46 protein-coding genes and 1 tRNA gene (2 of these 47 cut by a window edge) are annotated in these 57671 nt (G+C 32.0%); 21 read left to right on the top strand and 26 right to left on the bottom strand.

Going from position 1 to position 57671, the window contains the following annotated elements; all coding sequences use genetic code 11:
• The 10 genes from N2251_RS12265 to N2251_RS12220 form a co-directional block, all read right to left on the bottom strand.
• On the bottom strand, nt 1–1214 hold the 5' portion of the coding sequence (locus N2251_RS12265; RefSeq protein WP_260587022.1) for a protein-disulfide reductase DsbD family protein. Its footprint begins 754 nt before the window's first position; 1214 of the gene's 1968 nt are visible here — the first part of the coding sequence; its start codon is at nt 1212–1214; the stop codon falls past the left edge of the window.
• A 26-nt stretch (nt 1215–1240) separates the two neighbouring features.
• Nucleotides 1241–2554 carry a tRNA lysidine(34) synthetase TilS gene (tilS, locus tag N2251_RS12260; RefSeq protein WP_260587021.1) on the bottom strand — a complete coding sequence of 438 codons (1314 nt, stop codon included), beginning with the start codon at nt 2552–2554 and terminating at the stop codon, nt 1241–1243.
• A 17-nt stretch (nt 2555–2571) separates the two neighbouring features.
• A complete protein-coding gene (locus tag N2251_RS12255; protein ID WP_260587020.1) occupies nt 2572–3393 on the bottom strand; it encodes an alpha/beta hydrolase in 822 nt (273 codons plus the stop codon).
• Between the two features lie 4 nt (nt 3394–3397).
• Entirely contained in the window at nt 3398–3631 is a 234-nt protein-coding gene (locus tag N2251_RS12250) for a hypothetical protein (protein ID WP_260587019.1), read from the bottom strand.
• Nucleotides 3632–3636: 5 nt separating this feature from the next.
• Nucleotides 3637–4557, bottom strand: coding sequence for a sterol desaturase family protein (locus N2251_RS12245; RefSeq protein ID WP_260587018.1), 921 nt, complete (start codon nt 4555–4557; stop codon nt 3637–3639).
• Between the two features lie 28 nt (nt 4558–4585).
• On the bottom strand, nt 4586–5908 hold the full coding sequence (locus N2251_RS12240) for an anthranilate synthase component I family protein (protein ID WP_260587017.1): 1323 nt from the start codon (nt 5906–5908) through the stop codon (nt 4586–4588).
• A 64-nt stretch (nt 5909–5972) separates the two neighbouring features.
• Nucleotides 5973–8516: a sodium-translocating pyrophosphatase gene (locus N2251_RS12235; RefSeq protein ID WP_260587016.1), complete on the bottom strand. Its 2544-nt coding sequence runs from the start codon at nt 8514–8516 to the stop codon at nt 5973–5975.
• 119 nt (nt 8517–8635) lie between these two features.
• Nucleotides 8636–9163, bottom strand: coding sequence for an inorganic diphosphatase (locus N2251_RS12230; protein ID WP_260587015.1), 528 nt, complete (start codon nt 9161–9163; stop codon nt 8636–8638).
• 102 nt (nt 9164–9265) lie between these two features.
• Nucleotides 9266–11794 carry a DUF5686 and carboxypeptidase-like regulatory domain-containing protein gene (locus tag N2251_RS12225; RefSeq protein ID WP_260587014.1) on the bottom strand — a complete coding sequence of 843 codons (2529 nt, stop codon included), beginning with the start codon at nt 11792–11794 and terminating at the stop codon, nt 9266–9268.
• 72 nt (nt 11795–11866) lie between these two features.
• Nucleotides 11867–12850 carry a pyruvate dehydrogenase complex E1 component subunit beta gene (locus tag N2251_RS12220; protein ID WP_260587013.1) on the bottom strand — a complete coding sequence of 328 codons (984 nt, stop codon included), beginning with the start codon at nt 12848–12850 and terminating at the stop codon, nt 11867–11869.
• A 214-nt stretch (nt 12851–13064) separates the two neighbouring features.
• On the opposite strand from N2251_RS12220, the gene N2251_RS12215 reads away from it, so the two are divergent.
• The 10 genes from N2251_RS12215 to N2251_RS12170 all read left to right on the top strand — a co-directional run bounded on the left by N2251_RS12215 (nt 13065) and on the right by N2251_RS12170 (nt 21133).
• Nucleotides 13065–13805 carry an electron transfer flavoprotein subunit beta/FixA family protein gene (locus tag N2251_RS12215; RefSeq protein ID WP_260587012.1) on the top strand — a complete coding sequence of 247 codons (741 nt, stop codon included), beginning with the start codon at nt 13065–13067 and terminating at the stop codon, nt 13803–13805.
• A 70-nt stretch (nt 13806–13875) separates the two neighbouring features.
• Complete coding sequence (locus N2251_RS12210; RefSeq protein ID WP_260587011.1) at nt 13876–14829, top strand: electron transfer flavoprotein subunit alpha/FixB family protein; 954 nt, start codon at nt 13876–13878, stop codon at nt 14827–14829.
• A gap of 144 nt (nt 14830–14973) precedes the next feature.
• Nucleotides 14974–15582 carry a bifunctional nuclease family protein gene (locus N2251_RS12205; RefSeq protein WP_260587010.1) on the top strand — a complete coding sequence of 203 codons (609 nt, stop codon included), beginning with the start codon at nt 14974–14976 and terminating at the stop codon, nt 15580–15582.
• A 13-nt stretch (nt 15583–15595) separates the two neighbouring features.
• Nucleotides 15596–17305, top strand: coding sequence for a NupC/NupG family nucleoside CNT transporter (locus N2251_RS12200; RefSeq protein WP_260587009.1), 1710 nt, complete (start codon nt 15596–15598; stop codon nt 17303–17305).
• A gap of 34 nt (nt 17306–17339) precedes the next feature.
• Entirely contained in the window at nt 17340–17699 is a 360-nt protein-coding gene (locus N2251_RS12195) for a four helix bundle protein (RefSeq protein ID WP_260587008.1), read from the top strand.
• 28 nt (nt 17700–17727) lie between these two features.
• Entirely contained in the window at nt 17728–18552 is an 825-nt protein-coding gene (locus N2251_RS12190; RefSeq protein ID WP_260587007.1) for a thymidylate synthase, read from the top strand.
• Nucleotides 18553–18614: 62 nt separating this feature from the next.
• Nucleotides 18615–18800 carry a hypothetical protein gene (locus tag N2251_RS12185; protein ID WP_260587006.1) on the top strand — a complete coding sequence of 62 codons (186 nt, stop codon included), beginning with the start codon at nt 18615–18617 and terminating at the stop codon, nt 18798–18800.
• Nucleotides 18801–18820: 20 nt separating this feature from the next.
• Nucleotides 18821–19309, top strand: coding sequence for a dihydrofolate reductase (locus N2251_RS12180; RefSeq protein WP_260587005.1), 489 nt, complete (start codon nt 18821–18823; stop codon nt 19307–19309).
• 77 nt (nt 19310–19386) lie between these two features.
• Complete coding sequence (gldA, locus tag N2251_RS12175; RefSeq protein ID WP_260587004.1) at nt 19387–20280, top strand: gliding motility-associated ABC transporter ATP-binding subunit GldA; 894 nt, start codon at nt 19387–19389, stop codon at nt 20278–20280.
• A 13-nt stretch (nt 20281–20293) separates the two neighbouring features.
• Nucleotides 20294–21133, top strand: a complete 840-nt coding sequence (locus tag N2251_RS12170; RefSeq protein ID WP_260587003.1) for an alpha/beta hydrolase family protein — start codon at nt 20294–20296, stop codon at nt 21131–21133.
• A 145-nt stretch (nt 21134–21278) separates the two neighbouring features.
• Here the strand turns inward: N2251_RS12170 and dnaE are convergent, their stop codons facing one another.
• Entirely contained in the window at nt 21279–25652 is a 4374-nt protein-coding gene (gene dnaE / locus N2251_RS12165; protein WP_260587002.1) for a DNA polymerase III subunit alpha, read from the bottom strand.
• 238 nt (nt 25653–25890) lie between these two features.
• Between dnaE and N2251_RS12160 the strand changes: the two genes are divergently transcribed.
• The 4 genes from N2251_RS12160 (at nt 25891) to N2251_RS12145 (ending at nt 28025) form a co-directional block, all read left to right on the top strand.
• Nucleotides 25891–26082, top strand: coding sequence for a cold-shock protein (locus tag N2251_RS12160; RefSeq protein WP_260587001.1), 192 nt, complete (start codon nt 25891–25893; stop codon nt 26080–26082).
• A gap of 173 nt (nt 26083–26255) precedes the next feature.
• Nucleotides 26256–26765, top strand: a complete 510-nt coding sequence (locus N2251_RS12155) for a 30S ribosomal protein S16 (protein WP_260587000.1) — start codon at nt 26256–26258, stop codon at nt 26763–26765.
• 19 nt (nt 26766–26784) lie between these two features.
• The gene (rimM, locus tag N2251_RS12150) at nt 26785–27315 is read left to right on the top strand and encodes a ribosome maturation factor RimM (RefSeq protein ID WP_260587356.1); all 531 of its coding nucleotides are present in this window, start codon (nt 26785–26787) and stop codon (nt 27313–27315) included.
• Nucleotides 27316–27434: 119 nt separating this feature from the next.
• Nucleotides 27435–28025, top strand: coding sequence for a PhnA domain-containing protein (locus N2251_RS12145; protein WP_260586999.1), 591 nt, complete (start codon nt 27435–27437; stop codon nt 28023–28025).
• Nucleotides 28026–28119: 94 nt separating this feature from the next.
• On the opposite strand, the gene N2251_RS12140 is transcribed toward N2251_RS12145, so the two are convergent.
• Together N2251_RS12140 and rnhB are read right to left on the bottom strand one after the other, a co-directional pair.
• Nucleotides 28120–29169 carry a nucleoid-associated protein gene (locus N2251_RS12140; protein ID WP_260586997.1) on the bottom strand — a complete coding sequence of 350 codons (1050 nt, stop codon included), beginning with the start codon at nt 29167–29169 and terminating at the stop codon, nt 28120–28122.
• A gap of 33 nt (nt 29170–29202) precedes the next feature.
• Nucleotides 29203–29802, bottom strand: coding sequence for a ribonuclease HII (rnhB, locus tag N2251_RS12135; protein WP_260586996.1), 600 nt, complete (start codon nt 29800–29802; stop codon nt 29203–29205).
• 137 nt (nt 29803–29939) lie between these two features.
• Between rnhB and N2251_RS12130 the strand changes: the two genes are divergently transcribed.
• The gene (locus tag N2251_RS12130) at nt 29940–31901 is read left to right on the top strand and encodes a putative porin (protein ID WP_260586994.1); all 1962 of its coding nucleotides are present in this window, start codon (nt 29940–29942) and stop codon (nt 31899–31901) included.
• A 38-nt stretch (nt 31902–31939) separates the two neighbouring features.
• Nucleotides 31940–32194 (top strand): hypothetical protein, encoded by a 255-nt coding sequence (locus N2251_RS12125; RefSeq protein WP_260586993.1) that lies wholly within the window; start codon nt 31940–31942, stop codon nt 32192–32194.
• On the opposite strand, the gene N2251_RS12120 is transcribed toward N2251_RS12125, so the two are convergent.
• Together N2251_RS12120 and nhaC are read right to left on the bottom strand one after the other, a co-directional pair.
• Nucleotides 32145–32597, bottom strand: coding sequence for a GNAT family N-acetyltransferase (locus N2251_RS12120; protein ID WP_260586992.1), 453 nt, complete (start codon nt 32595–32597; stop codon nt 32145–32147). The genes N2251_RS12125 and N2251_RS12120 overlap by 50 nt on opposite strands.
• Before the next feature lie 35 nt (nt 32598–32632).
• A complete protein-coding gene (gene nhaC, locus N2251_RS12115) occupies nt 32633–34099 on the bottom strand; it encodes a Na+/H+ antiporter NhaC (RefSeq protein ID WP_260586991.1) in 1467 nt (488 codons plus the stop codon).
• Between the two features lie 81 nt (nt 34100–34180).
• Here nhaC and N2251_RS12110 point away from each other — a divergent pair, with 81 nt between their 5' ends.
• The 3 genes from N2251_RS12110 to N2251_RS12100 all read left to right on the top strand — a co-directional run bounded on the left by N2251_RS12110 (nt 34181) and on the right by N2251_RS12100 (nt 44784).
• Nucleotides 34181–35203: a metal-dependent hydrolase gene (locus N2251_RS12110; RefSeq protein ID WP_260586989.1), complete on the top strand. Its 1023-nt coding sequence runs from the start codon at nt 34181–34183 to the stop codon at nt 35201–35203.
• A gap of 288 nt (nt 35204–35491) precedes the next feature.
• Nucleotides 35492–43858 (top strand): BspA family leucine-rich repeat surface protein, encoded by an 8367-nt coding sequence (locus tag N2251_RS12105; protein ID WP_260586988.1) that lies wholly within the window; start codon nt 35492–35494, stop codon nt 43856–43858.
• An 8-nt stretch (nt 43859–43866) separates the two neighbouring features.
• Nucleotides 43867–44784, top strand: coding sequence for a PorP/SprF family type IX secretion system membrane protein (locus N2251_RS12100; RefSeq protein ID WP_260586987.1), 918 nt, complete (start codon nt 43867–43869; stop codon nt 44782–44784).
• Nucleotides 44785–44848: 64 nt separating this feature from the next.
• Here N2251_RS12100 and N2251_RS12095 read toward each other — a convergent pair whose 3' ends face one another.
• Both N2251_RS12095 and N2251_RS12090 read right to left on the bottom strand, forming a co-directional pair.
• Entirely contained in the window at nt 44849–45487 is a 639-nt protein-coding gene (locus N2251_RS12095; RefSeq protein WP_260586986.1) for a MarC family protein, read from the bottom strand.
• A gap of 7 nt (nt 45488–45494) precedes the next feature.
• Entirely contained in the window at nt 45495–46694 is a 1200-nt protein-coding gene (locus N2251_RS12090; RefSeq protein WP_260586984.1) for an aminotransferase class I/II-fold pyridoxal phosphate-dependent enzyme, read from the bottom strand.
• A 164-nt stretch (nt 46695–46858) separates the two neighbouring features.
• Here N2251_RS12090 and N2251_RS12085 point away from each other — a divergent pair, with 164 nt between their 5' ends.
• Nucleotides 46859–47317, top strand: coding sequence for an Lrp/AsnC family transcriptional regulator (locus N2251_RS12085; RefSeq protein ID WP_260586983.1), 459 nt, complete (start codon nt 46859–46861; stop codon nt 47315–47317).
• Here the strand turns inward: N2251_RS12085 and N2251_RS12080 are convergent.
• The 5 genes from N2251_RS12080 to N2251_RS12060 form a co-directional block, all read right to left on the bottom strand.
• Nucleotides 47312–48412: a DUF4407 domain-containing protein gene (locus N2251_RS12080; RefSeq protein ID WP_260586981.1), complete on the bottom strand. Its 1101-nt coding sequence runs from the start codon at nt 48410–48412 to the stop codon at nt 47312–47314. The genes N2251_RS12085 and N2251_RS12080 overlap by 6 nt on opposite strands.
• Before the next feature lie 95 nt (nt 48413–48507).
• The gene (locus N2251_RS12075) at nt 48508–50469 is read right to left on the bottom strand and encodes a M56 family metallopeptidase (protein ID WP_260586980.1); all 1962 of its coding nucleotides are present in this window, start codon (nt 50467–50469) and stop codon (nt 48508–48510) included.
• Entirely contained in the window at nt 50469–50837 is a 369-nt protein-coding gene (locus N2251_RS12070) for a BlaI/MecI/CopY family transcriptional regulator (protein WP_260587355.1), read from the bottom strand. The genes N2251_RS12075 and N2251_RS12070 overlap by 1 nt, the downstream gene beginning before the upstream one ends.
• Before the next feature lie 127 nt (nt 50838–50964).
• Nucleotides 50965–53298, bottom strand: coding sequence for a S9 family peptidase (locus N2251_RS12065; protein ID WP_260586978.1), 2334 nt, complete (start codon nt 53296–53298; stop codon nt 50965–50967).
• 6 nt (nt 53299–53304) lie between these two features.
• The gene (locus N2251_RS12060; RefSeq protein ID WP_260586976.1) at nt 53305–54693 is read right to left on the bottom strand and encodes a dipeptidase; all 1389 of its coding nucleotides are present in this window, start codon (nt 54691–54693) and stop codon (nt 53305–53307) included.
• A gap of 101 nt (nt 54694–54794) precedes the next feature.
• Between N2251_RS12060 and N2251_RS12055 the strand changes: the two genes are divergently transcribed.
• A tRNA-Leu gene (locus tag N2251_RS12055) sits at nt 54795–54876 on the top strand.
• Between the two features lie 62 nt (nt 54877–54938).
• Here the strand turns inward: N2251_RS12055 and N2251_RS12050 are convergent.
• The 4 genes from N2251_RS12050 to N2251_RS12035 form a co-directional block, all read right to left on the bottom strand.
• Nucleotides 54939–55739 (bottom strand): DNA/RNA non-specific endonuclease, encoded by an 801-nt coding sequence (locus tag N2251_RS12050; protein ID WP_260586975.1) that lies wholly within the window; start codon nt 55737–55739, stop codon nt 54939–54941.
• 145 nt (nt 55740–55884) lie between these two features.
• A complete protein-coding gene (locus N2251_RS12045) occupies nt 55885–56328 on the bottom strand; it encodes an acyl-CoA thioesterase (protein ID WP_260586974.1) in 444 nt (147 codons plus the stop codon).
• Nucleotides 56329–56398: 70 nt separating this feature from the next.
• Nucleotides 56399–57463 (bottom strand): PepSY-associated TM helix domain-containing protein, encoded by a 1065-nt coding sequence (locus N2251_RS12040; RefSeq protein ID WP_260586973.1) that lies wholly within the window; start codon nt 57461–57463, stop codon nt 56399–56401.
• Nucleotides 57464–57549: 86 nt separating this feature from the next.
• Nucleotides 57550–57671, bottom strand: the end of a protein-coding gene (locus N2251_RS12035) for a TonB-dependent receptor (RefSeq protein ID WP_260586972.1). Its footprint extends 2269 nt past the window's final position; 122 of the gene's 2391 nt are visible here — the last part of the coding sequence; the start codon falls outside the window, past its right edge; the stop codon is at nt 57550–57552.

Below are 57671 nucleotides of genomic sequence, written 5' to 3'. Positions count from 1 at the left end.
AATTCTAAGAATCCTAAAAATACTTTTACAGTGTTTAACCACCCACCAGATTTAGGTAAAGAGTTTAACCATCTTGGGAACATTGCAAATAAAGCAAAAGGTAATGCTAATGCCAAACCAAAACCAATCATACCTGCTGATAATTGCATTGCGCCTCCATCGCTACCTAACGAACCTGCTAGTAACGAACCTAAAATAGGACCAGTACAAGAGAAAGAAACAATAGCTAACGTTAATGCCATAAAGAATACCCCTATGATACCACCGATGTTTGAAGCGCTATCCGCTTTGTTACTCCATGAGCTAGGTAAAGTTAATTCATAAAATCCGAAGAAAGATCCAGCAAAGAAAATTAATACTGTAAAGAAAAATAAGTTTAACCACATGTTTGTAGAAATACTATTTAAAATTTCAGGATCTAAAGTGTCTAAATAATGAAAAGGTAAGCTCAATAATCCGTAAATTAACACGATAAAGAAACCATATAATAAAGCGCTTCCAATTCCTTTACCTCTTTTTTCACTGTGTTTTGTAAAGAAAGATACAGTTAAAGGTACCATTGGAAAAACACAAGGAGTTAAGAAAGCTAATAAACCACCTACAAATCCTAATAAGAAAATGTTTAATAAAGTATCTCCTTCTCCTTCTTCAGAAGATTTTTCTGTAGTGCTTTTTAGTAAAGCTGTGTTTTTTAAGTTTAAATTTAACGACTGTGATAATGATTGACTCTTGTCATCAACTTCAATAACAGTTTGTACAACTTCTCCACCAGTTAATGAGAAAGTAAAATCTTCGTCAAAAGGTTGACAATATTCTTTACAAGCTTGTGCGTCTAAATTAAGTGTTATTTGAGTTAAACTAGTGTCTGAAATTGTAATTCGTTGCACTAATCTTCCTTCATCTACGAAAAAAATCTCGTCTTTTCCCCATATCTCACTAAATTCAGTTTCTGTTTCAGCTTCTGTAGCTTTTCCGTTAAGCGTATAGCCAGTTTGTCCTTCTGCAGGAGAAATTGTCATCGGTAAAGAGGCGTCTTCAGGATTGTACTGTGAGTATAGATGCCAGTCTTCTGCAATTTCTATATCGAAAATTAAATCGTATTCTGTATCCGAAATTTTTTCAACGGTAGGTGTTACTACAATAGGATTATCATCCGATTGAGAGAAAACCGTTAAACCGACGAATAACAAAAAAAGAGTATAGAGTTTTTTCATTCGAGTTAGTTTATAAGGGGTTGTTTTTAATTAGTTATTCTTAATAATTGTGTTGTTTTATTTGAAGGTAAAAAGCGTTTGTCTTGACGTTTTCCTATAATCCAAATAATTTCATCATCTTTTGAGCAAAGCAACCACGTGTTGTTTTTATCAAAAAGTGATAATTTTTCGTCTTTAAAATACTTGCTGACTTTCTTTTTTCCTAACATTCCTGTGGGATAAAAGTAATCGCCTGCTTTTCGTTTTCTAATGACGAGGGGGTAATTTAACAAATTTTTATCAACAAAAATACAATTTATGTCAATAATTGTGTTTTCGAGGGCATTTTCGAATAATAAATGAATCGGTTTTGTTATCCTTTTTTCATCATTACAGATGATAACTCTTTCATTTTCAGTAACATCTTCTTTATTCGTTGGTAAAAGTAGTAAAAAATCTCTATCTTTTAATAAAGTATATGAATTTGTTGTTATTTTCTTACCTGACTGGGCATAAATTAAATTGTAAACATCGTTCCATTCTGTAAATTTATACGCTTTTAAAAGTTGAAATAAATAAGGTTTAGGATCGGGTAATTTGAGAAGTTCTAGAATATTTACCTTTAATAGATCACCTTTTTTACTAAGTATTTTAGAAGATACTTCTACCATTCGGTCAGTAACAATTTGCTGAGATTGCTTAAGAAATTCAGTTGTTTTATGATGTGTTTTTAATAAGCTAGGGTTTAATTCTTTTAAAAGCGGCACAATTTGATGTCTTATCTTATTTCTGATGTATTTTACTTCAGAATTACTAGCGTCTTCTCTCCATTGAATGTTATTGTCTGTGGCGTATGTTTCTATTTGCTCTCGTGAAAAATTTAATAAAGGTCGCACGATTTTTCCGTTTACAGCTGGGATACCTGTCAAACCATCTAAACCTGTTCCTCGGGTTAAATTGATTAAAAAAGTTTCTAGATTGTCATCAGCATGATGGCCTGTTAAAATATAATCGAAATTATTTTCTTTAATCAATTCATCAAACCAGTTATATCGAAGTTTTCTAGCAGCTATTTGGGTCGATAATTTATTTTCTTTAGCGTATTTAGATGTTTCAAATAGTACTGATAAAAAAGGAATGTTTAGTTTATTTGCTAGTTCTTTAACAGACAGTTCATCTAAATTACTATCTTCATCTCTTAGCTGAAAATTACAATGTGCTAAAGAAAGAGTAAAGTTTAATTGATGTAATAAATGTGTTAAAACAACGCTGTCAACTCCTCCAGAGATTGCAATTAAGAGTTTTTTTTCTTTTAAAAACGAAAAATGAGTATCAATATGTTCCGCTAATTGTTGCAGCATTTTAGAACCTATATTTTTTACAGTTGATTATTTAACCAGTTAACAATGTCTTGCATCATTTCTTCTTTACACAAATCATGTTGTAGCTCGTGGTAACCGCCTTCATAAAGTTTTAAGCTTGCTTTTTTTGTTGCATTGGCAAAACCTTCAGTTCCTTTATAGTCGATAATTTTATCTCCAGTACCATGTAATAATAACATTGGCTTTTTTAAAGTTGATGCGTTTTCAATAGCCCATTCGCCGGAGTCAATAAACGATAAAGAAAAATTTGGACTAATTTTATCATGCACTAACGGATCGTTAATGTATTTTGCTACTTCAGTTTTATCTCTCGAAACATCATTTGCATCTAATTCGTTTCCTAAAGTAATTGAAGGAGCAATTTTTTGCATCATTTTACCTAAAGAAAGTTTCCATGCAGGCGGATCAAAAGCTAATTTAAGCATTGGGCTAGTGGCAATGATTCCTGTTAAGTCATTTTCTTTACGAAGGGTATAGTTTATAACTGCGTTTCCGCCCATAGAATGTCCGTATAAAAAGATTGGTTTATCTCCGAAGACTTCTTTTGCTTTTGTAATTAATTTTGATATACTTTCTAAAACAGCATCAAAACCAGGATTATGACCTCTTTTTCCGGTAGTTTTTCCGTGACCAAAATGATCAAAAGCAATAACACCAAAGTTATTATCTGTTAGTTTTTTAGCAACATGTTGGTAACGACCAGAATGTTCTCCCATTCCGTGAATAACCACCACCACAGCTTTTACGGTTTCGGGTTGCCAAAACTGACCAAAAAAAGTAGTTTTATGGTAATCGAAATTAAATTCTTGAGGTGTCATAGTTTTATTGTTTTTGTAACCATATTCTTATTTCTTTTCGCAAAGAAACTTCGGGTTTTGGTAACGGAATTGTTTTTCCAAATTGTTTACCTCTCTTAAATTTAGAGAAGGTAATTTTATGTTGTTTCCAAGCTTCAGGATACAATTCTAAAAATTTATTAAAAAAACTCTGTTCGTTTACGTTTCCTTCTATTTTAGGAAGTACTTCTTTAAATTTTTCTTCTTGATCTATTATCATTACTCCTATTTTTTTTGGGCGATAAGTTTTCGCATCTCTTTAACACTAATCGTACTTCCGTCATGACTCCATCCCGGAGGGCCAAAAATATACATAAATTTATGAATCCAATTACTAGATTTTTTGGTGTCGTTAAAAATATCTTTGTATTCATGGGTTAAAATTACCCAAGGGTTATATGAGTTAGGCGCATGTGTTACACCATATTCAATATCAATTTCTTCATCTAATTCTTTCCACGTACCAAATATTCTATCAAAAATGTTTAAAAACCCACCATGATTTTTATCCATATATTCAATATTCTTTGCGTGGTGTACTTGGTGCATTGTATGCGTATTAAAAATTACATCAATATATTTAATTTTTGATATATAAACCGAATGTAATTGAAATTGCCATAAAGCTTCAATACCTAAACAAACAACAACCATCTCTGGCGGAAAACCAATTGCAGGAAGCCACATATAAAAAAAAGGTTTGTATAAAATGGTAAACCAACCGTTACGAACAGCGGTTCCTAAGTTAAAGTTATCCGAAGAGTGATGTACAATATGTGCTGCCCATAAAAAACGAACCATATGATTTTGTCGGTGAAACCAGTAGTAACTAAAATCATCTAATAGCTGGCAAATAATCCAAACATACCAAGCGTAGCTAAATGATTCCCAGCCCATAATATTGGTGCGAACTCCGTTTACTAAAGGATTAAAAACTTCAAATACATAATTAAAGATAATAATTGCTGAAATTGTTTTGATTAAAGGCGCAATAATAGCAGAACCAATACCCATTGTTAAGCTAGCAGCAAAATCTTTCCAATTATAAAGGTCTTTTTTATTATGTGTTTTGCTATAGGTAAGTTCTAGTAAAATAAGCCCTAAAAAACAAGGAACACCATAAACTAAAGGATTTGTAAAATTCATCTGCTATTTTTCGGCTCAAGATAGTAATCTATTTGTTATTTTGAAGAACATATTTCATTGCTTTCGCCTTTAATAAGCATTCTTCATATTCTTTTTCGGGAGTTGACTTGGCTGTAATTGCGCCACCAACTGAATATGAAACGTATTTTTCGTCAGCATTATATAAAATACTTCGGATGATAACATTAAAATCGAAATCATTGTTTGGCGTAAAATAACCGATGGTTCCCGAATATAATCCGCGTTTTGTTTCTTCTAATTCTTCAATGATTTTCATGGCTGATACTTTCGGAGCTCCCGTCATGCTACCCATCGGAAACGTATCTTTAATAACATCAACAGGATGTGTGGTTGTTGCTATTTCTGATACTATGGTAGATATCATTTGATGCACTTGTTTAAAAGAATGCACTTTGCAAAGCTCTTCAACAATAACACTTCCTTTTTTTGCAGTTTTTGATAAATCATTGCGAACCAAATCTACAATCATCACATTTTCTGCTCGTTCTTTTTCGTCGCGCGACAAATCGAAAGCTATTTTATCATCTTCAATAACATCGATTAATCGTTTTGCAGTTCCTTTAATAGGTTGTGATATAATTTTTGTTCCTTCTTTTTTTAAATACCTTTCGGGTGTTGCAGATAATAAATACAAGTTTTCGTGTCTGAAAAAAGTAGCAAAAGGCGGTTCAGATATGTCGTTTAAATGCGTGTATATATTATAAGGATTGATATTGGTATTTTCAGCATAAAATTCTTGACAGAAATTAGCTTCATAAATATCGCCTCTATGAATATGATTTAAAACTTTTGATACTTTTTGATGGTACTCATCTTTGTGAATACGAAGTTTTATTTTGATTTTTTCTTCTTCTGATGGTTTTTCGATTTCAGCAGAATTAATATAAAGGTTCGTTTCTAAGATGTCATTAAAATCTTCTTCTAACTCATCATCTATCATTTGTAAATAATGAAACTCAATTGTATTTCCTTTAATGAAAATTAATTTTTGAGGTTGAAAAAAATACAAGTCAGGAAAATGAAGTCCGTCAAAATTAGTTGACTGTAGTTTTTCAACATCATTTTTTACATCATAAGAAATATAGCCAAAAAGATAGTCTTTAGTATATGATTGATATTCTTTTAGTTTATCAAAAGCATTTTGAGCATCAGTTTTTATAGACGTAAACTCATCAGCAGCCAAACAACAATCAAACGAAGAATATTTTTGCTCGTAATTATTAGAATCCAACCAAATAGCAGTTTCAAACTGCTTAGACCAAGCAAATAGTTTTTGCTTAAATTCTTTTGGGTTATCTATTTTAAAATCAGATTGGGTTCTTTTAGACATCTTACAAAAATAAGAAACCCGATAGAATATAACTATCGGGTTTCTATAAAATATAGTTGTTAAATTATTTTACTTTTTCAGCATCTACCGTTATTTCTTTAACGATTTTATTAGCTTCCTCCGTAACATTAATATTAATTTTCTCTCCGCTGTTTTCAAAAGTTTTTATTTTCTTTTTCACTTCCTCTAAAGTTCCTTCTATAACTTCTTCTTTTGTAATTTCTTCTCCGTTCTCGTTTGTAGCTGTTGTGATTATAGCCTTTGCGGTTCCGTCATCATTTTTGCTAATATCCACTTTTATAATTTTACTGATTTCATTTTTAATTACGGTTGTTTTACCGTCATCATCAGTATAGGTAACATTTTTGAGTTCAACTTTAACCGTTTTACCATCTTTTGTGATAGTAATATCTTCGGAATGAGAATTTGTATCAATATTGTGTCCGCCTAAAATAGGAGCTATTACCAACCCAATTAAGCAGGTAAGTTTAATTAAAATATTCATTGATGGACCAGAAGTGTCTTTAAAAGGATCACCCACCGTGTCACCAGTTACAGCAGCTTTGTGAGCATCCGAACCTTTATAAGTCATTTTTCCATTGATTTCTACTCCAGCTTCAAAAGATTTTTTAGCATTATCCCAGGCGCCACCAGCATTGTTCTGAAATATTGCCCAAAGCACCCCCGAAACTGTAACACCAGCCATGTAACCACCTAACATTTCGGCAATCGCTAAATTATTCATTCCGAATAGCATTGGAACAAAGGCAATAATTAAAGGGAATCCGATTGTTAATAATCCAGGTAACATCATTTCTCTTAAAGAAGCTTCCGTAGAAATTGCGACACATTTATCGTATTCTGGTTTCCCTGTACCTTCCATTATTCCTGGAATATCTTTAAACTGACGTCTTACTTCTTGTACCATTTCCATGGCAGCTTTACCAACGGCATTCATCGCTAAAGCGGAAAAAACAATGGGAACCATCCCACCAACAAATAACATTGCTAAAACAGGTGCTTTAAAAATATTAATTCCGTCTATTCCTGTAAAGGTTACATAAGCAGCAAATAAAGCTAACGATGTTAATGCGGCAGAAGCAATTGCGAAACCTTTACCTGTTGCAGCAGTAGTGTTACCAACGGCATCTAAAATATCTGTACGTTCACGTACAATTGGTTCTTGTTCGCTCATTTCTGCAATTCCACCAGCATTGTCTGCAATTGGTCCGAAAGCATCAATTGCTAACTGCATCGCAGTAGTTGCCATCATTGCAGAAGCAGCTAATGCTACTCCGTAAAATCCTGCGAAAGCATAAGATGACCAAATTGCGGCGGCAAATAATATAACAGAAGGGAATGTAGAAATCATACCTGTTGCTAAACCAGCAATAATATTTGTTCCGGCTCCTGTAGATGATTGTTGTACTATTTTTAAAATAGGTGATTTTCCTAAACCTGTATAATATTCGGTTACTGAAGAAATAACAGCACCAACAACTAAACCAACCAATGTTGCGTAAAATACTCTCATTGATGAGATGTCTTGTAAGCCTTCACCAAAGAATTCCATTTTCATGTTTTCTGGAAGCATCCATTTACATAAAACAAAACAAGCGATTGCTACTAAGCCAATAGAAACCCAGTTACCTAAGTTTAAGGCGCTCATTACTTGAGATTCTTTAGCATCATTACTTTTAATTTTTACCAACATGGTTCCTATCATCGAAATTATAATTCCGATACCCGCAATTGCCATTGGTAATAATATAGGGCCAATTCCGCCAAAGGCATCAGAAATACTTCCGCCCATATCTTTGATAACATAATTACCTAAAACCATTGCAGCTAAAACCGTTGCAACATACGAACCGAATAAATCGGCTCCCATACCCGCAACGTCACCTACATTATCACCTACATTATCTGCTATTGTAGCAGGGTTACGTGGGTCATCTTCTGGAATACCAGCCTCAACTTTACCTACTAAATCGGCACCAACATCGGCAGCTTTTGTGTAAATACCTCCACCAACACGAGCAAATAGCGCAATACTTTCTGCACCTAAAGAGAAACCAGCTAAGGTTTCAAGAACAATTGTCATATCCATGGTGTTCGTCCATACTCCTTCCATGAAGAAGTAGAAGAAAGCGATAAAGAATGTGGTTAATCCCAAAACGGCTAATCCGGCAACGCCGAGTCCCATTACAGTTCCGCCTCCAAAAGAAATTTTAAGGGCATTAGGTAGGCTTGTTTTTGCAGCTTGTGTAGTTCTTACATTTGTTTTGGTTGCTATTTTCATTCCCATGTTTCCTGCGAAAGCAGAAAAAATAGCACCACAGATAAATGCGATTACAATTAAATAACTTGTTGTTGGAACAAAGTAGGCTACAATTGTGAGTAAAACACTAACGATAATTACAAAAATTGTTAATAGTTTATATTCTGCATTTAAGAAAGCTAAGGCACCTTCGTAAATATGGTCAGAAATTTCTTTCATTTTTCCATCACCAGCATCCTGTGTCATTACCCATTTCTTCTTAACGAGCATGTAAAGTAGTCCTATTACAGCGGCTACAATTGGCATCCAAATCATTATTGATTCCATATGTTTTATATTTTGATTAGTTAATTGATGTTCGTAAATATAACGAAATCAGCGACTAAACAAAAAACCTCCCAGAATGTTCTGAGAGGTTTTTGATAATTTATATAGAATTTTACTTATTAAATAGTAAAATCTCCGTTTGCTTTATGTTCGCTGTTTTCGTAACGTTCGATACACTTATCTAAGATTTCATAAGCTTCGTTTGCGTCTCCCCAACCACCAACATCTACTTTTTTCTTTTCTAAATCTTTATAAACTTGAAAAAAGTGAGTAATTTCTTTTACTTGGTGAGGGTTCATATCTTTTAAGTCGTTTAATTGACTCCAGATAGGATCAGAAACAGGAACACAGATGATTTTTTCATCTTGTCCTTTTTCATCTGCCATATGGAAAACACCGATTGGTTTTACTTCCATAACACACATAGGAAAAGTTGGTTCAGCTCCTAAAACTAATACATCTAATGGATCGTTATCTAAAGCTAGCGTTTCTGGAATGAAACCGTAATCTCCAGGGTACATCATTGATGAAAATAACATTCTATCGAAACGAATTTTTCCTAAGTCAAAATCGTATTCGTATTTATTTCTACTTCCTTTAGGTATTTCAATTAAAACATCTACTGTTTTTCTTTCTTTTGAAGTCATATATCTTTCTTTTCTTCGTTTCTAAAATTTGGATTGCAAAAATAGTAATTTATTAGTGTTTTATCCTTAAAAAGAATTATTATTTTATTGTTAAATCAATGATTATAAGCCTGGTTTAATTCCGATACGTATTGCAAATTTTGGAGAGGGCGGAACTATTGAGCCTGCAGGTGGTTTATAATTACTTCTCCAAATAGCATCAATACGTAAAAAACGTAAGTTACCATAACCTATATTTTCAAGACCAACACTATATTCATAATACACCTTGTTAGGTGTGTTGTAGTTAATATTTGCAGCACCACTACTATTTATTAAGCCATCATTAATAGCTCTATTTTCTTTTGATATTGTTCCGTATGCAGCTCTAAAAGTAACTAAGCTACGTAGTTTTAATTTCTTTAATAAAGGGATTCGGTTTAAGATGAATCCGTTAAAATGCTGCTCGAAATGTGTTGCTAAATAAGCATCAGTTACAAAATCATAATAATTTAATAAAGCAAATGTATTTTTCGTTAAAGACAATGTTTGGTTGGCAGGTATTACATCTAATAAAGAAACAGGTACTGTTCCAAAAGTTTTTCCTGCTTCTAAAGTCGCGTCTAAAATTCCGAACTTACTTAAAAGAATAGGCTGGTTATATTTGAATTGTAATTTGTCGTAGGTATGAGTTCCGTTAAAAAGTCCTTTGTAACCTCTGCGATAATTTAGTACTATCGTAGGGAATATGTTACGACCAAAACGTCTTTCAACCCCTAATCCGTATACAAATCTACCTGGAGTATAAGAAACATAAATATCAGAAGCGACATCAGTTACTTGTGATTGGACATTTCTAGCTTTGTCAAGATAGTCCATAGAGAAATTCTTGAGAGAAGCAGATTGTATTTTTGCATGCGAAAAATTTATTCCGGCATGTAAATTGTTTTTGATTTGATAATCAAAATTTGTAGCCACTTTTTCTACCTTGGATAAGAAAAAATTATCTCCTCTAGAAAATAAAGCATCGGTACCAAAAGTAGTTCCTAAAAGTTGTGTGGTGTTTAGTAAAGAACTTCCAAGTTGTTCTATGTCTTTTTGATATGCCAATCCAATAGCTATCCTTGGTTGATAAGATAAAAGATAACGACCTTCAATACCGTATTTGAATTTTTTGTCTTTAAATCCATAAGCTAAATGTCCGCCTAAACGAAAACGATCATCTTTTGATTTAAAGGTTTTAAAACCAGCTTTAGTTCTAAAGCCTTCTACTTGATTGTTTGCAAAAATGGTCCATAATGGTCCAAATTGAACTCCCCATTTAGTATTTACATATCCGCTTGCAAGGGTGTTTATTAAACCAGTAATGTTCTTTATTTGTTTTTTCTCCTTTACCTCTTCTATAAGTTTATATGTTGAATTAATATCGTTATTTTCTTTTGATTCCCAGTAGGCAGCTTCCTTTTTATATTGGTCTGGTCTTATTTTTACAACTTCTTGAGTGTAAAAATCAGAAGGGAGAGGTTTGTCTAATATATATTTGTCAAAAAGAATCGTTTTCTTAATTGTTAGTCCTTTATTACTTTCGTTCTTGTCAAGAAATGTAAAATCTCCTTCATATGCATTTTTAATAGGAAGATATATACTGTCGTTTTTTACATCAAATTCTTTTTCAAAAGATAAGCCTCTAACAAAGTTTAAGTTGATGCTTTTATGAACCTTCATTTTTAATTTCTTAATAGAAAACGTTTTGTCTGCTACCCAAAAATTTCCTTGAAAGGCTAAATCACCATCTCTGATAGGGAAAAAATAAATATTGTATAGCTTTTTGTCGTTTTTAACAATGCTATCATAAAGCACGTAATCATAAGTTGCAAAACCATCTGTAGATAATGGACTAACGAAAGATTTTCTTAATAAAGTGATGTTGTTTTTAAAGACATCTATATTTTGAAAAGTATTTGACATGCGGTCAAAAACAAAACCTTGAGCACCTAGCCCGTCTGCCTTTTCTGCTTCTATGTCTTCCCTAACATTGTTATTTTTGTTATCTCCGTATATGTTTGCAATTTGTTCGTTTAAAAAAATAGGGATGTAGTAATTAATTCCATCACTATCATATTTTACTTTTTCAATAGTCTTTTGGTAATCATCTTTAAAAATTCTTTTTAAGAAAAGGGTATCTAAATTATTAAGACCAATTTCAATGGTTGTATGCTTTTTATATTGATAATGATTAACTAAGTCAAGTCCGTTTTTCCTCTTTCTCTTCCAAATTTCTTTTAAAATTCGATACGCTGGATTTTCTTTTTTTTTCAACCTTTTTTTAGGTTTCGAAACAATTATTACTTCTTCTAGTTCGTTAGTGCCTTCTTTAAGAGAAATGTTTAGGTATTTAGTTTTCTGATTTACTTTTACAGTTTGTGTTTGAAAACCGATAAAAGAGACTTCTAGTGTACCTCTATATTTTTTTGTTTTTAAAAAAAAAGAACCATCATCATTGGTTGTTGTTCCGTGTGTGGTATTTTTTAAAAAAACATTAACAAAAGGCATTGGGTTGTTAAATTCGTCAACAACTTTACCTTTTAAAGTGAGCTGAGCACATAAAGAACTGGTAATGAGTATTAGTAATATTGATAGCGTATTTTTCATTTTTTTATTACTAGAAAATCCCTTTGACATGTGTCAAAAGGATTTTAATTTCTATTCAATTTCTATTTTCTATTACTTATTAATGTATAAAACATCTTTTACAGCTTTAACAACATCACTTGCATTTGGTAACCATTCTTCTAATAAAACAGGAGAATATGGTGCTGGTGTATCTGCAGTGGTAATTCTTTTAATAGGTGCATCTAAATAATCAAAAGCTTCATCTTGTATTCTAAAAGTAATTTCTGAAGAGACACTTCCAAAAGGCCATGCTTCTTCTAAAATCACCAATCTATTTGTTTTCTTTACTGATTCTAGGATTGTTTTATGATCCATCGGGCGAACTGTACGTAAATCAATAACTTCAATAGAAATTCCTTCTTTAGCTAATTCATCAGCAGCTTTGTAAGCTTCTTTAATAATCTTACCAAAAGAAACAACGGTTACATCTGTTCCTTCTCTTTTAATATCGGCAACACCTATAGGTATAATGTATTCACCTTCAGGAACCTCCATTTTATCACCATACATTTGTTCTGATTCCATAAAAATTACTGGATCATCATCACGAATAGCTGCTTTTAATAAACCTTTTGCATCGTATGGATTAGAAGGTACAATTACTTTTAAACCAGGAGTGTTTGCAAACCAGTTTTCAAAAGCTTGCGAGTGAGTTGCTCCTAATTGACCAGCAGAACCCGTTGGGCCACGAAAAACAATAGGACAATTAAATTGACCGCCACTCATTTGGCGAATTTTAGCAGCGTTATTGATAATTTGATCAATACCAACTAAAGAGAAATTAAAGGTCATGTATTCAACAATAGGGCGATTTCCGTTCATTGCAGATCCAACTGCAATACCACCAAAACCTAATTCAGCAATAGGAGTATCAATAACTCTTTTTTCACCGAACTCGTCTAACATTCCTTTTGAAGCCTTATAAGCTCCGTTATATTCAGCTACTTCTTCACCCATTAAGTAAATGCTTTCATCTCTTCGCATTTCTTCACTCATAGCTTCGCAAATAGCCTCTCTAAATTGTATTGTTTTCATACGTTATATTAGTAGTTGTTTATCAAGACAGCAAAAATAATAAAAATACAAATAACAAATAGGTTTTTAACTTAAACAAATCGGTAGTCATAATTACTACGTATAGCTACTAAACTATAAGAAGGATGAAAAATTTACTATGCATGCATAGTAAATTTTAAAAAAAATACGTAACTTCGTCGCTCAAAATTAAGTTTCTTAAAAATAACAATATATGAAAATATTAGTTTGTATTAGCCATGTACCTGATACTACTTCAAAGATTAACTTTACTGAAAACGATACAAAGTTTGATACTAATGGAGTTCAGTATGTTATAAATCCTTATGATGAGTTTAGTTTAACTCGCGCAATGTGGTTTAAAGAAAAACAAGGTGCTAGTGTAACAGTTGTAAATGTTGGAGGGGCTTCAACAGAGCCAACTTTACGTAAAGCTTTAGCTATTGGAGCAGATGATGCAATTCGTATAAACGCAGAACCTACTGATGGTTTTATGGTTGCTAAAGAATTAGCTGAAGTTGTTAAAAACGGAGGGTATGATTTAGTTTTAGCAGGAAAAGAGTCTGCAGATTATAACGGTCAAATGGTTCCTGGGATGTTAGCTTCTTTGGTAGATTTTAACTTTGTAAATGCTTGTGTAGGTGCTGAAGTAGATGGTACAAATGTAACATTAAGTAGAGAGATTGATGGAGGAGAAGAAAAAGTATCTTCAACTTTACCAATGGTAATTGCGGGTCAAAAAGGACTGGTAGAAGAAAAAGATTTACGTATACCAAATATGCGTGGAATTATGATGGCACGTAAAAAACCTTTAGCTGTAGTAGAGCCTACAGGTGTTGTTGCAAGTACTGCGACTCAAAATTTCGAGAAGCCTGCCGAAAAAGGAGCTGTGAAGTTAGTTGATACTGTTGATGAATTAATCGACTTGTTACACAACGAAGCAAAAGCAATTTAAGAGTAAGATTTAAAATCACGTTGTTGCAAAAAGAGTTTTTTTGCTAATAACATTAAAAAAATATAAAAATATGTCTGTATTAGTTTTTGCCGATGCATCGGAAGGAAAATTTAAAAAAACTGCTTTTGAAGTAGTTTCGTACGGAAAAAAAGTAGCTGAACAATCAGGTAGCGATATGGTAGTATTAACTATCAACGGAGGAGATGCTTCTGAATTGTATGCTTACGGAGCAGAAAAAGTAGTTGAGGTTAAAAATGATTTAATGTCGTTTAACGCAAAAGCTTATACTTCAATAATAAAACAAGTAGCTGAATTAAAATCAGCAAATACAGTAATTATAGATTCTAGTATTGATGGTTTTACAGTAGCGCCTTTAGTAGCGGTAGCTTTAGAGGCAGGATATGCATCTAACGTTGTTGCTTTGCCAACTAGTGTGAGTCCGTTTGTTGTAAAAAGAAAAGCTTTTTCAAATAAAGGATTTAACAATACAGAGATTTCAACAGAGAAAAAAGTAGTTGGAGTAGCAAAGAATTCGTACGGAGCTCATGAAAACGCAGTAAGCGGATCGACGGAGAATTTTGATGCGACTTTACCGGAGTTAGGAGTAAAATCAGAAAGTATTAACAAAGCTAGTGGTACAGTAACTATTGCTGATGCTGATATTGTTGTTTCTGCTGGTCGTGGTATGAAGGGACCAGAAAACTGGGGGATGATTGAAGAATTGGCGACTGTTTTAGGAGCAGCAACTGCATGTTCTAAACCAGTATCTGATTTAGGATGGCGTCCTCATAGTGAACACGTAGGGCAAACTGGTAAGCCAGTAGCTTCAAACTTATATATTGCCATTGGTATTTCGGGTGCAATTCAGCATTTAGCAGGTATTAATGCATCAAAAGTAAAAGTAGTTATCAATACAGATCCTGAAGCACCTTTCTTTAAGGCTGCAGATTATGGTATTGTTGGTGATGCTTTTGAGGTTGTACCTCAATTAGTAGAAAAACTAAAAGCGTTTAAACAAGCATAATTTAATTGGGTAAATTTTCTTTTTATAGAAATTAGAGTTGAACTCATAATTTTTAGTAAATTGTGCCCACTTAAGAAGGCTGTCTAAATTTGAAGCGTAGTGCCTAAAATTAGACAGCTTTTTTGTTATTTATGATAATTGTACATGAGTTTAATTAAACTGACTATTAAGGGGATTTCATATAGCCAAACTCAAAGTGGAGCTTATGCATTGGTGTTAAGTGAAATGGAAGGTACAAGAACGCTTCCTATTATTATTGGAGCTTTTGAGGCACAATCTATTGCAATCGCTTTAGAGAAAGAAATTCGCCCACCAAGACCTCTTACACACGATTTATTTAAAACATTTTCTGATAGATTTTCTATCAAAGTAAGTCAAGTTATTATTCATAAATTGGTTGATGGTGTTTTTCATTCGAGTTTAATTTGCGAGCGAGATGGTGTTGAAGAGATTATAGATACACGTACTTCGGATGCAATAGCTTTAGCTGTTCGTTTTCAAGCACCTATTTTCACCTATGAAAATATTTTAGATAAAGCAGGTGTTTATCTAAAAATGGATGAAGAATTAATTATAGAAGAAGATTTAGAATCGGATGATATAGAATTTTCTTTAGAGGGCGAAATTGAAGACGCTAAAGGTTATGCGCATTTACAATTAGAAGAATTAAACGAGAAATTAAACGAAGCTGTTGCGAATGAAGATTACGAATTAGCAGCAGAAATTCGCGACGAAATAAGCAAACGTTCTTAATATATTAGATAAAATGAAGAAATTATTTACTTTCATAATGCTTTGTGCATCCATATTAACTTTTGGTCAAAGTATAGAGAAAAAGTGGAATTTTTCATCGATTACCACCGATGGTAGCTCGGTAGTTTCTATAAATCCATCAGATGTTTTAAAACTAGCTAAAGGCAATTTTAATTATTCTTTACTAGCGAAAGATAGTTTGCAAGCAGTAGGAAATTACATACATCAAAATAACTTATTAATTTTTAATCACAAACAACCAAAAGACACGGTTCGTTATTATAATGTGGTTGAATTAACAGATAATACATTAACCTTATCTGAAAAAAATGTAGTGTATAGCTTCACTTCAAAACCAGCAAATGTAATTGCTGTGGCTGAAGAAGTTGTATTAGATACAAATGCAATTGTGCCAAGTCAAGGATTTTCTATGCAGAGTCTATGGCGTGGTATTTTAGGAATGCTTTCTTTATTAGTTATCGCTTTTTTATTTAGCGCAAACAGAAAAGGAATTGACTGGAAAACGGTTGGTTTAGGATTGGCTTTTCAATTAATAATAGCAATCGGGGTTTTAAAAATACCTTTTGTACAGAGGGCTTTTGAATTAGTAGGAGGTTTGTTCGTGAGCGTGTTAGATTTTACACGAGCAGGAAGTGAATTTTTATTTAGCGGATTAGTAGCAGATATGGGATCTTTCGGATTCATATTTGCATTTCAAGTATTGCCAACAATTATTTTCTTTTCAGCATTAACTTCCTTATTATTTTATCTTGGATTAATTCAAAAAGTAGTAAAAGGATTAGCGTGGCTTTTATCTAAAGGATTAAAAATATCGGGAGCAGAAAGTTTATCTGTTGCAGGAAATATTTTCTTAGGACAAACAGAAGCACCATTACTGATTAAGGCATATTTAGAAAAAATGAACCGATCAGAAATGTTATTAGTAATGATTGGTGGAATGGCAACTGTTGCAGGAGCAGTTTTAGCAGCTTACATAGGTTTCTTAGGAGGTGAAGATGAAGTTTTACGATTACTGTATGCAAAACATTTACTGGCAGCGTCAGTAATGGCAGCACCAGGAGCAATCATTATTTCTAAAATTTTATACCCACAAACTGAAGAAGTAAATACAGAAGTGCAAGTATCGTCAGAAAAAATAGGGTCTAATATTTTAGATGCTATTGCAAACGGAACAACTGAAGGATTAAATTTAGCAATGAATGTAGCAGCAATGTTATTAGTGTTCATAGCTTTTATAGCAATGATAAATGGTATTTTAGGTTGGGTAGGAGATATAACATCGCTAAACACTTGGATGGCTGAAAACACGAGCTATGCTAAGTTTTCTTTAGAAGCAATTTTAGGATATGTTTTTGCACCTTTAATGTGGTTGATAGGTGTTGCAAAAGAAGATATGGCTTTAATGGGGCAGTTGTTGGGTATTAAATTAGCAGCAAGTGAATTCGTTGGATATATTCAGTTAGCAGAACTTAAAAATATTGCAAACGCAACGCATTTAACGTATAATAAATCTATTATTATGGCAACTTATATGTTATGCGGATTCGCAAATTTTGCATCAATCGGTATTCAAATTGGTGGTATTGGTTCATTAGCACCAGGGCAACGTAAAACATTATCAGAATTTGGAATGAAAGCATTAATTGGAGGTACAATAGCTTCTTTAATGTCGGCAACAATTGCAGGTATGATTATCGGATAGTTCTTGGTGAAAGGTAAAAGTAAAAAGGTAAACGATGAGAAATTTTAGAAAATTAGAAGTTTGGAATGAAGCCAGATTGCTAGTTAAAGAAATTTATCTAATTACTTCAAAATTACCCTTAGAAGAAAAATTCGGATTAACTTCCCAAATTAACAGATGTTCAATATCTATAGCAGCAAATATAGCTGAAGGATCGGCAAAAGATTCACAAAAAGATTTTATTCGTTTTTTGCAAATCAGTTTAGGCTCGGCATATGAATTAGAATCTCATTTAATTCTTTGTGGTGACTTGAATTTTTTAAGTGAAAAAGAATTAAATCTAACGATTAAAAAACTCCAGGTTTTACAAAGAAGAATATCAGCATTAAAAAAATATAACCAATCTAAACTTTAACCATTAACCTAAAACCTTTTACCTTATAATGAAGCAATATTTAGATTTAGTAAAGCACGTTTTAGAAAACGGAAACGAGAAAGGTGATAGAACAGGAACAGGAACAAAAAGTGTTTTTGGTCATCAAATGAGATTTGATTTAAGCGAAGGTTTTCCGATGGTAACCACTAAGAAGTTGCACTTAAAATCGATTATATATGAGTTGCTTTGGTTTATAAAAGGCGATACGAATATTAAATACTTACAAGAAAATGGCGTTAAAATATGGAATTCTTGGGCTGATGAGAATGGAGATTTAGGACCTGTTTATGGGCATCAATGGCGTAATTGGAATAGTGATGAGATTGATCAATTAAAAGATGTTATTGAAACGCTAAAAACGAATCCGAACAGTCGTAGAATGTTAGTTTCAGCGTGGAATCCTTCTGTAATGCCTGATACTTCAAAATCGTTTTCAGAAAATGTTGCTAACGATAAAGCTGCGTTACCACCATGTCATGCATTTTTTCAGTTTTATGTGGCAGACGGAAAATTATCTTGTCAATTATACCAACGAAGTGCCGATATCTTTTTAGGAGTTCCGTTTAATATTGCTTCATATGCATTGTTTACAATGATGATTGCTCAGGTTTGTGGTTATGAAGCAGGTGAGTTTATTCATACTTTTGGAGATGCACATATTTATAGCAATCATATCGAGCAATTAGAATTGCAATTGTCTCGAGAAACGAGAGCATTACCAAAAATGAAAATGAATCCTGAAATTAAAAACATTGAAGATTTTACTTTTGAAGATTTCGAATTAGTAGATTACAATCCACACGCCCATATTAAAGGAGCTGTGGCAGTGTAATTTAACTTTATTTTTTGTAATTTCTTTACTAACTTTGTAAGAGGAACTAAAAAATATATAAGATGACTACAAATGTTGATGTTTTAAAAGATTCCCTTTACGATAAAATAGCTGATATTAATGACGAAAAAGTTTTAGAAGCAATTAAAACCTTAGTTGATAATATAAAAACGGATGTTTTGGATGAAGCTATTACAAGAAAAAGAGATTTAACAAGTTATATTAAAGAATGGGCAAAAAGCATATAGCCGTTCATTAAATACAATTTATGATTACAATAATTGCTGCAATAGCCAATAATAATGCATTAGGAAAAGATAACGATTTAATCTGGCATTTACCTGCGGATTTAAAACGATTTAAGAAAGTTACTTCGGGGCATCATATTTTAATGGGGCGTAATACTTTCGAAAGTATTGGAAAGCCATTACCTAATAGAACATCGGTTATTATAACCAGGAATAATGATTATTTTAAAGATGGATGTTTGGTAGCAAACTCAGTTGAAGAAGCGATTGAAATGTCGAAAAAAGACTCAGACGTTTTTATAATTGGAGGTGCCCAAATTTATAAACAAGCGATCGAAAAGGGATTGGTTGATCAGTTAGATGTTACTATTGTTCATCACGATTTTGAAGCAGATGTTTTTTTTCCAACAATTGATTTAGATGTTTGGGAAGAAATATCTAGAGAAGATTGTAAAGCTGATGAAAAAAATAAATACGATTACAGTTTCGTTTCTTATAAAAGAAAATAAACTTCTCGACTGCGCTCGAAGAAGTACGATAATTTACCTTATTCTGATTTTATTTCAGAACCTCACTTGATAAAAATATGTCAATACAACTTACTTCTATATCTAAAATTTACGGAACGCAAAAAGCAGTGAATGATATTTCTTTTGAAGCAAAAAAAGGAGAGATTGTTGGTTTTTTAGGCCCAAACGGAGCAGGGAAATCTACCACGATGAAAATCTTAACCGGATTTATTCAGCCAAGTGAAGGAAATGTTTTTGTAAGCGAAATAGATGTTGTTAAAAACCCTATTGAAGCACAGAAAAAAATAGGATACTTACCTGAGCACAATCCGTTATATTTAGATATGTATGTGCGAGAGTATTTACAGTTTCAAGCATCTTTACATCAAGTTAAAAAAGAAAAACTAGAAACTATTATTCAACAAGTTGGATTATCAATAGAAGCACATAAGAAAATCAATCAATTATCAAAAGGATATCGCCAACGAGTAGGTTTGGCAGCCGCAATTTTACACGACCCAGAAGTGTTAATTTTAGATGAACCAACCACAGGTTTAGACCCGAATCAATTGGTTGAAATTCGTGAATTAATAAAAGAACTCGGAAAAAACAAGACTGTTTTATTATCTACACATATTATGCAAGAAGTAGAAGCAGTGTGCGATCGAGTAATCATTATTAACAAAGGTGAATTGGTAATTGATAAACCCATTTCAGAACTTAAAACAAGTAATGAACAAATAATTAAAGTAACGTTTGATTATAAGTTAGAAGAACAATTTATACAGCGTTTACCAAATATTGTTTATTATAAAAATACGGTAGAAAATAACTGGATACTTACTTTTGAAACATCAGAAGATATGCGCCCAGTAATTTTCGACTTCGCCCAAGAAAACGGATTAAAAATACTTGGTTTAAACACCGAGAATAAAAACTTAGAAAGTCTGTTTAGAGAGTTGACTAGTTAAAATAATTCTCATTATGGAAATCAAAAAGAATATAATTCTAGATAGAGTTGATAAAAAACCTATTTTAATTGATGTATTTTCTTCAAAAGAAAAGAGTAATCAAACGATTGTTATTTTTTGTCATGGATATAAAGGTTTTAAAGATTGGGGAGCTTGGAATTTAATGGCTGAATATTTTGCTAATGCAGGATTTTGTTTTGTTAAATTTAACTTCTCTCATAACGGAGGAACTATAGAAAACCCTATTGATTTTCCAAATTTAGAAGTTTTCGGGAATAATAATTACACAAAAGAATTGGATGATTTAAACGATGTGTTAGATTGGGTATCTTCTTATTTTAAAGAGAGTGAAAATGTTAACACAAGTACTATCAATGTAATTGGTCATAGCAGAGGAGGAGGTATTGCAATAATAAAAGCATCAGAAGATGCTAGAATTACAAAACTGGTTACATTAGCAAGTGTAAGTGATTTAGCTAAACGTACTGCTACTATTGGGGATTTAAAAGAATGGAAAGAATCTGGTGTTAAGTATGTTGTAAACGGAAGAACGAAGCAACAAATGCCTCATTATTATCAGTTTTATAAAGATTTTAAAGCTAATGAAACTCGTTTAAATATTAAATCTGCTGAAGAGAAATTAAAGATTCCACATTTAATCATCCATGGAGATAATGACACTTCAATCTCTATTAATGAAGCAAAAGAACTGCATGAATGGAATACTAATAGTAAACTACAAGTTGTTGAAGGAGCAGATCATGTTTTTAATGTAAAACATCCTTGGGATGAAACTCAGTTATCTACTGAATTAGAAAAAGCAGTTAAGATTATTTTGATTTTTTTGAAATAAGAATTTTGAATATCCATTTCAAGCCATAATTATAATTTTAACGTCATTCCGAATTTATTTCGGAATCTCATTATACGATTAAGTAATGATTTGCGATGTAAACCTGAAATGAATTCAGGTCGATGGTTACGAATAATCAAAAAAATTAATTCAATTTATAATTAATATGTTGCTCGTCTAATAATTTTAAAAACTCGTTAGAAATTTTAATTTTAGTATTTCTGCTTGGTAAATTCAGCTCTATTTTTTCTTCGGTATCCCAAATGGTAAAATGTAAGTTTTGATTACCTCTATTAGTTGCAAATAAATGCTGTAAATCTTTAATCCTGTTTTCTTTTACTTCTTGTAAAGGCATTTTTATGGTTATTTTTTTACACATTTTATCCATAATATCATGAAGTAATAAGAACTCATTAAAGCTTACTCTTGGTTCACCTTTTATACCTTCTTTATTTGTCCAACCAGGTTTTACCATTGTTTTTACAAACAAGAAAGAGTTAGGTACCAAAAAGTGTTTAAACCTAAGGTATTCCTCTCCGAAAATTCTAAACTCAAAATTCTCACTATAATCTTCAATAAAAAAAGTAGCCCATCCTTTTCCTGCTTTAGATATACGATGTTGTACATCGGTTACAATACCACCAAAAGACAATGCCATGCCTTCGTATTTAGGAAGGTCGTTATAATGAGATAGTGCAGCGTTACAAAACTTCAGTTCGTTTTTAAAATCATCTAACGGATGCGCAGAAATATAAATTCCCACCACTTCTTTTTCTCTTCCTAATAGCTCCATGGTTCCCCAAGTATCACAAGTAGGAATAATTGGTTCAGGCATTTCTTCTTCAGAACCACCACCAAATAAAGAAACCTGAGAAGAATTCTGATTTTCTTGGTATTTATTACCAAAACGCAATGCTTTTTCTATAAATTTTTGATTCTTTTCATCCTCTACAAAATATTGTGCTCTGTGTGTATTTGTAAAAGAATCGAAACCACCGGCTAAAATTAAGCCTTCAAATGCTTTTTTATTAGCTACCCGTAAATCAACTCGTTTAGCAAGATCAAAAACAGAAGAAAAGTGACCATTCTCTTCACGTTCATTAATAATTGCTTTTACGGCAAGACCACCAACACCTTTAATTGCAGCCATTCCAAAACGAATAGCTCCTTCTTTATTTACCGAAAATTTAGAAAAAGATTCATTTACATCAGGGCCTAAAACTGTAATTCCGGCACGTTTACATTCTTCCATAAAAAATGAAACCGATTTAATGTCGTTCATGTTATTCGAAAGAACTGCCGCCATATATTCAGCAGGATAATGAGCTTTTAAATACGCAGTTTGATAAGCAATCCAAGCATAGCAAGTAGAGTGCGATTTGTTAAAAGCATAAGAAGCAAAGGCTTCCCAATCTGTCCAAATTTTTTCTAGCTTTTTTTCATCATGACCATTTGCAATTGCTTGTTTTACAAACTTTGGTTTCATTTTATCAAGAACCGCAATTTGCTTTTTACCCATTGCTTTACGTAAAACATCGGCTTCACCTTTGGTAAAATCAGCTAATTTTTGCGACAATAACATTACCTGCTCTTGGTATACGGTAATTCCGTAAGTTTCTGCAAGGTATTCTTCCATGGCAGGTAAATCGTACTCAATTTCTTCATCTCCGTGTTTTCTTCGGATAAAAGAAGGGATATATTCCATCGGTCCCGGACGATACAAGGCATTCATGGCAATTAAATCTTCAAAAACGGTAGGTTTTAAAGATCTCATGTGTTTTTGCATTCCGGGAGATTCATATTGAAAAATACCAACAGTTTCTCCTCTTTGGAAAAGCTCATAGGTTTTTACATCATCTAACGGAAAAGTTTCAGGATCTAAAAGTACATCGTGTCGTGCTTTTACAATTTTAACGGTATCCTTAATTAAGGTTAGCGTTTTTAATCCCAAGAAATCCATTTTTAGTAAACCAGCATCTTCAACGACTGAGTTGTCGAACTGAGTTACATACATGTCGGAATCTTTGGCAAGCGCAACAGGTACGAATTTGGTAATATCGTCGGGAGTAATAATTACACCACAGGCATGAATACCTGTATTACGAACAGACCCTTCTAAAATTCGAGCTTTATTAATGGTCTCTGCCATTAAATCATTTCCGTTAGAAAGTCTTTTTAGTTCGTTTACTAATTCTATTTCTTCAGCACGAAGTTTTTCCTTTAAGGTTTTTTCATCCAAAGAAAATATTTTCTTCAGTTTCATTCCAGGAATCAACTTGGCAATTCTATCGGCTTCAAAAAGGGGTAAATCTAATACACGAGCAGTATCTCTAATAGAAGATTTTGCTGCCATCGTACCATAGGTAATAATTTGTGCTACTTGGTTTGCACCATATTTATCAATTACATAATCCATTACACGACCACGCCCTTCATCATCAAAATCAATATCAATATCGGGCATTGATACACGTTCGGGATTTAAGAAACGCTCAAAAAGTAAATCGTATTTAATCGGGTCTATATTGGTAATCCACAAACAATAAGCAACTACAGATCCTGCGGCAGAACCACGTCCAGGGCCTACAGAAACATCCATGTTTCTCGCTTCGCGGATAAAATCTTCAACGATTAAGAAGTATCCAGGATATCCAGTTTTTTCAATTACTTCTAGCTCAAAATCTAAACGTTCGCGAATACTATCGGTTATTTCGCCGTATCGTTTTTTGGCACCTACATAGGTTAAATGTCTTAGAAAATTGTTTTCACCTCTTTTACCACCATCTTCATTATCTTTTTCATCTTTAAACTCATCAGCAATATCAAAAGCAGGTAATAGTACATCACGAGCTAACGTGTATGGCTCAATTTTATCAACGATTTCTTGAATATTAATGATTGCTTCAGGAAGATCGGCAAATAAAGCTTTCATCTCATCGGATGATTTAAAGTAATATTCGTCGTTTGGTAAACCATAACGATAGCCACGACCTCTTCCTTTTGGAGTTGCCTGTTTTTCACCATCTTTTACACACAATAAAATATCGTGTGCATTTGCATCTTCTTTACTTAAATAAAAAGTATTGTTTGATGCAACTGTTTTTACGTTGTGTTTTTTTGAAAATTTTAAAAGTGTTTCATTAACAACTTTTTCATCTTCTTGATTGTGGCGCATTAATTCAATATATAAATCATCGCCAAATTGTTCTTTCCACCAAAGCAATGCTTCTTCAGCTTGGGCTTCACCAACATTTAATATTTTACTAGGTACTTCACCGTACAAACTACCTGTAAGTACAATAATGTCTTCTTTGTATTGTTCAACTACTTTTTTATCAATTCTTGGGATGTAATAAAAACCATCAACAAAAGCAATAGACGACATTTTTGCTAAGTTGTGATATCCTTTTTTATTTTTAGCTAATAAAACAACTTGGTAACCGTTGTCTTTTTGACTTTTATTAGTATGATCGGTACATATATTAAACTCACAGCCAACAATTGGTTTTAAAGGTTTTTGTGTAGGTTCTTCCCCTTTTTCTATTGCTTCAATATTAGCCGAATCAACAGCTTTGTTGTGGTTTAAAACTGCTTGCACAAAATGAAAAGCAGCCATCATATTACCGGTGTCGGTCATTGCAACTGCCGACATGTTGTCTTTTGCAGCAGCTTTTACAATGTTGCCAATTTGTATGGTAGATTGTAAAACCGAGTATTGTGTATGGTTATGAAGGTGTGCAAACTGACTATTTTTTAATTCAGCTAAACCTTCATTAGTGCTTATTGTTGTTGTTTCCCCTTTTGCTTTTTCTTTTCTAGCGCGAATTTTTTCACTTTCTCTTTTAAGATTTAAGTGATTTAAGCCTATGATTTGAGTAACGCTAGGATTGTTTTGGGTATAACGATCAAAAAAGTCGTCTGTAACCTGAAGTTGCTCTTTGGTAAACTGACGTAAACGAATTAACTCTAAAAAACATCTAGTTGTTGCTTCTACATCGGCAGTTGCGTTGTGAGCATCTCCAAAACCATCTCCAAATAAATGTTGGTGTAATTCGGTTAATGTTGGTAATTTAAATTTACCACCACGACCACCAGGAATCTGACACATTTTTGCTGTATGCTCGGTACAAGTATCTAATATTGGTAGTTCTGTTAAATTATTATCAACACCTAAACGATGGAATTCACATCCCATAATATTGATGTCGAAAGCAAGGTTTTGACCAACAATAAATTTTGTTTTACTTAAAGCTTCATTAAATAAAGCTAAACCTTCAGAAAGCTCAATCCCTTGTTCTTGTGCTAAATCGGTAGAAATACCATGAATTCTTTCTGCATCATACGGAATATTAAATCCGTCAGGTTTGATAAGGAAATCATTATGCTCAATTAAATTACCTAATTCATCATGTAATTGCCAAGCAATTTGTGTTGCTCTAGGCCAATTATTAGTGTCAGTAATAGGCGCATTCCAACTTTTAGGTAGTCCGGTAGTTTCAGTATCAAAAATTAAATACATCTAGAGTGTTTTATTGAAGCGTTTAGGTATAAGTAAAGTGTAAAAATACGAAGAATTTGTGTTGTTTTTAGTAGAAGTTATTAACGAGTTTGTAACGTGATATTGAGTTTTATAGTCAATAAATACACATAATCTATTGTTATGTAGATGTTAAGTTTTAGCATTATTGAAATTAAATTATTTAAGAGTCGAATTATAGAAGTATCTTTGCACTTTATTAAATATAATATTTTTTACAATGAAAGAAGGAACAGTAAAGTTCTTTAACGAATCTAAAGGTTTTGGATTTGTTACTGAGTCAGGATCAAACACAGAGTATTTTGTACATGTATCAGGTTTAATCGATGAGATTAGAGAAGGTGATACAGTAGAATTTGATCTTAAAGAAGGAAAAAAAGGTTTAAACGCAGTTGATGTTAGAGTATTATAATATATAAACTCACCTAAATTTTCTTAAGAGCTTGTTTTTCAGGCTCTTTTTTATTGTAATAATGTTACGTTTTTAGTTTTTAGTGAAAAAAAAACTATACATTTGCGCCCACTTATCACGAGATGATAAGATTTGTTAATAATCAAGGTCGCGTACCTTAAAAATTAAAAATTATGCCTGTAAAAATTAGATTACAAAGACACGGTAAAAAAGGAAAACCTTTTTACTGGGTAGTAGCTGCTGATTCAAGATCAAAAAGAGATGGTCGTTATTTAGAAAAAATCGGAACGTACAATCCTAACACTAACCCTGCAATAATCGACTTAGATGTTGATACAGCTGTAGAATGGTTACAAAAAGGTGCTCAACCAACTGATACTGCAAGAAACATTTTATCTTATAAAGGTGTTTTATTAAAGAATCATTTAGCTGGTGGAGTTAAAAAAGGAGCTTTAACACAAGAACAAGCAGATGCAAAATTTGCAGCTTGGTTAGAGGAAAAAACTGGTTTAGTAGCTGGTAAAGTTGATGGTTTAGCAAAGGCGGATGCTGATGCAAAAGCAAAAGCTTTAGAAGCTGAAAAAGCTGTAAACGCTGCACGTATTGCTGCTAATACTCCTGCTGCACCTGTTGCAGATAGTGAAGAAGTAGCTGCAGATAACGGAGCAGATAGCGAAGAATAAAAACTGTACTATAATGATGATGCAAAAAGAAGATTGTTTTTATCTTGGCAAAATCGTTAAAAAACATAGTTTTAAGGGTGAAGTAGTTATTAAGTTAGACACTGATGAACCCGATCTTTACGAAAATTTGGAATCAGTTTTTGTCGATTTAGGCAATAATCTGGTTCCTTTTTTTATTGAAAAATCTTCGTTAAGTAAAAGCACTATGTTTCGTGTAAAATTTGAAGATGTAGATACCGAACAAGATGCTGATGCTATTATGCGAGCAGGAATCTATTTGCCTTTAAATTTACTACCAAAACTTACTGGAAATAAATTTTATTACCACGAAGTTATAGGTTTTACGATTATTGATAAAAACTATGGGGAGGTAGGTACTTTAGCATATGTAAATGATAAAGCAGCGCAACCTCTTTTTGAAATTGAAAACGGAGATACCGAAATTTTTATTCCTATGATTGATGACTTTATTAAAAAAGTAGATAGAGAGCATAAAACAATTGAAGTAGAAACACCAAAAGGATTGATTGAGTTATATTTTGAAGATTAACTTTTTTTGAGTATTTAAATATAAAAACGGAAGATTTTGTCTTCCGTTTTTATATTTTAGAAAGCTTGATTAAATATAAAAATGTACTTTTACAAACCTTAATTTATAGATTTAAAAAAATGAGTTTATTAGAAGAGTTACAAGATAGAAGTGGCAATCAATGTGAGTTGTGCGCTTCAAAAGATAATTTATCAATTTATGAAGTTAAACCAATGACTATTGGTGGTGTTGATGGAAGCTTGTTGGCTTGTGATACTTGTATTGAGCAAATTGAAGATACTGAAAAGACAGCTGCAAACCATTGGCGTTGTTTAAATGATAGTATGTGGAGTGAGTACAGAGCCGTAAAGGTTGTTGCTTGGAGAATGTTATCTAGACTTCGTAAAGAGGGATGGCCGCAAGATTTGTTAGATATGTTGTACTTAGAGGATGATGATTTACGCTATGCTAAAGAAAGTGGAGATCACTTAGAGGAAAGCGAAAAGATAATTCATAGAGATGCAAACGGAGCAATTTTACAAGCAGGAGATTCTGTAGTATTGATTAAAGATTTAAAAGTAAAAGGTTCTAGCATGGTTGCCAAGCAAGGTACGGCTGTTCGTAGAATTTCTTTAGATCATGAAAATGCAAATTATATTGAAGGTAAAGTAGGGCCTACTCAAATTGTTATTATTACCGATTACGTTAAGAAAATGGCTGAGAAGGAGTAAGAATCTAACGATGAGATTCTGAAATATGCTAAGAATGACGTTAAAAAATAAGAATTAAAAAAGGGAACGTTTTAAACGTTCCCTTTTTTAATTCTTATTTTTCTGTATTGTAAAATACTTTATAATATTTCATTTTTTTCTCTTCATCATAACCTTGTTCAAGATATTCTGAAGAAGCATCAGGTGCGTCTACATCAATTTTAATTAGAATGTTAGTATCGAGTTTAAACTCAGTTTTAAACTTACTTTTTTCTTTTTTTAATACTGCATCTGAAACTTCAAAATTATTACGGATTAAAACATCATTTAAGCCTTCAAAATGTTTTTTGTAGTCTTCAAACATGCCTTTATGTTTTTCATCTTCAAAAATTTCTTCTTTAAATCCGTGGTAATCTACGTTTTCATGTTCTTTAAAATAATCAACTGTACTTGCCAAGAAATTACTTTGTTCTTGCTTACCAAATTCAGGTTTAATGATTTCTTCAGAAAAATCTTTACACATCTCTAAATAATTCTGAGTATGTAAATTACGATCATCCGCAAATTTCGCGTTTAAGAAATTTTTAATCCAATATTGCGCATCATAGTTATTATTATCTACTGATAAAATTACGGTTCCTTCAGTATCTGAAGAATTTACAATTAAACACCCTTTGTCTAATTTTTTAGTAGAAATTCCTTTCTGAACCACTACATCAAAACTATCATCATCTAAATAGGTTTGTAAAAAATCTACTTTACTTTCAATTTTAAAAACACCAACTGCTTCGGTTAATATGTCTTTATATTCAATACCTTCGAAATAAACCACCAAAACATCACCAGTTTTTATATTGGCAGAATTTGATTGTTCGTATAAGTGATTTACAATGTTTTTAGAATGCTCAATAAAGGTGTTTTCATCTTCAAAAATATCAGAAGTGTATTTATTAATTTCGTTTAAACGAACATCTGCATGATGGTTAAAACGATAACTTTGTGTTACTGTACCAAAGTTTTTTAATAAAAAAGGCATTAGTAATTCGTAGCTTTCTTCATCGAAACGAACTAAGCTTTCTGAGAAAGAATTTTGGCCACTATTGTATTTATTAGCAACTTTATGAATAATACATTTGCTAATTTCTGCACGCGTTCTTTTAATCATCTTCTAAAATATTGGAAGACAAAAATAGAGAAACTAAAGTTTTAATTTAAATTGTTCGGGAAGTAATTTAAAAGTCATTCGGTGATAAGGGGTTGGTCCAAATTCACGAATAGCATTTCGATGTTCTTTTGTTGGGTAGCCTTTGTTTTTTTTCCAATTATATTGCGGGTATTCTTGATGAATTTTTTCCATATACTCATCTCTATATGTTTTTGCTAATACAGATGCTGCTGCAATACTCATGAATTTAGCATCTCCTTTTATAATAGTTTCATGCGGAATTTCCTTGTAAGGTTTAAACTTATTGCCATCAACAATAATAAATGCTGGTTGCGGAGAAAGTTGTTCTATAGAGCGTTGCATACCAGTTATAGAAGCTTGTAAAACATTTATTTCGTCTACTTCTTTATGATCAATAAAAGCAACGCCAAAGGCCAATGCGTGTTCTTCTATATACGGACGTAGTTCTTGACGTTTTTTTTCTGAAATTTGCTTAGAATCATTCAGTAAATCATGATGAAAATTTTCAGGTAAAATAACTGCCGCCGCAACTACTGGGCCAGATAAACAGCCTCTACCAGCTTCATCAGTACCTGCCTCTAAAACATGACCACTATAATTTAATTCTAACATATTGCAAATTAACAGTTTTCAAAGAAATTAAAATAATATTTTATAAAAAAAGAGAATACATGAAGTAATATACTTTAACATAGGTTTATACCGTTTTGGTCGTATCGGTTTCGTTTAATTATTTTACTTTTGTAGCTATGAAGAAAAGTTTTTTAGTGTTTTTTTGTTTGATAAGTGTACAGTTGCTTTTTTCTCAAATTAGGCAATTAGATGGTGGATTAGGAGGTTTTAACGGAGGGTTAAATCAAAATTCAGATTCAATATCTAATAATGAAATTAATGTAAAACTTAGTGGAAAAACGAAATATACAGATTATAAAATAATCTCTTTTAAAAACGATACTACCATTGTAGATACTACACTTACGTTAAAAAAACATTATAAGTTTAATTTCTTAAGAAAGGACAATTTCGAGTTATTGCCATTTCATAATCAAGGGCAAACATTTAATAACTTAGGATATAATTTTAAAGATATTTCTCAGTTTCCTGATATTGGTTTTCGTGCCAAGCAATTTGGTTTTTTCGAAATTAAAGATGTTGATTATTACCATGTGCCAACGCCAACAACCGAAGTTTTATATAGAACAGGGTTAGAGCAGGGACAGGTTTTAGATTTCTTATTTACGACCAATTTTTCGAAAAGATTTAATGTAGGAATCTCGTATAAGGGGCTCCGATCATTAGGCGCTTATAGGCAATCATTGGCTAGTTCTGGTAATTTTAGAATGAGTTTTAAGTATGAAAGTCCAAAAGGGCAATATGCTATAAAAGGGCAAGCAGTTAATCAAGATTTTTTCAATCAAGAAAACGGCGGTTTAACAGCGGAGTCATTAGCTGCTTTTCTTCGAGATGACCCTAATTTTAGTGGTAATAGAGGTAGGTTAGACATCAATTTAAATGATGCAGAAAACACACTAGAAGGAAAACGATTACATTTTGAACAGACATTTAAGTTGTTATCAGCAAAAGATAGTTTGCATGAAAATGATTTTTCAAATTTAAAAATAGGACATTCTTTTACTAGAAATTCTAAATATTATCGTTTCAATCAATCGGCGGCAACTCCAGATGTTTTTGGAGTTGCAAACACAACAGGAAAAGTAAATGATAAGGCTAATTTTTTAGTGTATAATAACGAAGTATTTTTAGATTTTAATTCTAAATATGTGCTAGGAAATTTTAGAGTGAAAACAGGATATAGTACATATAATTACGGATATGAAAACTTGCAAAACAATTTAGTAGGAATTACTAAGAATAAATTAAAGGGAGATGCCGTTTCTTTCGGAGCAAATTGGAACGGAAAAATAAAAAACTTCTATATAAATGCATCTGGTAATTTAACACCAGGTAGCGGGCGTCTTTCAGGAAACAATATAAAAGCTGAAGCTTTTTATAAAAAAGATAGTTTATTTACGGTAAAAGCGCATTTAGAAATAAGTAGCAAATTACCAAACTTTAATTTTTTACTGCACCAAAGTAGTTATAACGATTACAATTGGGAAAATGATTTTGCATCCGTAGGAACCAGAACATTAGGTGGCGTATTTGAGTCTAAATGGGGAAATGCATCCGTAGATATTACCAATATTAATAATTACACTTATTTTGATGAAACGAGTTCTCCAAAACAATTTTCGGGAAGTGTTAATTATTTAAAAGCAAAAGTATCAAAAGAATTTACTTTCGGGAAATTTGCGTTAGATAATACGGTAATGTACCAGAAAGTAGCAAACGGTAGCGATGTATTTAGAGTGCCAGAAATGGTAACAAGAAACACTTTGTATTATTCTGATAGTTGGTTTAAAGGAGATCCTTTATACGTGCAAATAGGAACCACGTTAAATTATTTTTCAGAATATAAAGCGAACGCTTATAATCCGTTATTAGCTGAATTCAGGTTACAAAATGATACTGAAATAGGATATCCTACGGTTGATGTGTTTTTTAATGCCAGAGTGCGTAGAACGCGTATTTATTTTAAAGCAGATAATGTGAGTTCTTTTTTCTTAAAAAAGAATTACTTATCGGCCCCAGGTAATCCGTATCGTGATTTTGTTATTCGTTTTGGAGTTGTTTGGAACTGGTTTATTTAGCCATAATATAGCAGATAAGTTATAATTGATATATGAGTATGAAAAGTCAATTAAAAAGTAATTGGAAACTATTTTTAATAGCAAGTTTAACCTTAGGGTTGGCTCCTTTTAATCCGCCACATATTGTTGGTAAACTAAAATGGATTTTAGGTGGAAATGCTTTTTCAGGTGAACAAGCAATGCAATTTAAAGATTGGTTTGATGTTTTATTACACGGATTACCTTGGTTGCTTTTAGTACTATCTACACTGTTAAATCTGCCTGCATTATTGGTAAAAACCGATTCGGAATAGTACTTTCTTTTTTATCAATGATTATAAACCCTTGACTTTTATAGAAATCTACCGCATTCGGATCCGCTAACAAAGTTAGTTTGTTAATGTTTAGTTTACGAGCCTTTTCAAAAGCATGTAATAATAATCTTTTACCAATCCCTTTTCCTATAAATTCAGGAAGAATAAATAACATCTCTAGTTCAATATTATTTTTTATTGGTTGATTTAGAATGTAAAATCCTGCAATTTTATTGTTTTGAACGAATTTATAAACAAATGCATCTTCAATCATTTTAGGAGTAACAGTTAAATCACTTCGCCAACTTTCTATTAACTCGTTAGGATAGCCCCAATATGCTTTAGAAATCAAAGCAATGTTGGTTAGTAATTCAATATCTTTTGTGGAGGCTATTTGTATCATATAAAAAAGCCTCACTATTAAAGTGAGGCTTGCTATTATTTTTTTGAAATTTCTCTAATTTTAATTCTGAAAGCTGCAAATAACAAAGTCATAAACGGACTTAAGTAATTAAATATTGCATATAAAGCGTATTCGCCAACACCTACGCCTAACACACCAGATTGATAGGCTCCACAAGTATTCCACGGAATTAATACCGAGGTTACAGTTCCTGAATCTTCTAGCGTTCTACTTAAATTTTCTGGTGCTAAGCCTTTATCTTCGTAAGCTTGTTTAAACATTTTTCCGGGAATTACTAAGGCTAGATATTGGTCAGAAGCAATAATATTTAATCCTAAGCAGCTAATAACAGTACTTGCAAATAATCCGAATACAGAAGAGGCAACGGTTAATAAAGCTTTTGTAAGTTTTGCTAAAGCACCAATAGCATCCATAATACCTCCAAAAACCATAGCGCATATAATTAATAAGATTGTCCATAGCATTCCTATAATTCCGCCAGAGCTAAACAATTCTGTTAATTTTTCATTATCAGTTTGTACTTGCGTATCAGTTAAAATTGCATTTAAAACAGATTGAAATCTAGATTCTGTAAGTGTATCTAATATGTTTCCTTGAAAAAGAAAGGCAAAGATTGCAGCAAGTATCACACCAGTACCTAGAGCTATTAAAGGTTTTGTTTTTAATAAAATCATTGCAATAACAACTGCAGGAACTATAAATAATATAGGTGAAATATGAAAAGTGTTTTGAATACTAGTTAATAAGTTACTGATGTCTGCACTACCAGTAGTATTAATTGTAGCACTTAAAATGCTAAAAACAATAAGTGTAATTACAATTGTTGGTACTGTGGTATACGCCATATATTTTATATGTGTAAATAAATCGGTACCAGCCATGGCAGGGGCTAAATTTGTAGTGTCAGAAAGTGGCGACATTTTATCTCCGAAATAGGCTCCAGAAATTACAGCACCAGCAATCATTCCTGTCGGGATTCCTAATGCACTACCAATTCCTACCAATGCAATACCAACAGTTGCTGAAGTGGTCCAAGAACTACCAGTGGCAATTGATATAATGGCTGCAATTATTACAGATGCTGGCAAAAATATAGCAGGGCTTAACACTTGTAATCCGTAATACACCATGGCAGGTATTATACCACTTACCAACCAAGTTCCTGCTAAAGCACCGACTAAAAATAAAATCATAATAGGTACAAAAACACTTTTCCAGTTTTCTAAAACTTCGGCAATCATTCTTTGGATAGAAACCTTGTTAAAAATACCAACTCCGGCAGCAGCTAAACCACCCATCAATAAAATATATTGATTAGAGTAATCACCTAACCAAGCTCCATCAGCATAAAATATATTATATGCCAATAACCCCATCAAAATAACTACAGGAATTAAAGCTTCCCATATACTTAGTTCTGTATTGTCAATAATTTTTTGATTTTCTATGTTAATTTCAGATAAATTTTTATCGTCTTGCATTGTGTCTTATTTTTCGGTTTGTAATGTTACGATTTTGTAAAGAATTATACAAGTAGAATTCGTTTACTACATTTGTTATATATGGATTCATTAACACAAATTGTTTTAGGTGCTGCCTGTGGCGAAATAGTACTTGGTAAAAAGATAGGAAATAAAGCATTGTTATTTGGGGCAATTGGAGGTACCATACCCGATTTAGATGTATTTATTGGTGGTTGGTTGTACGGAAATGAAATAGATGCTATGGCGTTTCATAGAGGTTTTATGCATTCGATTTTGTTTGCTGTTTTAGGTTCTTTTTTCTTCGGATGGATAACATTTAAATTATACAATAAAAGAAATCGAGCAAAAACAACAACATTAAAAAATTGGATTTGGCTGTATTTTTTAGCCATATTTACACATCCAATTTTAGATAGTTTTACACCTTACGGAACGCAGTTGTTTTTACCTTTTTCTGATTACAGAGTCGCTTTTAATAATATTTCGGTGGTAGACCCTTTATATACATTGCCGTTTTTAATATGTTTAATTGTAGCCATGTTTTATAATCGAAAACGAACCAGAAGAGCAGCTTGGGTAAAAGCAGGAATTTATATTAGCTCTGCCTATATGTTGTTTACTCTTTGTAATAAGATTTATGTAGACTCTGTTTTTAAAGGTTCTTTTGATAAAGCAGGAGTTACTTATAGCAGATATTCTACCCAACCAACAATTTTTAATAATGTTTTATGGTATGGCGTTGCCGAAACTGAAAAAGAATACAAAGTAGGATTTTATTCGCTATTTGATAAAAAAAGAAGTGTAGATACAATCTTAACAATTCCCAAAAATCGAAAATTGTTAGATGTAAATCATCCAGATATAAAAACGTTAACTTGGTTTAGTAATGGTTATTATAATTTAGCTCCGATGGATGCATCAGAAAACGTACAATATATAGATTTACGTTATCCTTTTTTAAACCCTAATGATACATCAACATCAGTATTTAAGTTTGAGTTAAAGGAAGATGGAAATCGCTGGGATATGGTTCCGTTTTCAGGTAATCGACCATCAAAAGAAGATTTAAGCGAATTTTTTAAGCGTTTTTCAGGAAAGTAATTAGTTGCATTTATAAGTAACACAAAAGCACCAAATACCATATTATCGTATTTGGTATTTTTTAGTAATTCTATCGCTTTATCCCTGTTTTCAGGGATAACAATTTTACCTTTTACAAGGGATAATAATCACACTTGATACTTATAATTTTGTCTTATAACAAATAACAAAAATGTTATGTGTTAATGGTTTGCTGTTTTTATTAAACAAATACACCTAAAATTAAACACTAAAATACTTAGTCGTATAAGTGTAATGTTATAAACAATATAAAAGATTCTCCTAAACATGAAAGCTATAGTTACCATTATTCTGTGCTTTTTTACCTACACAATTTCTGCTCAAAACTTTATTACTACTTGGAAAACAGATAATCCAGGAACTTCATCAGTAACATCAATTACCATACCTACGGCTAGTGGAGCTTATAATTACGATGTAGATTGGAATAATGATGGGATTTTTGATGAGCTAGGAATTACCGGATCTATTACCCACGATTTTTTAACAGCAGGAACGTATACCATACAAATTAGAGGAAACTTTCCTCGTATTCATTTTAATAATATAAGCGATAAAGAAAAATTACTTTCGGTTGATCAATGGGGAAGTGGAAAGTGGACTTCTATGGAAAGAGCTTTTTATGGATGTAAAAATTTAGAGGTAAATGCAGCTGATGTACCAGATTTGTCTATGGTAACAAGTATGAAATATATGTTTTCTGGAGCAGCAAGCCTTAATCAGAGCCTTAATAGTTGGGATGTTAGTACAATAACAGACATGAGTGGTTTGTTTTCATCAACTACAATTTTTAATCAAGACCTCTCTAGTTGGGATGTGAGTAATGTGGTAGATATGAGATCAATGTTTTCGTCATCAAAAGCCTTTAATCAAGATATTTCTGGTTGGAATGTTGGTAATGTTACCAATATGTCAGGCATGTTTTCATCTACAGCAGTTTTTAATCAACCTATTGGGGTTTGGAATGTTGGAAGTGTAACAGATATGAGGTCAATGTTTTCATCATCAAAAGCCTTTAATCAAGATATTTCATCATGGAATACGAGTAAGGTAACCAACTTGAGTTGGATGTTTTATTTCTCTGAAGCATTTAGCGGAGATATTAACAGTTGGGATGTTAGTAATGTTACAAATATGGGATACATGTTTTCTTATTGTTCTTATAATCAACCTATAGGTAATTGGAATACATCAAAAGTAAAAACAATGAAATCTATGTTTTTTCAAAACAAAGATTTCAATCAAGATGTAGGTTTATGGGATGTAGGCTCAGTAACAGATATGAATTCTATGTTTTGGGGAGCAATAGCTTTTAATCAAGATATTGCTGGATGGAATGTAAGTAATGTTACCAATATGGGCGTAATGTTAGCTTGGGCAAAAGACTTTAATTCTGATATTAGTGGTTGGGATGTAAGTAAGGTAATCAACATGAATAGTATGTTTGATGGGGTAACAGCCTTTAATCAACCTATTGGTTTATGGGATACTTCATCAGTAGTAAACATAGCAAATATGTTTCATAGCGCAACTTCATTTAATCAAGATTTAAGTAATTGGAATGTTAGTAATGTAACCAATATGATGGGAGTATTTTGGAATGCAACAGCATTTAACGGAAATATTTCAAATTGGGATGTTAGTAAAGTAACACAAATGCCAAGAATGTTTTATAAAGCAACTTCATTTAACGTTGATATCACAAATTGGAATGTAGCTTCAGTTACTTCTATGGAAAATATGTTTAGAGAAGCAACCATTTTTAATCAAAATATTAGTGGTTGGGATGTTAGTAAGGTAACAACTATGGAAAGTATGTTTAGATATACCGATTTATTTAATCAAGATATAAGTAGTTGGGATGTAACATCTGTTACCAATATGGAAAGCATGTTTGAAAAAGCAATTGTGTTTGATCAAAATTTAGGAAGTTGGAACGTAACGAATGTAACTAACATGAATCGCATGTTTAGCTATATGAAACTATCCACCACAAACTATGATGCTTTATTAAACGGATGGAACGCACAAGTATTACAACCCAATGTTGTTTTTAGTGGTGGGAATAGTACCTATTGTACAGCACAGTCAGCAAGAGACAACATAACAAGTACAGATAATTGGACAATTACTGATGGCGGATTAGCATGTGCTTTAAGTACTACGGATTTTGTAACTACTTGGAAAACGGATAATTCAGGGACTTCGTCAGCAACTTCAATTACCATACCTACGGCTAGTGGAACTTATAATTACGATGTAGATTGGGATAATGATGGGGTTTTTGATGAACTAGGGATTACCGGATCGGTTACCCACGATTTTTTAACCGCAGGAACTTATACTATACGAATTAGAGGAGATTTTCCACAAATTCCTTTTAACAATACAGGTGATAAAGATAAAATAGTATCGGTTGATCAATGGGGTAATAACCAATGGTCTTCAATGGCGGTAGCTTTTTATGGATGTAAAAACTTAGAATTAAATGCAACAGATGCCCCAAATTTATCTATGGCAATAAGTATGCACCGCATGCTAGCAGAAACAGAAAGTTTTAATCAAGATATTAGTAATTGGGATGTGAGTACGATAACAGATATGAGTAACTTGTTTTCATCAGCAACTATATTTAATCAAGATATTTCAGGTTGGGATGTGAGTAGTGTAGTAAATATGACGTCAATGTTTTCAAATGCAATAGTATTTAATCAGCCTATTGGCAGTTGGGATGTTTCTAAGGTAACTAATATGAGCTGGATGTTTTCAGGAGCAACAACCTTCAATCAAGATATCGGTTTGTGGGATGTTTCTTCAGTAGTAAATTTTAGCAGTGTATTTTATAGAGCTAGTAGTTTTAATCAATATTTAAATGGTTGGAATGTTTCTAAAGGATATAGAATGGATGGTATGTTTGCCTATGCTACGGCCTTTAATCAAGATATCAGTCTGTGGGATGTTTCTTCAGTTACAAACTTAAAGAGCATGTTTCTTAGCGCTACTAGTTTTAATCAAGATTTAAATGGTTGGAATGTGAGTAATGTAAAGGATATGACATCAGTTTTTCAAAGTGCGCTCTCTTTTAATGGAAATATTATGAATTGGGATGTTTCATTAGTAAAATATATGTCAAAAATGTTCTACGAAGCTAATGCTTTTAATCAAGACATTGGTAGTTGGAATGTATCTAGTGTTATAAACATGGATTACCTGTTTTATAGAGCAATTTCCTTTAATCAAGATATAGGTAATTGGGATGTTGCTAATGTAATGAATATGGAAAGAGTATTTATGTATGCTTCTGTATTTAATCAACCAATTGGCGGATGGAATGTATCTAAGGTTACTAATATGAGAGGAATGTTTTATCATGCGTTTGTTTTTAATCAAGATATCGGTCTGTGGGATGTTTCTAAAGTAACCGATATGTATCGGATGTTTATAGCAGTAAATTCTTTTAATCAAGATATAAGTAATTGGGATGTTTCTAGTGTTACCACTATGGAAGGAATGTTTATGTTCGCTAACTCTTTTGATCAGAATATAAGTAATTGGGATGTTTTTAGTGTTACCACTATGAAAGAAATGTTTAAGGATGCAACTTCTTTTGATCAAAACATTGGAAATTGGAATGTAGCCAATGTTGTAAATATGAGAGATATGTTTATAGGTGCAAAACTATCCACCACAAACTACGATGCATTATTAAACGGATGGAATGCACAAACATTACAACCAAATGTTGTTTTTCATGGAGGTAATAGTACTTATTGTTCGGGAAAAATAGCAAGAAATAATATGACCAGTACAGATAATTGGACAATTACTGATAATGGATTGGCATGTACATTAACCACTACGGATTTTGTAACCACTTGGAAAACCGATAATCCAGGAGCTTCATCAGCAACTTCAATAACAATTCCAACACATGGTAGTACGACCTACAATTATGATGTAGATTGGAATAATGATGGAATTTTTGATGAGTTAGGAATTACAGGTTCTGCTACCCACGATTTTTTAACCACAGGAACGTACACTATACGAATTAAAGGAACTTTTCCGCGTATTTATTTTATCAATTCTGGCGATAAAGAAAAAATACTTTCGGTTGATCAATGGGGAAATAACCAATGGACTTCAATGGAAGCAGCATTTAAAGGATGTAAAAACTTAGCAATAAATGCATCCGATTCACCCGATTTATCGATAATGACAAACATGAGAGAAATGTTTTGGGGAGCAAGTTCTTTAAACCAAGATATTAGTGGTTGGGATGTTTCTAATATAGAAAATATGACATCGCTGTTTGCCATAGCAAGTTCTTTTAATCAAAATATTAGTAGTTGGGATGTGTCTAATGTAACTAGTATGGGGTGGATGTTTTCATCAGCAAAAGCATTTAATCAAGATATAAGTGGATGGAATGTAGCTAAGGTAAAATGGATGCAATGGATGTTTGCTTCTACAGATGCTTTCAATCAAAATATCAGTGGTTGGGATGTAAGTAAAGTTACTAATATGAGTAGAATGTTTTGGAAATCAACCTCATTCAATCAGGATGTTAGAGCTTGGAATGTAGCCAATGTAACAACTATGGAATCTATGTTTGAGTCTTCAATATTCAATGAAAATATAAGTTCATGGAATGTTTCTAAGGTTAAAAGTATGCGTTTGATGTTTTCTAAGAATACTTTTTTTAATCAGGATATAAGTTCGTGGAATGTTAATGCGGTAACGAATATGAATGGTATGTTTAGGGAAGCAAAAATGTTTAATCAAGACATCAGTTCATGGCAAGTAGGAAATGTGACTGACATGGGGTTTTTATTTTCAAGAGCAGAGAACTTTAATCAAGATATAAGTGGTTGGGATGTTTCTAACGTAACAGATACGAGCTATATGTTTAGTGATGCTTTAACTTTTGATCAAAATATTGGTAGTTGGAATGTTTCTAAAGTTACCAATATGACAGAAATGTTTAGAAATGTAAAACTTTCTACAGCAAACTACGATGCATTATTAAACGGATGGAATGCACAAACATTACAACCAAATGTTGTTTTTCATGGAGGTAATAGTACTTATTGTTCGGGAAAAATAGCAAGAAATAATATGACCAGTACAGATAATTGGACAATTACTGATGGCGGATTGGCATGTACATTAACCACTACGGATTTTGTAACCACTTGGAAAACCGATAATCCAGGAGCTTCATCAGCAACTTCAATAACAATTCCAACACATGGTAGTACGACCTACAATTATGATGTAGATTGGAATAATGATGGAATTTTTGATGAGTTAGGAATTACAGGTTCTGCTACCCACGATTTTTTAACAGCAGGAACTTATACTATACGAATTAGAGGAACTTTTCCACGTATTTACTTTAACAATACAGGCGATAAAGAAAAAATACTATCGGTTGATCAATGGGGAAATAACCAATGGACTTCAATGGCTAAGGCGTTTAGAGGGTGTAAAAATATAGAAGTTAATGCTATAGATAAACCAGATTTAGCGAACGTAACTGATATGAATAATATGTTTTTTGGTGCTAGTAGTTTAAATCAAGATATCAGTGGCTGGGATGTTAGCACTATTACTAATATGCGAGGAATATTCGCATCAGCAACAGCATTCAATCAAAATCTCGGCACTTGGGATGTGTCTAATGTAGCTGATATGTATTGGATGTTTGCATCAGCAACAGCATTTAATCAGGATATCGGTAGTTGGAACGTGTCTAATGTTATTAATATGGAAGGGATGTTTTGGGGCGCAACAGCATTTAATCAAGATATTGGTAGTTGGAACGTATCTAAAGTGTCAAGCATGAGAGTAATGTTTTCTCAAGCTCCTTTGTTTAATCAGGATTTGAGTAGTTGGAATGTTTCAAATGTTACTAATATGGACGCAATGTTTAGGTTAGTAACAGCATTTAATCAAGATATTAGTAGTTGGGATGTAGGTGCCGTAACGGATATGCAACAAATGTTTAGAGGAGCAACATCGTTTGATCAAGATATTAGTGGATGGAATGTAGCAAATGTTACTACCATGGAAAACATGTTTAAAGATGCAAAACTTTCAACTACAAATTATGATGCTTTATTAAGCGGATGGAATGCACAAATATTACAATCAAATGTTGTTTTTAGTGGAGGAAATAGTACCTATTGTTTAGGTGAAGCAGCAAGAGTAACAATGATAAATTCTGATAATTGGACAATTACCGATGGTGGATTAGAAGCATTAGCTTGTACATTAAATACTACAGATTTTGTAACTACTTGGAAAACGGATAATCCAGGAACATCATCAACAACCTCAATAACAATTCCAACACACGGTACTACAACCTATAATTATGATGTAGATTGGGATAATGATGGAACTTTTGATGAGTTAGGAATTACAGGGACAGCTACCCACGATTTTTTAACAGCAGGAACTTATACTATACGAATTAGAGGAACTTTTCCACATGTTTATTTTAACAATACAGGCGATAAAGAAAAAATACTTTCGGTTGACCAATGGGGAAATAACCAGTGGACTTCAATGAGAAGTGCATTTAAAGGATGTAAAAATATAGAAATTAATGCAATAGATAAACCAGATTTAGCGAATGTAACAGATATGTATAGTATGTTTCATACAGCAACTTCCTTTAATCAAGATATTGGTAGTTGGGATGTGTCTAATGTAACTAACATGGAGTGGATGTTTTATAAGGCAACTTCCTTTAATCAAGATATTGGTAGTTGGGATGTGTCTAATGTAACAAGTATGGTAGAAATGTTTTATAATGTACCTTCCTTTAATCAAAATATTGGTAGTTGGAATGTTTCTAGTGTAACGTTTATGAGGGGGATTTTTTGGGGAGCTAGTTCTTTTAATCAAGATATTAGTAGTTGGGATGTTTCTAATGTAACCAATATGGAGTATGTGTTTGCTGGTGCTACTCAATTTAACAAAAATGTTAATAATTGGAATGTATCTGGTGTAACGAATATGACAAAAATGTTTGTAATGGCAACTTCCTTTAATCAAGATATTGGTAGTTGGGATGTGTCTAATGTAACAGATATGAGTTATATGTTTCAAGGAGCAACAGCCTTTAATCAAGATATTAGTAGTTGGAATGTGGCTAACGTAACTACTACGGCGGGGATGTTTCATACAGCAACTTCCTTTAATCATAATATAGGTAGTTGGGATGTTTCTAATGTTACGAATATGTCGTGGATGTTTAGAGAAGCTAGTTCTTTTAATCAAGATATTGGAGAGTGGAATGTAGGTTTAGTAACCGATATGGCCTCTATGTTTAGAAAAGCAACTTCCTTTAATCAAGATATTGGTAGTTGGGATGTTTCTAATGTAACGAAAATGGGATGGATGTTTTCAGAAGCTAGTTCTTTTAATCAAGATATTGGAAACTGGAATGTAGGTTTAGTAACCGATATGCCCAATATGTTTGAAAAAGCAACTGTTTTTGATCAAAATATTGGAAACTGGAATGTTTCTAATGTTACCTATATGGCAACTATGTTTAAAGACGCAAAACTATCAACCACAAATTATGATGCTTTATTAAGTGGATGGAATGCACAGTTATTAAAGACAAGTGTTGTTTTTCATGGAGGAAATAGTACCTATTGTTTAGGTGAAGCAGCAAGAGCAATAATGATCGGTTCTGATAGTTGGATAATTACTGATGCTGGTAAAAATTGTGGAATAATACCATCGTGTGCGATATTAAACAATCCTTCGGATGGAACAACAGATGTATCAGTAAGTACAAATTTAAGTTGGTCATCAATAGCAACGGCAACGGGCTATAAAATTAGTATCGGAACAAGTTCGGGCGCAACAGATGTTGTAAATGACGAAGATGTAGGTAATGTATTGACTTACAATCCAACTATAGATTTCTTATCAAACACTACTTACTATGTAACCATCACCGCATACAATTCCGCAGGCGATGCTACAGGTTGTTCAGAAACAAGTTTTACCACAGAAACAGTGGTTGTGATTCCATCGTGTGCGGTATTAAACAGTCCTTCGGATGGAACAACAAATGTATCGGTAAGTACAAATTTAAGTTGGTCATCAATAGCAACGTCAACAGGCTATAAAGTTAGTATCGGAACGAGTTCAGGTGCATCGGATGTTGTAAATAATGAAGATGTTGGTAATGTGTTGACTTACAATCCAACGACAGATTTCTTATCAAACACTACTTACTATGTAATAATCACCGCTTATAATTCAACAGGCGATGCAACAGGTTGTTCAGAAACAAGTTTTACAACGGAACAAAGAGGTAAGATAAAATATGGTTTTTCACCAGATGGTGATGGAATTAATGAATATTGGGAAATTAAAGGAATAGAGCAATATCAGAAGAACACAGTGAGTATATACAACCGTTGGGGAGATATGGTATTCGAAATTAAAGGATATGACAATAATCTAAGAGTATTTAGAGGAGAGGCTAATAAGAAGAAAGTTTTAGGAGCAGGAACTTTACCTTCAGGAACTTATTTTTTCAATATTCAAATTACAGGGACACATAACTTTAAAAAATTAAAAGGATTTTTAATCTTAAAACGATAAAAATAATTATGCAAACAGTATTTAAACCAATATTTATTGGATTACTTTTTGGGATGTTTCAAGTGTGTTTGGCACAGCAAACACCAACTTTTTCTGAGTACAATTACAATGTTTTTATTTTAAACTCAGCGTATGCAGGTTTTGAAAAAGATACTGAATTGGTGTTTTCGAGTGCAGGTTTTTCTAATGAATTAGAAGGAGCACCAAAAAGTACAACTTTTAGTTTTAATACCTCTTTAAAAGAGGGGCAAGTAGGTCTTGGAGCAGGGATTATTCATGATGAAGTAGGAGTATCAAAAACAACAACAGCTTTTGCAGCTTATTCATATAAACTTTTTTTTGATAGTCAGGATGATCGACCACATTGGCAACATTATTATCCAACAGTTCTTTCTTTTGGGATAACAGCAGGGGCACAGTTTTATAATGATAATTTGTTAGATTTAGGAATCATTGATGATTCCAAATTTCAGCAAAATATAAATACAGTTATACCAAGTATTGGTGTTGGTTTTATGTTTAATTATAAAGATTTATTTGTTGGTGCTTCTATGTCAAATGTATTAGGTACTGAATTAGCATCTGAGGATAATTTAGATTTATCAACACCTTTTTACATTTATGGGGGTTACCGAATTTTTACAAATATTTTTAGAGAGACAATGATTAAACCTAGTTTTTTATTGAAAAAAGAAGGAGGGGTACCATTACAAGCAGATGTTAATGTAGCAGTAAACTTTAAAAATAAGATAGAATTTGGTGCGGGGTATAGAACCAATGGCTCCTTAAATTTATTATTAGGAGTTTATGCACTTAAAAAACTTAGGGTGATGTATAATTATAATATGGCATCAGGAGACGCACCAATTGCAACAACTCATGGTATTGTGCTTGGGTACCGATTTGGTGATGGGTATTCTGAATAGAAAAGTAATACATATAATGAAAAACAGGAAGTTATAATTTTATATAGCTTCCTGTTTTAAAAAATTAATTAGTATTAAAAATATCTAATAATATCGGCTTTAATCCGCTAAAGAAAAACTCTACAGCAATAACCATTACTATTAGTCCCATTAAACGCATCATAACATTAATGCCGGTTTGACCAATAATTTTTATAATTTTTGACGAGCTATATAATATTATGTACGTGAGTACAATTACTAAGAAAGCAGTAAATATTAACGCTATTTTTTTCTCAATAGAATCAGCATCTTCCATCATAACAATTGCGTTTGTTAAAGCTCCAGGACCACAAATCATAGGAATTGCTAGTGGTGTTACAGAGATGTCGTTTACATAGTTTTTTACTTCAGGATCTTTCAATTTTACTTTCCCTAATCTTGCATGTAGCATATCCATCCCCATTAAAAAGAAAATCACACCACCTACAATTCTAAAACTATTAACGGATATTCCAAAAAAGTTAAATAACAATTGACCAGAAAAAGCAAAAATTAAAATAGTAATAAAACTAACTATCGATGCTTTTTGTGCCGTTTTTGCTCTGTGACTTTGATCTAAATCAGCAGTCATCGTCATAAAAATAGGCATGGTTCCAAAAGGATTTATCAACGTAAAAAAAGACGTAAAAGATAAAATTCCAAAAGCGATTACTTCATTCATAATTTAGTTATAAAATAGCTGTTTTTAACATACAATTTTTAATGATTTGATACGTGCGTTCAATATCATTATCCAATCCGATAGAAAACCGAATTAAACCATCAGATAAACCCATTTCTTTTTGTTCGTTTTCAGGTATTTCAGATGATGTTGAGGTTCCGGGAGCAGAAAAAAGTGTTTTATAAAACCCTAAACTAACAGCTAAGTAACCAACGTTTTTTTCTTGCATTAATTCCATTAAATTATTTGCTTTTTCTAATGATCCAGTATCAATAGTTAGCATTCCACCAAAGCCGTATTCGGCATTCATCATCGATTTAAAAACTTCGTGTGACGGATGTGATTTTAAACCCGGATACACAGTTTTTAACCCATCAGCCTCAAATTTTTCAGCTAAAAATAAAGCATTCTTACTGTGTTGTTTCATTCTAATATGTAAGGTTCTCATGTTTTTTAAAATTGATGAGGAACGTAACGAATCCATCGAAGAACCAAGTAACATACTTGCGCCATCAATTACACTTTTTTGCGAATTAATAAAATCTGCTGAAGCACAAACAACGCCACCCATGGTATCGGAAGATCCGTTAATGAATTTTGTTAAACTATGTATTACCACATCGGCTCCTAATTGCGCAGGTGAAAGTGATAAAGGCGAAAAAGTATTATCGATAATTAATTTTAAATGGTGTTTTTTCGCTAAAGCGGATAATTTTTTAATATCAGCAACCTCTAATAAAGGATTGCTTACAGATTCACAATAAATCATTTTTGTTTTTTCGGTAATGGCGGCTTCTACCATTGCTAAATCTGTAATATCGATAAATGAAGTTTTAATATTCATCCGTGGTGTAAAATTCTTTAAAAATGCGTACGTTCCGCCGTAAATAGTTCGGCTTGAAACAATATGATCTCCAGCGCCGCAAATTTGTAAAATGGTAGGAGTAATCGCTCCCATTCCCGAACCAGCTACATTGGCAGTTTCCGTTCCTTCCATAGCAGCCAAAGCTTCACTTATGTATAAATTTGAAGGTGAAGTATGACGGGAATATAAGTAGCATCCATCAGTATTGCCTTCAAAAGTATCGAGCATAGTTTTTGCTTCTAGAAATGTATAAGTAGAAGAATCAGAAATAGAAGGGTTTATTCCCCCAAATTCTCCAAAATATTGTAGGTCTTGAATGTTATCAGCAGGTTTAAAATCCATAGCATAAGTTTTAACTGTTTGTATTACTGCAAATCACTACTAATTAAGATTGTAAATCAATATTTAAAATAAAAAACAGATTATTATTCTTTATATTTTGATTATTTTAGTTTTAAAATAATTATTTAGTCGATTTTTCGATTAAATTGATGTAAATTTTTCAGATGAAATTAGATGCAATTGATAAAAAACTTTTAGGATTACTACAAAAAGACAGCAAACAAACTAGTAAGCAACTTTCGTTACATTTAAACCTATCTGTAACTGCTGTTTACGAACGCGTTAAAAAGCTAGAAAAAACAGGCGTAATTACCAATTATGTGGCGTTGTTAGATAAAAATAAGATAGAAAAATCGTTTTTAGTATTTTGTCATTTAAAATTAGAAAAACACACTAAAGAACATATTGTAGTTTTTGAAAAAGAAATTACAAAATTAGCGGAAGTAACCGAGTGTTTTCACGTAAGTGGAGATTATGATTATATTTTAAAAATTTATGTAAAAGATATGGATGAGTATCGTGATTTTATGGTAAATAAATTAACTACATTAAAACACATAACAAGTACTCACAGTACTTTTGCTATCGGAAAAGTTAAGAATTCTAATGCAATAGTTTTATAAAATATCTTGTTGGTTTTTATAAAAAGTATCGGCTTGTAGTTTCATCAGATTTCGAGCCATTTTTTGTTTGTAATTATACAATTCTTCTTCAGTTTTTAAATTGGAATATATTTTGTTATTGATTTCAATATCTGTTTTTAAAATAGCCTCTCGTTGATGCACTTGTTGTTGAATCCATGTTTTAATTTTTGATTCTTCATTTTCGAGTTTAAAATCATATTCTCCTTTAGGGCTGATAAGTTTCGAAAAAATAGGTGCCGTTTCAATCGCTAAAAACAATAAAAAAATAAAGAATGAAGGTAGCCAAGGCAATGTGTTTAATGCCTCAATACGCGCCATTAATCCATCGAAATTAGAAATTATGGGTTGTGTTTTTTCTTCAGTTAACAGTTGTTTTTCTTGTAAGTTTACAATCGCTAATTCTTTCGCTTTAATTTGTTGTTTATTGTTCTCTTTTAATAATTGTAGTTCAGTTAAAGAGGCATCGTGTTTTGTTCGTTTTTCTTTATAAACAGGCCCTTTTCCTAAGCGTTTCGTTCCTTTTGTGCCTTCAGCTTCTGCAATATAAGTTTCGTATAGTGCATTGGTTTCGGTTTCTTTTGTAAGAATTTCATTTTTTAAAACGTTAATTTCAGAATTAAGACTGTTTATTTGGGGTGTAAATTGTTGTGCAATTTGGGTTTTATTTGCTAAAGTCATTTTATTTTTCTCAGTTAATAAAACCTGATTAATTTCTTTTTCAAAAATCTTTAATTCTAGTGGTTTTGAAATTACCACAGCAATAATAAAAGCTAAAAGTAAACGCGGAATTACCTGTGCTATTTCTTGACGTTTTGATTCTCTTTTTTTGATAGTTGAAACAATAAAACGATCTAAATTAAATATTAACAATCCCCAAACAAATCCAAAAAAGATAGCTGAATATAAGTTGTCGAAAACTGTAAATAAAGCATAGCTACAAGCAATGGTTGCCATCAATGCTGTAAAAAAAACAGTAGCACCAATACCTGCATATTTATTTTGTTCTCCATTAGAGCAGTCTTTAATTAATTTTAAATCTACTCCCGAACAAATAAGAAAAAATTGTTTTAACATAAAATAAGCTTATACCATAAGAACGATATTATTTTAAAAATGTTACAAAAAAAGCCTCAATTAAGAGGCTTTTAACATAAACTATGATAGTTTCCTTAGTTTTTAGTAGTCACGTAAATTGATCCTGAGCCATCTTTATTTTTTTTGACACTCATTTTATCAATTTGTTTTGGATCAAGTTTATATATCTCTTTTTTACTTATTTTTTTTTTATTTAAATAATAAGTTACGTTTTTATTATTTGTTTCGTATTTTAATTCAGAGATTTCTCTATTACTTAAGTTTTTTATTTTATCAATGTTGATTGTTTGTTTTATCTCTTTTCCTTTGCTATTGACAGATTTTCCATAACGGTTAAAGTATAGAGTTTTTCCATTTTCTTTTACATAGTATAAGGTTTTATCACCTACTTGTTTCCAGCCTTTTTCAATACCGTTTTTACTCGTACTACTTCCTGTAATTTTTGTGTTACCTTCTCTAATTTCTTTCTCTTTTCCGTTCTTATCAACTTGTTTTCCCCAACCAGTTTTTCTATCATTTTTTTGGTTACTTGAAGAAGATGGAGGAGGAATATTAGATTTTTCACCCTTTTTGACGATTTTTGCGGTTGAAGGTTTTTGCGGCGGCGGTGGAATATTTCCGGTTCTTACTTTCCATGCATTATAGGCTTTTTTTGCTTTTAAAATTTCTTCTTTACTCGCGTTAGGAATAGGAGGCGGAGGTGGTAGTAATAATTTATCTTCTGTTGTTAATTCATTTTTTAATTTATAAAAAACTTTATTGTTTTTCTTTAACCTAATATAAGGGTGTTGAGGAAAAATAGGTTTTTTAACTTTCTTTTTATCTAGACTTGAAAGTTTAAAATATATACTACCTAGTTCAGAAAATAAATTCTGTATTTCACTTTGTCTTTTTCTTGAACTTTTTATAAAATGAGGTTTTAGATTTCTTAATATTTCATATGTTTTATACAGTTTAAGGTAATCTCCAACTTTATCTTCCCAAATTTTTATTTCTTCTCCATTTGGAAGCTTTTTAGTTAATGTGTCTTGATTTATAATACTTAATTTTAAAGAATTAATATCTTTAAATTTTTTATTTATGTCTTCGGATAAAGAAGGGGTTGGAGGAAGAAAATTTATCTTAGTTGTTCGTTTTGTTATTATTTCAGAATCTAAATAATCATTGGTTTTTGTTTCTGCTTCCACTCTTTCAGCAAACAAGAATACGAATCCTACCATAACCGGTATTATTGCCAGTTTTTTAAGCAAGATTTTGGTTGGTGAACTTTGTTTTGTCATCATTAGTAATCTTTTTTTAGTTAATAAATAATTCAAATTACTGGCCAAGTAATATTCGTTGTTCCAAGCAGTTTTATTCAATAATAAATGTTGATACTTAGAAATATTTTTATGATTAGAAATCACTTTTGAGTCTGCTAAAAACTCGTGATTTAATTGTATTGTCTTTTTTAAGAAGTAAAAAATAGGATTAAACCAAAAAATGATTTTTAAAACCTCAATAAGTAACACATCAAAAGTGTGTTTTTGTGTAGCGTGTGTAAGTTCGTGCGTAAATAATTCTTCTTCAATTTTCTGTGATTCATATGCTGTTTTATTGATAAAAATATAATTCCAAAATGTATGCGGACTAATAGCATCGTCAACTAAAATAAGTGTAGATTTTTTATACTTTATGGCAGTACTTTTCCTTGTTTTTTGAGAAATAGAAAGAATATTTCTGGTAAAACGAACTAATAACATACTTGATATAAAAGCAGATAGATATACAAAGTAATTCCAATAATTTGTTGGGGTTTCAATAGCTTCTGTCGTTTCGAAAATATAAGTATTGTTTACCATTACTTGTACAGTATCTATAATTTCAATAGGTGCTTTGGTGTAAATTATAAATAATGGCGCTAAAAATGAAAATAACACACTACCTAATAAATAAAAACGATTGAATTTGTGCATTTTTTCACGCTCTAACACTAAATGATAAAAAAGTAGCAGTAGCGTTAAGCAAATTCCAGATTTTATGAAATAACTAATCATTATTGTTGCTTTTTAATTTGATTATCAATAATTTTTTTTAAATTTTCTAATTCAGAAACTGATAAATCAGTTTCTTTGGTAAAGAAAGAAGCAAACTGACTTGCAGAATCATTAAAGAAATTTTTTATCAACCCGTTTACATGTTTCGAGAAATAATCAGACTTTTTTACTAATGGAAAATATTCTCTTGACTTTCCGAATAAATTATATGCAATAAATCCTTTATCGTTCATCCTTTTTAATAAAGTAGCTACCGTTGTTGTTGCTGGCTTAGGTTCTGGGAACTCGGCTAATAAATCTTTCATAAAAGCTTTTTCTAGCTTCCATAATAATTGCATTACTTGTTCTTCGGTTTTTGATAATTGCATGGTAATTGAATTTTGTTGCTCTACAAACATAGAGTAAATATTTTAATTCTACAAATGTAGAGATGTTTTTCATTAAGAAAGCATTTCTTAGAAATAAAAAAAACGCTCAAAATGAGCGTTTTTTTTATTAAAGATCTGAAAGGTTAAATTCTTTAGGCGGTATTTCATTTCGTAAATGAGTTACAAAATAATCCCATTTTTTTCGGGTCATGTATTTTGTCATATTTCCATAACCATGTCTTTTGTTAGGAAGTAAAATCATATCAAAATCTTTATTAGCTTTAATTAAAGCTTCAACAACCAACATCGTGTTAGAAGGTGGAACATTGTTATCCATACTTCCGTGTGTTATTAGTAGTTTCCCTTTTAAATCCTGAGCTATTAATTGATTTGCTTGATTGTCGTAATTTGTGGTTCCGTCTCCTTTCTCTTCCATTTTTCCGTTTTCTAAGAGTCCTTGCCACTTTTCACCCCAATCAGCTTCGTAATTTCTATTATCATGATTACCTGCACCAGAAACTGCTACATCATAAAAATCAGGATATGCAAAAACAGCACGTGTTGAAGCGAATCCTCCACCAGAGTGTCCCCAAATACCTACACGTTCAATATCCATTCCTTTGTATTTTTGAGCTAACTGTTTTATTGCTGTAATATTATCAGGTAAACCATTATCTCCCATGTTACCATAATACGCATCATGAAATGATTTAGATCGCATTGGAGTTCCCATTGCATCAACAGCTACAACTACAAAACCTAATTCTGCCATTGCTTGAAAATCTCTCCAAACAGGTTTAAACTTATAATTACCAACACTACCAGATTGTGGACCAGGATAAATATAATTTAATACTGGGTATTTTTTGCGTTCGTCATAATGACTAGGAATACACATAATACCATAAATAGCTGTTTTATTATCACGTGCTTTTACTGAGAATTCTATTGGTTGTTGCCAATTTTTTTCTTTTAAAGCAGTGATATCCGCAGTTTCTAAATCTAGAACTTTTTCTCCTTTATTATTTCTTAAAACTGAAATAGGAGGGTTGGTGGTTGATGAATACGTATCTACAAAATAAGAGTAATCATCAGAAAACTTAACAGTATGTGTTCCTTTTTCGGGAGTTATGTTTGTCAGCTCAGAACCATCAAAATTAACACTGTAGTAATAATCATGATACGGATTTCCTTCTTCTTTTCCAGCTGCTAAGAAATAGATTTTCTTGCTTTTTGAATCTATATTTTTAACTTGTTTTACAATCCAATTTCCAGTAGTAATTTGGTTTTTTAATTGTTTTGTAGTTATATCATATAAATAAAGATGTCCCCAATTACTTTTTTCTGAGTACCAAATAAATTCATTTGAATCAAATAAAACTTTCCAGTTTTCAGCATTTACACCAGATTCGTAAAAGGTTGCTACTTCTTCTTTATGTATAGATGTAACTTCACCTGTGTTTGAATTAGCTATTTGTAAATGTGCTATTTTATGATCTCTAGAACCAGAAACAAAAGCAAACTGCGAACCGTCTTTTTTCCACTGAGCATCTAACAATTCATTATCCCATCCGGCAATATGATCTGTAGTAGTTCCTCTTTGAAAATCTTTATTCATTTTTAAACGTACAGTTTTAGGTTTTGCTCCTAAATGAATAATTACACGTTCTATTGTAAAAATAGTTTTATCGCCAGGTAGTGGATGTTTCCATGCTTCAAGTTTAGGATGACCAACATTTGTAGAGGTTAAGTACATCATTCCAACTTCTCTTGAATCTTGTTGAAAAGTAGCTATTTTATCAGAGTTTGGAGACCATTTTAAAACGGCTCCATCACTTTTAATCCATCCTGCATTGTTAGTTGCATATCCATAATCTTTTTCACCATCAAAAGTAAGTTGTGTTTTTTTGCCAGTGTCTAAATCTTTAATCCAAAGATTGTAGCTATCTATATATGCTGCCAATTTTCCATTTGGTGAAACATGTTCTGTTCTACTAGCTCTTTTTCTTTCAGAAGTGATTTTTGAAATAGAATAGTCGTCTAAATTACAAGAATACTTTTGTCTCTTTAAAGTAAAGTTTAGTGTTTTTACATCTTCAGGTAAAGAAACGTTATAAATAGGTAACTTATTTTTGTCGACCTCTTCATTTAATTCTTTTGATAAACTTTCAGCAAGTTTACTGTGATCAAAAGCGGCTATTTTAGTTTTAGCGTTAACATCAACTAAAATAAATTTTTTTCCACTTTTATTTGTAGTAGAATACACTAGGTGGTTTTGCGCACTAAATGTACTTCCAGAAACTTTATTGTACACTAAACCATATAAACTTCTGTTCATATGGCTAGCGGCTGTTTTGTACTGATCGGCAGTAAGTTGTTTTTTGCTTTCAGTTTTAGAGCATCCAATAAGAAGTGTTGCTAAGAATAGGTTAAGTACTATTTTGTTAATAAATGCTTTCATTTTTTCTTATTTAGACATTTCAGTAAAATATTTATAAAAATGAGGAATTGTTTCAATTCCTTTCAAGTAATTCCAAACTCCAAAATGTTCGTTTGGTGAGTGAATAGCGTCAGAATCTAACCCAAAGCCCATTAAAATAATTTTACTTTCTAATTCTTTTTCAAATAAGGCAACAATAGGAATACTTCCTCCACTTCTTTGTGGAATTGGTGTTTTACCAAAAGTATCTTGGTATGCTTTACTAGCCGCTTTGTATCCTATGTTATCTATTGGTGTTACATAGCCTTGGCCACCGTGGTGTGGAGTTACCTTTACGGTAACACCTTTTGGAGCAATGCTTTCGAAGTGGTTTTTAAATAGCTCAGTAATATCATTCCAATCTTGATTAGGTACCAAACGCATAGAAATTTTTGCATTTGCTTTAGAGGCAATTACAGTTTTAGCGCCTTCGCCAGTATAACCACCCCAAATTCCGTTTACATCTAACGTTGGTCTGATAGAATTACGTTCGTTAGTGGTATAGCCTTCTTCACCATAAACTGAATTAATAGCTAATGCTTTTTCATAGTTTTCTAAAGAAAATGGTGCTTTTGCCATTTCAGCTCTTTCTTCTAACGATAATTCTTCAACGTTGTCGTAAAAACCAGGAATGGTAATATGATTATTTTCATCATGTAATGAAGCAATCATTTTTGTTAATACGTTAATAGGGTTTGCAACTGCACCACCGTATAAACCAGAATGTAAATCTCTGTTTGGTCCAGTAACTTCAACTTCAACATAACTTAAACCACGTAAGCCTGTTGTAATAGACGGAATGTCGTTTGCAATCATTCCTGTATCAGAAATTAAAATAACATCATTGGCTAATTTTTCTCTGTTTCGAGGAACAAACCAACTTAAACTTTCAGATCCAACTTCTTCTTCACCTTCAATCATAAATTTAACATTACAAGGTAAATTTCCTGTAGATGTCATATACTCCATAGCTTTTACATGCATATACATTTGCCCTTTATCATCACAAGCACCACGTGCAAAAATGGCACCTTCAGGGTGAATGTCTGTTTTTTTAATTACAGGCTCAAAAGGAGGCGAGGTCCATAACTCAATAGGGTCGGCAGGTTGTACATCGTAATGACCATATACCAAAACAGTTGGTAAATTTGGGTCAATTATTTTTTCACCATAAATAATAGGATAGCCAGGAGTCTCACAGATTTCTACTTTGTCGCATCCCGCTTTTTCTAAACTATTTTTAACAGCATCGGCAGTATTTAAAACATCTTTGCTAAAGGCAGGATCTGCACTTACTGAAGGTATTTTTAATAGTTCGATAAGCTCGTTTATAAATCTATCTTTATGTTGGGCAATATATTCTTGTACGTTTTTCATGTGTTGTATATTAATGAGCATCAAAAATAATAAAAAATATATGCTTCTCCTTTGTAGTTTACAAGTATTGTTTATATTTGCAGCCACAATTCAATATGTATGCGGGTGTGGTGGAATTGGTAGACACGCCAGACTTAGGATCTGGTGCCGCAAGGTGTGAGAGTTCGAGTCTCTTTGCCCGTACAGATAAAAAAAAGCTTCTCATTTACGAGAAGCTTTTTTGTTGTTTAAAAAGTTATATTCAATTACCTAAAACTCCAGTTTTTATAATTACTAGAAGCTTCTAGTTTTGTTTCGATAGCATTTGGTAATTCAGGAAAAAAATCAATTCCTGTTTTTTCTTCTAAGGCATCAATAGAAACTACAAATTCATATAAAGGTTTTTTACTCTCTTCATGAGGAAATAAAAAAGCAATAGCCTTTATTTCAGGTTGTGTATAGTCTAATATTATTTTATAAAACTGATTAGGTACACTAACCTTGTCTTTTCCAATGGTTTTTAAGTTTGGTTTTAAAACTCCCCCAGTAACAATATATAATTGATTGTGTTTTTTAGCCCAATAACGAGTTTTTTGCTCTAATTTATTCCAAATACCAGCATTAAAATCATGCTTTTGTGGTGTAATGTTAGACGTGTAAAAAGTTTCATCATGTGCTTCTTTAGAATATCTCTTATCTCCAGCAGGACATAAATGACCTCTATCATAACCAGATTTTTTGTAACTTCTCCAATTGGCAGACTTTGTTTTTACTTTTGGGTCGTTAATAAAATAAGGACGCTTAAAATTATTATAAACAATATCGCTTTTACTTAGTGAGTAAGCAACCCATTCCGCTTGTTCGTGTTCCTCATTGTAAGACAATTGATACCCATCGTGTTTTATAATAACACCCGTTGTTGAGCTTGGTAAATAATTAAAACCATTTGCATCTTCAATTACAATATCCGCAGGAAAATCAATAGTATTTTCTTGAGGTTTTAAATAATAGCCAACAATTAAAACAATAATTGCAATAACTAATTGTATTTTTTTAGCGTTACTCATTAATTAAATACTTTTTTGTTTGAGCCTTCTTTTACGTCATTCCGAATTTACTTCGGAATCTCATTTTAAGAGAAAGTTAGTCATTTGTTATGAGAATCTGAAACAAGTTCAGATTGACGAAATCAAGTTATTACGGATAGCGTAATTAATTTTTTAGCAGAATCTCCTTAAAATCATCCGTTTTTTCTACTTGTTCAAAAATTGTTTGAAATTTGGTTGGAGGCACCGATAGTTTTCTCTTTACCAAATCTAACCAAGCTCCGTACACGGTAATTACTGCCGATAATTTCCCTGCTTCATTAAAAACTTCATGTTGAATTTTCCAACGTTCCCCTTTGTTTGATAATCCAATTACCTTTAGGTTTACCGAAATATCGGTTCCCATATGAACCTCACGTAAAAACTTGGTGTTTTCCTCAAATAAAATCGGACCTGTTTTTTCTTTTGTAAAATCCTGAATCGTAATATTATGTTCTTTAAAAAAACGCAATCTTACCTCTGCAGCATAATCGTTGTATGCTGTGTGTCGCATATGTATATTGGCATCAAAATCTGACCATCTTGTTTTAAAATCTACACTAAAACTCATTTATAAAATTTTTAGCTAAAATACATCATAATTTATAATGTCGTTTTAAAAATGATTTACTGGTTATTTATTAGCTTTTTTTGAATAAGTAAAAACGGATTCCTGTTATGTATAGACTCAATGGAATAAATCCGCTAATAAAAATTAAAATCCGATGAAGTAACCCTAACGATTCACCAATATGAATTGGATACATTTGTGCAGTTGTTTTTAAAGCGAAGGTATTGTTTTCGAAAGAGCTTACTTTTCTTATAGCAAGATTTTTGTCGGTAAAAATATCTGTCGTTTTTCTAAGTCCACCTTCAATTATAAGAGAGTTGATGAATCTAAACCTATAGCCCTCATTTTTTTTTGTAGGAAAATGAATTGACCAAAGTTTATATTTTGGAAGTAATTTTTTTGTTTGTTTTTTAAGAGAAAAAAAATCACCTATTTTAATTGTTTTTACGGAAAGAGAACTTTTTGTTTTATAATTAGGTAATATAGAAAACACTTTTTTGTATTCTTTCGGAAAAGTAAAATATGCTCCTGAAAAAGAGATAATTAATAAAGGAATCATAAAATAGATACCAGCTATTTTATGTAAGTTATAATTAAACCTCTTTTTAGAGGTAAACCATGTTATTGTAAAACCTTTTCTCCACCTTTTTTTATAACTTCTATGCCATAATAAAAAACCAGAAATTAGTAAAGAAAAACAAAATAAGAGAGAGGAAATTCCTATAATATAGCTACCATAAGTTTTTAAGCATAGGTTTCTATGAAGTTGTAATAGTGTTTTAAAAAAAGAGTTTGTTTTTAAATTAGATCCTAAATTAGTGCCATTTTTGGGGTGATAATAATAAGTTTTATTATTTAAAAAAGTTAACATAATATATTCACTTTTTCGATGCGGAAGTTGTATTTTTTTTATAGAATCATTATGTGTTTCTTTTAACTTTATAACGGTACCAATAATTTTGTTATAAGTTGTTTTACTAGGGCTATGTGCTTTTAATTCTTTATTTGTTAAATAAGCAGAAATTTCTGGTTGCCAAATATATAAAGAACCTGTAACTCCAGAAAAAGAAACAATGGCTCCAACTGTTAAACCAAGCCATAAATGAAGTTTTTTAATTATTTTATAAGGTTTCATTAGCTACGTTACTCGAAAAAAAAGCGAATGAAAATCATTCGCTTTTTTTTATATTAAAACTATTAATTTATTTTGATTTATAATTTTTAAAAATCATAAACTACACCAATTTTTGCATTTATACCTTCCCCAGCAGTAGTTTGGTTTTTAAGTGGAGCTGCCCATTGAGCTCTGGCAGGTAAATAGAATTTATTTAATAGGTTGTTTA

This window comes from Tenacibaculum haliotis, from assembly GCF_025215075.1.
Classification (GTDB): domain Bacteria; phylum Bacteroidota; class Bacteroidia; order Flavobacteriales; family Flavobacteriaceae; genus Polaribacter; species Polaribacter haliotis_B.
This window is presented reverse-complemented; position numbering and strand designations above follow the sequence as displayed.

What these genes read in the sequence shown, in the direction of transcription:
- tilS (WP_260587021.1), bottom strand. Translation starts at nt 2,554, where the DNA reads ATGCTGCAACAATTAGCGGAACATATTGATACTCATTTTTCGTTTTTA.
- N2251_RS12255 (WP_260587020.1), bottom strand. Translation starts at nt 3,393, where the DNA reads ATGACACCTCAAGAATTTAATTTCGATTACCATAAAACTACTTTTTTT.
- N2251_RS12250 (WP_260587019.1), bottom strand. Translation starts at nt 3,631, where the DNA reads ATGATAATAGATCAAGAAGAAAAATTTAAAGAAGTACTTCCTAAAATA.
- N2251_RS12245 (WP_260587018.1), bottom strand. Translation starts at nt 4,557, where the DNA reads ATGAATTTTACAAATCCTTTAGTTTATGGTGTTCCTTGTTTTTTAGGG.
- N2251_RS12240 (WP_260587017.1), bottom strand. Translation starts at nt 5,908, where the DNA reads ATGTCTAAAAGAACCCAATCTGATTTTAAAATAGATAACCCAAAAGAA.
- N2251_RS12235 (WP_260587016.1), bottom strand. Translation starts at nt 8,516, where the DNA reads ATGGAATCAATAATGATTTGGATGCCAATTGTAGCCGCTGTAATAGGA.
- N2251_RS12230 (WP_260587015.1), bottom strand. Translation starts at nt 9,163, where the DNA reads ATGACTTCAAAAGAAAGAAAAACAGTAGATGTTTTAATTGAAATACCT.
- N2251_RS12225 (WP_260587014.1), bottom strand. Translation starts at nt 11,794, where the DNA reads ATGAAAAATACGCTATCAATATTACTAATACTCATTACCAGTTCTTTA.
- N2251_RS12220 (WP_260587013.1), bottom strand. Translation starts at nt 12,850, where the DNA reads ATGAAAACAATACAATTTAGAGAGGCTATTTGCGAAGCTATGAGTGAA.
- N2251_RS12215 (WP_260587012.1), top strand. Translation starts at nt 13,065, where the DNA reads ATGAAAATATTAGTTTGTATTAGCCATGTACCTGATACTACTTCAAAG.
- N2251_RS12210 (WP_260587011.1), top strand. Translation starts at nt 13,876, where the DNA reads ATGTCTGTATTAGTTTTTGCCGATGCATCGGAAGGAAAATTTAAAAAA.
- N2251_RS12205 (WP_260587010.1), top strand. Translation starts at nt 14,974, where the DNA reads ATGAGTTTAATTAAACTGACTATTAAGGGGATTTCATATAGCCAAACT.
- N2251_RS12200 (WP_260587009.1), top strand. Translation starts at nt 15,596, where the DNA reads ATGAAGAAATTATTTACTTTCATAATGCTTTGTGCATCCATATTAACT.
- N2251_RS12195 (WP_260587008.1), top strand. Translation starts at nt 17,340, where the DNA reads ATGAGAAATTTTAGAAAATTAGAAGTTTGGAATGAAGCCAGATTGCTA.
- N2251_RS12190 (WP_260587007.1), top strand. Translation starts at nt 17,728, where the DNA reads ATGAAGCAATATTTAGATTTAGTAAAGCACGTTTTAGAAAACGGAAAC.
- N2251_RS12185 (WP_260587006.1), top strand. Translation starts at nt 18,615, where the DNA reads ATGACTACAAATGTTGATGTTTTAAAAGATTCCCTTTACGATAAAATA.
- N2251_RS12180 (WP_260587005.1), top strand. Translation starts at nt 18,821, where the DNA reads ATGATTACAATAATTGCTGCAATAGCCAATAATAATGCATTAGGAAAA.
- gldA (WP_260587004.1), top strand. Translation starts at nt 19,387, where the DNA reads ATGTCAATACAACTTACTTCTATATCTAAAATTTACGGAACGCAAAAA.
- N2251_RS12170 (WP_260587003.1), top strand. Translation starts at nt 20,294, where the DNA reads ATGGAAATCAAAAAGAATATAATTCTAGATAGAGTTGATAAAAAACCT.
- dnaE (WP_260587002.1), bottom strand. Translation starts at nt 25,652, where the DNA reads ATGTATTTAATTTTTGATACTGAAACTACCGGACTACCTAAAAGTTGG.
- N2251_RS12160 (WP_260587001.1), top strand. Translation starts at nt 25,891, where the DNA reads ATGAAAGAAGGAACAGTAAAGTTCTTTAACGAATCTAAAGGTTTTGGA.
- N2251_RS12155 (WP_260587000.1), top strand. Translation starts at nt 26,256, where the DNA reads ATGCCTGTAAAAATTAGATTACAAAGACACGGTAAAAAAGGAAAACCT.
- rimM (WP_260587356.1), top strand. Translation starts at nt 26,785, where the DNA reads ATGCAAAAAGAAGATTGTTTTTATCTTGGCAAAATCGTTAAAAAACAT.
- N2251_RS12145 (WP_260586999.1), top strand. Translation starts at nt 27,435, where the DNA reads ATGAGTTTATTAGAAGAGTTACAAGATAGAAGTGGCAATCAATGTGAG.
- N2251_RS12140 (WP_260586997.1), bottom strand. Translation starts at nt 29,169, where the DNA reads ATGATTAAAAGAACGCGTGCAGAAATTAGCAAATGTATTATTCATAAA.
- rnhB (WP_260586996.1), bottom strand. Translation starts at nt 29,802, where the DNA reads ATGTTAGAATTAAATTATAGTGGTCATGTTTTAGAGGCAGGTACTGAT.
- N2251_RS12130 (WP_260586994.1), top strand. Translation starts at nt 29,940, where the DNA reads ATGAAGAAAAGTTTTTTAGTGTTTTTTTGTTTGATAAGTGTACAGTTG.
- N2251_RS12125 (WP_260586993.1), top strand. Translation starts at nt 31,940, where the DNA reads ATGAAAAGTCAATTAAAAAGTAATTGGAAACTATTTTTAATAGCAAGT.
- N2251_RS12120 (WP_260586992.1), bottom strand. Translation starts at nt 32,597, where the DNA reads ATGATACAAATAGCCTCCACAAAAGATATTGAATTACTAACCAACATT.
- nhaC (WP_260586991.1), bottom strand. Translation starts at nt 34,099, where the DNA reads ATGCAAGACGATAAAAATTTATCTGAAATTAACATAGAAAATCAAAAA.
- N2251_RS12110 (WP_260586989.1), top strand. Translation starts at nt 34,181, where the DNA reads ATGGATTCATTAACACAAATTGTTTTAGGTGCTGCCTGTGGCGAAATA.
- N2251_RS12105 (WP_260586988.1), top strand. Translation starts at nt 35,492, where the DNA reads ATGAAAGCTATAGTTACCATTATTCTGTGCTTTTTTACCTACACAATT.
- N2251_RS12100 (WP_260586987.1), top strand. Translation starts at nt 43,867, where the DNA reads ATGCAAACAGTATTTAAACCAATATTTATTGGATTACTTTTTGGGATG.
- N2251_RS12095 (WP_260586986.1), bottom strand. Translation starts at nt 45,487, where the DNA reads ATGAATGAAGTAATCGCTTTTGGAATTTTATCTTTTACGTCTTTTTTT.
- N2251_RS12090 (WP_260586984.1), bottom strand. Translation starts at nt 46,694, where the DNA reads ATGGATTTTAAACCTGCTGATAACATTCAAGACCTACAATATTTTGGA.
- N2251_RS12085 (WP_260586983.1), top strand. Translation starts at nt 46,859, where the DNA reads ATGAAATTAGATGCAATTGATAAAAAACTTTTAGGATTACTACAAAAA.
- N2251_RS12080 (WP_260586981.1), bottom strand. Translation starts at nt 48,412, where the DNA reads ATGTTAAAACAATTTTTTCTTATTTGTTCGGGAGTAGATTTAAAATTA.
- N2251_RS12075 (WP_260586980.1), bottom strand. Translation starts at nt 50,469, where the DNA reads ATGATTAGTTATTTCATAAAATCTGGAATTTGCTTAACGCTACTGCTA.
- N2251_RS12070 (WP_260587355.1), bottom strand. Translation starts at nt 50,837, where the DNA reads ATGCAATTATCAAAAACCGAAGAACAAGTAATGCAATTATTATGGAAG.
- N2251_RS12065 (WP_260586978.1), bottom strand. Translation starts at nt 53,298, where the DNA reads ATGAAAGCATTTATTAACAAAATAGTACTTAACCTATTCTTAGCAACA.
- N2251_RS12060 (WP_260586976.1), bottom strand. Translation starts at nt 54,693, where the DNA reads ATGAAAAACGTACAAGAATATATTGCCCAACATAAAGATAGATTTATA.
- N2251_RS12050 (WP_260586975.1), bottom strand. Translation starts at nt 55,739, where the DNA reads ATGAGTAACGCTAAAAAAATACAATTAGTTATTGCAATTATTGTTTTA.
- N2251_RS12045 (WP_260586974.1), bottom strand. Translation starts at nt 56,328, where the DNA reads ATGAGTTTTAGTGTAGATTTTAAAACAAGATGGTCAGATTTTGATGCC.
- N2251_RS12040 (WP_260586973.1), bottom strand. Translation starts at nt 57,463, where the DNA reads ATGAAACCTTATAAAATAATTAAAAAACTTCATTTATGGCTTGGTTTA.